General features: G+C 59.3%; 52 protein-coding genes and 1 tRNA gene (1 of these 53 running past the window's edge). 29 read left to right on the forward strand and 24 right to left on the reverse strand.

What is annotated here, in order from left to right; genetic code table 11:
* Positions 1–662: the 3' portion of a LysR family transcriptional regulator gene (locus IM265_RS09500; protein ID WP_045261239.1), read on the forward strand. 226 nt of this gene lie to the left of the window's left edge; 662 of the gene's 888 nt are visible here — the last part of the coding sequence; the start codon falls outside the window, past its left edge; it ends in the stop codon at positions 660–662.
* On the opposite strand, the gene IM265_RS09505 is transcribed toward IM265_RS09500, so the two are convergent.
* On the reverse strand, positions 659–1,066 hold the full coding sequence (locus IM265_RS09505) for a MarR family winged helix-turn-helix transcriptional regulator (protein WP_028014232.1): 408 nt from the start codon (positions 1,064–1,066) through the stop codon (positions 659–661). The genes IM265_RS09500 and IM265_RS09505 overlap by 4 nt on opposite strands.
* Before the next feature lie 173 nt (positions 1,067–1,239).
* Between IM265_RS09505 and IM265_RS09510 the strand changes: the two genes are divergently transcribed.
* The 3 genes from IM265_RS09510 to IM265_RS09520 are packed head-to-tail and all read left to right on the forward strand — an operon-like array spanning position 1,240 to position 3,491.
* Positions 1,240–1,842 carry a non-oxidative hydroxyarylic acid decarboxylases subunit B gene (locus IM265_RS09510; RefSeq protein WP_028014231.1) on the forward strand — a complete coding sequence of 201 codons (603 nt, stop codon included), beginning with the start codon at positions 1,240–1,242 and terminating at the stop codon, positions 1,840–1,842.
* Positions 1,832–3,259 carry a non-oxidative hydroxyarylic acid decarboxylases subunit C gene (locus IM265_RS09515; RefSeq protein ID WP_041908445.1) on the forward strand — a complete coding sequence of 476 codons (1,428 nt, stop codon included), beginning with the start codon at positions 1,832–1,834 and terminating at the stop codon, positions 3,257–3,259. Before IM265_RS09510 ends, IM265_RS09515 begins: the two co-directional genes overlap by 11 nt.
* 10 nt (positions 3,260–3,269) lie before the next feature.
* The gene (locus IM265_RS09520) at positions 3,270–3,491 is read left to right on the forward strand and encodes a non-oxidative hydroxyarylic acid decarboxylases subunit D (RefSeq protein WP_003862116.1); all 222 of its coding nucleotides are present in this window, start codon (positions 3,270–3,272) and stop codon (positions 3,489–3,491) included.
* Positions 3,492–3,584: 93 nt separating this feature from the next.
* Here the strand turns inward: IM265_RS09520 and mutS are convergent, their stop codons facing one another.
* Both mutS and IM265_RS09530 read right to left on the reverse strand, forming a co-directional pair.
* Entirely contained in the window at positions 3,585–6,146 is a 2,562-nt protein-coding gene (gene mutS / locus IM265_RS09525) for a DNA mismatch repair protein MutS (protein ID WP_150144990.1), read from the reverse strand.
* A 113-nt stretch (positions 6,147–6,259) separates the two neighbouring features.
* On the reverse strand, positions 6,260–6,490 hold the full coding sequence (locus IM265_RS09530; protein WP_041908449.1) for a SymE family type I addiction module toxin: 231 nt from the start codon (positions 6,488–6,490) through the stop codon (positions 6,260–6,262).
* A 175-nt stretch (positions 6,491–6,665) separates the two neighbouring features.
* Here IM265_RS09530 and IM265_RS09535 point away from each other — a divergent pair, with 175 nt between their 5' ends.
* A complete protein-coding gene (locus tag IM265_RS09535; RefSeq protein WP_193031092.1) occupies positions 6,666–7,010 on the forward strand; it encodes a nitrous oxide-stimulated promoter family protein in 345 nt (114 codons plus the stop codon).
* 5 nt (positions 7,011–7,015) lie between these two features.
* On the opposite strand, the gene IM265_RS09540 is transcribed toward IM265_RS09535, so the two are convergent.
* The 10 genes from IM265_RS09540 to hypA all read right to left on the reverse strand — a co-directional run bounded on the left by IM265_RS09540 (position 7,016) and on the right by hypA (position 16,949).
* Positions 7,016–8,236 (reverse strand): MFS transporter, encoded by a 1,221-nt coding sequence (locus tag IM265_RS09540; RefSeq protein ID WP_193031094.1) that lies wholly within the window; start codon positions 8,234–8,236, stop codon positions 7,016–7,018.
* 16 nt (positions 8,237–8,252) lie between these two features.
* Entirely contained in the window at positions 8,253–9,014 is a 762-nt protein-coding gene (locus IM265_RS09545; protein WP_048960092.1) for an ABC transporter ATP-binding protein, read from the reverse strand.
* The gene (locus IM265_RS09550; protein ID WP_028014224.1) at positions 9,014–10,051 is read right to left on the reverse strand and encodes an iron ABC transporter permease; all 1,038 of its coding nucleotides are present in this window, start codon (positions 10,049–10,051) and stop codon (positions 9,014–9,016) included. Before IM265_RS09550 ends, IM265_RS09545 begins: the two co-directional genes overlap by 1 nt.
* Positions 10,051–11,049: an ABC transporter substrate-binding protein gene (locus IM265_RS09555; RefSeq protein WP_193031097.1), complete on the reverse strand. Its 999-nt coding sequence runs from the start codon at positions 11,047–11,049 to the stop codon at positions 10,051–10,053. Before IM265_RS09555 ends, IM265_RS09550 begins: the two co-directional genes overlap by 1 nt.
* Positions 11,050–11,200: 151 nt before the next feature.
* The gene (gene flhA / locus IM265_RS09560) at positions 11,201–13,273 is read right to left on the reverse strand and encodes a formate hydrogenlyase transcriptional activator FlhA (protein ID WP_088204199.1); all 2,073 of its coding nucleotides are present in this window, start codon (positions 13,271–13,273) and stop codon (positions 11,201–11,203) included.
* A gap of 63 nt (positions 13,274–13,336) precedes the next feature.
* The gene (hypE, locus tag IM265_RS09565; protein WP_193031099.1) at positions 13,337–14,347 is read right to left on the reverse strand and encodes a hydrogenase expression/formation protein HypE; all 1,011 of its coding nucleotides are present in this window, start codon (positions 14,345–14,347) and stop codon (positions 13,337–13,339) included.
* Positions 14,344–15,465 (reverse strand): hydrogenase formation protein HypD, encoded by a 1,122-nt coding sequence (hypD, locus tag IM265_RS09570; protein ID WP_193031101.1) that lies wholly within the window; start codon positions 15,463–15,465, stop codon positions 14,344–14,346. Before hypD ends, hypE begins: the two co-directional genes overlap by 4 nt.
* Before the next feature lie 3 nt (positions 15,466–15,468).
* A complete protein-coding gene (locus IM265_RS09575; RefSeq protein ID WP_028014219.1) occupies positions 15,469–15,741 on the reverse strand; it encodes a HypC/HybG/HupF family hydrogenase formation chaperone in 273 nt (90 codons plus the stop codon).
* On the reverse strand, positions 15,732–16,595 hold the full coding sequence (gene hypB, locus IM265_RS09580) for a hydrogenase nickel incorporation protein HypB (RefSeq protein ID WP_193031103.1): 864 nt from the start codon (positions 16,593–16,595) through the stop codon (positions 15,732–15,734). Before hypB ends, IM265_RS09575 begins: the two co-directional genes overlap by 10 nt.
* A 3-nt stretch (positions 16,596–16,598) precedes the next feature.
* Positions 16,599–16,949: a hydrogenase maturation nickel metallochaperone HypA gene (hypA, locus tag IM265_RS09585; RefSeq protein WP_063155082.1), complete on the reverse strand. Its 351-nt coding sequence runs from the start codon at positions 16,947–16,949 to the stop codon at positions 16,599–16,601.
* A 211-nt stretch (positions 16,950–17,160) separates the two neighbouring features.
* Between hypA and hycA the strand changes: the two genes are divergently transcribed.
* From hycA to hycI, 9 genes are all read left to right on the forward strand, one after another.
* Positions 17,161–17,625, forward strand: coding sequence for a formate hydrogenlyase regulator HycA (hycA, locus tag IM265_RS09590; protein ID WP_041908468.1), 465 nt, complete (start codon positions 17,161–17,163; stop codon positions 17,623–17,625).
* A 73-nt stretch (positions 17,626–17,698) separates the two neighbouring features.
* Positions 17,699–18,307: a 4Fe-4S dicluster domain-containing protein gene (locus IM265_RS09595; RefSeq protein WP_150144984.1), complete on the forward strand. Its 609-nt coding sequence runs from the start codon at positions 17,699–17,701 to the stop codon at positions 18,305–18,307.
* Complete coding sequence (gene hycC / locus IM265_RS09600; RefSeq protein ID WP_193031105.1) at positions 18,304–20,118, forward strand: formate hydrogenlyase subunit 3; 1,815 nt, start codon at positions 18,304–18,306, stop codon at positions 20,116–20,118. Before IM265_RS09595 ends, hycC begins: the two co-directional genes overlap by 4 nt.
* Position 20,119: 1 nt before the next feature.
* Entirely contained in the window at positions 20,120–21,043 is a 924-nt protein-coding gene (locus IM265_RS09605) for a respiratory chain complex I subunit 1 family protein (protein WP_193031107.1), read from the forward strand.
* A 15-nt stretch (positions 21,044–21,058) separates the two neighbouring features.
* A complete protein-coding gene (gene hycE, locus IM265_RS09610) occupies positions 21,059–22,768 on the forward strand; it encodes a formate hydrogenlyase subunit HycE (RefSeq protein ID WP_041908476.1) in 1,710 nt (569 codons plus the stop codon).
* A 9-nt stretch (positions 22,769–22,777) separates the two neighbouring features.
* The gene (locus tag IM265_RS09615; protein WP_041908477.1) at positions 22,778–23,320 is read left to right on the forward strand and encodes a formate hydrogenlyase complex iron-sulfur subunit; all 543 of its coding nucleotides are present in this window, start codon (positions 22,778–22,780) and stop codon (positions 23,318–23,320) included.
* Positions 23,320–24,087, forward strand: a complete 768-nt coding sequence (locus tag IM265_RS09620; RefSeq protein ID WP_028014210.1) for an NADH-quinone oxidoreductase subunit B family protein — start codon at positions 23,320–23,322, stop codon at positions 24,085–24,087. The genes IM265_RS09615 and IM265_RS09620 overlap by 1 nt, the downstream gene beginning before the upstream one ends.
* Positions 24,084–24,494, forward strand: a complete 411-nt coding sequence (locus IM265_RS09625; RefSeq protein WP_059358065.1) for a formate hydrogenlyase maturation HycH family protein — start codon at positions 24,084–24,086, stop codon at positions 24,492–24,494. The genes IM265_RS09620 and IM265_RS09625 overlap by 4 nt, the downstream gene beginning before the upstream one ends.
* A complete protein-coding gene (gene hycI / locus IM265_RS09630; protein WP_047367502.1) occupies positions 24,487–24,942 on the forward strand; it encodes a hydrogenase maturation peptidase HycI in 456 nt (151 codons plus the stop codon). Before IM265_RS09625 ends, hycI begins: the two co-directional genes overlap by 8 nt.
* Before the next feature lie 79 nt (positions 24,943–25,021).
* Here the strand turns inward: hycI and IM265_RS09635 are convergent, their stop codons facing one another.
* Both IM265_RS09635 and ascF read right to left on the reverse strand, forming a co-directional pair.
* A complete protein-coding gene (locus tag IM265_RS09635; protein ID WP_045261255.1) occupies positions 25,022–26,446 on the reverse strand; it encodes a 6-phospho-beta-glucosidase in 1,425 nt (474 codons plus the stop codon).
* 18 nt (positions 26,447–26,464) lie between these two features.
* The gene (ascF, locus tag IM265_RS09640; protein ID WP_045261256.1) at positions 26,465–27,916 is read right to left on the reverse strand and encodes a PTS cellobiose/arbutin/salicin transporter subunit IIBC; all 1,452 of its coding nucleotides are present in this window, start codon (positions 27,914–27,916) and stop codon (positions 26,465–26,467) included.
* A 213-nt stretch (positions 27,917–28,129) separates the two neighbouring features.
* Between ascF and IM265_RS09645 the strand changes: the two genes are divergently transcribed.
* The 4 genes from IM265_RS09645 (at position 28,130) to IM265_RS09660 (ending at position 33,069) form a co-directional block, all read left to right on the forward strand.
* A complete protein-coding gene (locus IM265_RS09645) occupies positions 28,130–29,143 on the forward strand; it encodes a LacI family DNA-binding transcriptional regulator (RefSeq protein WP_032644912.1) in 1,014 nt (337 codons plus the stop codon).
* 133 nt (positions 29,144–29,276) lie between these two features.
* Positions 29,277–29,822 carry an electron transport protein HydN gene (gene hydN, locus IM265_RS09650; RefSeq protein ID WP_008499565.1) on the forward strand — a complete coding sequence of 182 codons (546 nt, stop codon included), beginning with the start codon at positions 29,277–29,279 and terminating at the stop codon, positions 29,820–29,822.
* A gap of 6 nt (positions 29,823–29,828) precedes the next feature.
* Entirely contained in the window at positions 29,829–32,045 is a 2,217-nt protein-coding gene (hypF, locus tag IM265_RS09655) for a carbamoyltransferase HypF (protein WP_126326384.1), read from the forward strand.
* 1 nt (position 32,046) lies between these two features.
* Positions 32,047–33,069, forward strand: coding sequence for a HoxN/HupN/NixA family nickel/cobalt transporter (locus IM265_RS09660; RefSeq protein ID WP_045261259.1), 1,023 nt, complete (start codon positions 32,047–32,049; stop codon positions 33,067–33,069).
* 90 nt (positions 33,070–33,159) lie between these two features.
* Here the strand turns inward: IM265_RS09660 and norW are convergent, their stop codons facing one another.
* Both norW and norV read right to left on the reverse strand, forming a co-directional pair.
* Positions 33,160–34,293, reverse strand: coding sequence for an NADH:flavorubredoxin reductase NorW (norW, locus tag IM265_RS09665; protein ID WP_126326383.1), 1,134 nt, complete (start codon positions 34,291–34,293; stop codon positions 33,160–33,162).
* The gene (norV, locus tag IM265_RS09670) at positions 34,290–35,732 is read right to left on the reverse strand and encodes an anaerobic nitric oxide reductase flavorubredoxin (RefSeq protein WP_193031109.1); all 1,443 of its coding nucleotides are present in this window, start codon (positions 35,730–35,732) and stop codon (positions 34,290–34,292) included. Before norV ends, norW begins: the two co-directional genes overlap by 4 nt.
* Before the next feature lie 187 nt (positions 35,733–35,919).
* Here norV and norR point away from each other — a divergent pair, with 187 nt between their 5' ends.
* On the forward strand, positions 35,920–37,434 hold the full coding sequence (gene norR, locus IM265_RS09675; RefSeq protein WP_193031111.1) for a nitric oxide reductase transcriptional regulator NorR: 1,515 nt from the start codon (positions 35,920–35,922) through the stop codon (positions 37,432–37,434).
* On the opposite strand, the gene gutQ is transcribed toward norR, so the two are convergent.
* The 7 genes from gutQ to srlA form a co-directional block, all read right to left on the reverse strand.
* The gene (gene gutQ / locus IM265_RS09680) at positions 37,431–38,396 is read right to left on the reverse strand and encodes an arabinose-5-phosphate isomerase GutQ (RefSeq protein WP_041908497.1); all 966 of its coding nucleotides are present in this window, start codon (positions 38,394–38,396) and stop codon (positions 37,431–37,433) included. The genes norR and gutQ overlap by 4 nt on opposite strands.
* Positions 38,389–39,162, reverse strand: coding sequence for a DNA-binding transcriptional repressor (locus IM265_RS09685; RefSeq protein ID WP_010434430.1), 774 nt, complete (start codon positions 39,160–39,162; stop codon positions 38,389–38,391). Before IM265_RS09685 ends, gutQ begins: the two co-directional genes overlap by 8 nt.
* 63 nt (positions 39,163–39,225) lie before the next feature.
* Positions 39,226–39,585, reverse strand: coding sequence for a transcriptional regulator GutM (gutM, locus tag IM265_RS09690; RefSeq protein WP_028014197.1), 360 nt, complete (start codon positions 39,583–39,585; stop codon positions 39,226–39,228).
* 67 nt (positions 39,586–39,652) lie between these two features.
* Complete coding sequence (srlD, locus tag IM265_RS09695; RefSeq protein ID WP_023294411.1) at positions 39,653–40,432, reverse strand: sorbitol-6-phosphate dehydrogenase; 780 nt, start codon at positions 40,430–40,432, stop codon at positions 39,653–39,655.
* A gap of 14 nt (positions 40,433–40,446) precedes the next feature.
* On the reverse strand, positions 40,447–40,809 hold the full coding sequence (srlB, locus tag IM265_RS09700; RefSeq protein ID WP_041908503.1) for a PTS glucitol/sorbitol transporter subunit IIA: 363 nt from the start codon (positions 40,807–40,809) through the stop codon (positions 40,447–40,449).
* 12 nt (positions 40,810–40,821) lie between these two features.
* Entirely contained in the window at positions 40,822–41,781 is a 960-nt protein-coding gene (locus IM265_RS09705; protein ID WP_045261264.1) for a PTS glucitol/sorbitol transporter subunit IIB, read from the reverse strand.
* Positions 41,778–42,341 carry a PTS glucitol/sorbitol transporter subunit IIC gene (gene srlA, locus IM265_RS09710; RefSeq protein ID WP_003862164.1) on the reverse strand — a complete coding sequence of 188 codons (564 nt, stop codon included), beginning with the start codon at positions 42,339–42,341 and terminating at the stop codon, positions 41,778–41,780. The genes IM265_RS09705 and srlA overlap by 4 nt, the downstream gene beginning before the upstream one ends.
* A 253-nt stretch (positions 42,342–42,594) precedes the next feature.
* Here srlA and mltB point away from each other — a divergent pair, with 253 nt between their 5' ends.
* The 10 genes from mltB to IM265_RS09760 all read left to right on the forward strand — a co-directional run bounded on the left by mltB (position 42,595) and on the right by IM265_RS09760 (position 52,321).
* Positions 42,595–43,695, forward strand: coding sequence for a lytic murein transglycosylase B (gene mltB, locus IM265_RS09715; protein WP_168733281.1), 1,101 nt, complete (start codon positions 42,595–42,597; stop codon positions 43,693–43,695).
* 257 nt (positions 43,696–43,952) lie between these two features.
* Positions 43,953–44,606, forward strand: coding sequence for a metal ABC transporter ATP-binding protein (locus IM265_RS09720; RefSeq protein ID WP_028014193.1), 654 nt, complete (start codon positions 43,953–43,955; stop codon positions 44,604–44,606).
* On the forward strand, positions 44,603–45,463 hold the full coding sequence (locus tag IM265_RS09725; RefSeq protein ID WP_041908508.1) for a metal ABC transporter permease: 861 nt from the start codon (positions 44,603–44,605) through the stop codon (positions 45,461–45,463). Before IM265_RS09720 ends, IM265_RS09725 begins: the two co-directional genes overlap by 4 nt.
* A gap of 14 nt (positions 45,464–45,477) precedes the next feature.
* Entirely contained in the window at positions 45,478–46,356 is an 879-nt protein-coding gene (locus IM265_RS09730) for a metal ABC transporter substrate-binding protein (RefSeq protein ID WP_028014191.1), read from the forward strand.
* Positions 46,357–46,485: 129 nt separating this feature from the next.
* Positions 46,486–46,983, forward strand: coding sequence for a nicotinamide-nucleotide amidase (gene pncC, locus IM265_RS09735; RefSeq protein ID WP_028014190.1), 498 nt, complete (start codon positions 46,486–46,488; stop codon positions 46,981–46,983).
* Between the two features lie 89 nt (positions 46,984–47,072).
* The gene (gene recA, locus IM265_RS09740; RefSeq protein WP_028014189.1) at positions 47,073–48,131 is read left to right on the forward strand and encodes a recombinase RecA; all 1,059 of its coding nucleotides are present in this window, start codon (positions 47,073–47,075) and stop codon (positions 48,129–48,131) included.
* A gap of 68 nt (positions 48,132–48,199) precedes the next feature.
* A complete protein-coding gene (gene recX, locus IM265_RS09745) occupies positions 48,200–48,700 on the forward strand; it encodes a recombination regulator RecX (protein ID WP_182035392.1) in 501 nt (166 codons plus the stop codon).
* 131 nt (positions 48,701–48,831) lie between these two features.
* The gene (gene alaS / locus IM265_RS09750) at positions 48,832–51,459 is read left to right on the forward strand and encodes an alanine--tRNA ligase (protein WP_028014187.1); all 2,628 of its coding nucleotides are present in this window, start codon (positions 48,832–48,834) and stop codon (positions 51,457–51,459) included.
* A 241-nt stretch (positions 51,460–51,700) separates the two neighbouring features.
* Positions 51,701–51,886 carry a carbon storage regulator CsrA gene (gene csrA, locus IM265_RS09755; RefSeq protein WP_000906486.1) on the forward strand — a complete coding sequence of 62 codons (186 nt, stop codon included), beginning with the start codon at positions 51,701–51,703 and terminating at the stop codon, positions 51,884–51,886.
* A gap of 342 nt (positions 51,887–52,228) precedes the next feature.
* Positions 52,229–52,321, forward strand: a tRNA-Ser gene (locus tag IM265_RS09760).
* The last annotated feature ends 23 nt before the right edge of the window (positions 52,322–52,344 follow it).

Genomic DNA, 52,344 nt, shown 5'->3' on the forward strand with positions numbered 1-52,344 from the left:
CAGAACGGCTGCAGGATGATGTTCGCGCGAATCATGCAGGACTCACGGGGGAATTGCGGATCACCACCACCCCTGAGTATGGTTCGCGGGTCGTGGTACCGTTGCTGGCAAGGTTTAGCCAGCTGCACCCGGAGCTTCGCGTGCGTCATGTTTCGTCTTCACTCCATGCCGACCTGATCTCAGAGCGCTTTGACGTGGCTATTCGGTTGGGAACGCTTACCGACTCGCGCTACCACGCCGCATTGATTTCACATTTTTCCATCCTGCCCGTCGCGACGCCGGAATGGCGGATGAATCATCCGGTTGAATCGCTTGCGCAGCTGGCGCAAGCCGACTGGATTATTCACGAGCGCTTAGCGTCGCCGCTGCGCTGGCAGGTAAAAGATGCCAGCGGTGCGCCTGAAATGCTTGAGATAAAAAAAGCGCCGCGCCTGTTTGCCGACAGCGCGCAGGCGCTTATGGCTTTTGCGCTTGCGGGAAGTGGCGTGGCGTTACTGCCGGAATGGCTGGTGCGCGATGCGCTTGATGCGGGAAAACTGGTCCCGGTTTTACCGGAATATACCTTCGCGCGGCAGGGCATCCACGCGGTTTATCCGGATGCCCGGCACGTGCCTGCGAAAGTGCGCACCTTTATTGATTTTATGCGCGCCAGGGTGAATTAATCGTGCATCATCTTTTTGATGAGCGCAGAGAACTGCTCCCGTTCGGCCTTATTAAGACGCCCTAAAAACGCCTCATCCACCTCGTTGCCGACCGGCTGGCAGTCTGCAAGCAGGGCTTCGCCTTCTGGCGTCAGGAAGACAAACCGGCGGCGCTTATCTGCGGGATCGTGCTCGCGTTTGACCAGCCCGCGCGCCTCCATTCGGCTGAGCATCTCCGCCAGCGTCGCCTTCGTGCTGACCGCCACTTCGGTCAATGCCACCTGCTCAATGCCCGGGTGCTCGGCAATGGAGCGCATAACCGCATACTGCGGCTTGGTCAGTTCCGGCAGGGAATGTTGCCACTTAGCGGTATGCTGTTGAAAAAGCTGACGTAACAGGTGGAACGCCTCTTGTCTTAGTTCCATGAACACTCCGACAGAAAAAATCACCCCCTATGATAGCCGCTAAAGCCCGGGATGATAACGCGGGATTTTTTAGCAATTAATGTGATCGTGTGCGAACGATCTTGTCAGTAGAGCGATCCGGGGGTAGTTTATCTTTAAATGTTCGTACACGAACAAATTGATTGAGGTGATGAATGAGATTGATCGTGGGAATGACAGGAGCAACGGGGGCTCCGCTGGGCGTGGCGCTGCTGCTGGCGCTGAGGGAAATGCCGGAGGTAGAGACCCATCTGGTCATGTCGAAGTGGGCAAAAACAACCATTGAGCTGGAAACGCCTTACAGCGTGCAGGACGTTGCTGCGCTGGCTGACGTTGTTCACAGCCCGGCTGACCAGGCCGCCACTATCTCCTCCGGCTCGTTTCGCACCGACGGCATGATCGTCATTCCCTGCAGCATGAAAACGCTGGCGGGGATCCGCGCGGGCTACGCCGAAGGGCTGGTGGGCCGTGCGGCAGATGTGGTGCTGAAAGAGGGCCGCAAGCTGGTGCTCGTTCCCCGCGAAACGCCGCTCAGCACCATTCATCTGGAGAACATGCTGGCGCTTTCCCGCATGGGCGTGGCGATGGTGCCGCCCATGCCTGCGTATTACAACCACCCGCAAACCGCCGATGACATCACCCAGCATATCGTCACCCGTGTGCTCGACCAGTTTGGTCTGGAGCACAAAAAGGCGCGCCGATGGAACGGGTTGCGGGAGGCGAAACATTTTTCACAGGAGAACAAAGATGGCATTTGATGATTTGAGAAGCTTCCTGCAGGCGCTCGATGAGCAAGGGCAACTGCTGAAAATTGAGGAAGAGGTGAATGCGGAGCCGGATCTGGCGGCGGCAGCCAACGCCACAGGCCGTATTGGCGACGGCGCGCCCGCGCTGTGGTTCGACAATATTCGTGGCTTTACCGATGCCCGCGTGGTGATGAACACCATCGGCTCGTGGCAAAACCACGCCATATCCATGGGGCTGCCAGCGAATACCCCGGTAAAAAAACAGATCGACGAGTTTATTCGCCGCTGGGATAAATTCCCCGTTACGCCGGAGCGCCGCGCTAACCCGGCCTGGGCGCAAAATACGGTCGACGGTGAAGACATTAACCTGTTCGATATCCTGCCGCTGTTTCGCCTGAACGACGGTGACGGCGGTTTTTATCTCGATAAAGCGTGCGTTGTCTCGCGCGATCCGCTCGACCCGGACCATTTCGGCAAGCAGAACGTCGGGATCTACCGCATGGAGGTCAAGGGCAAGCGCAAGCTCGGTCTGCAGCCGGTACCGATGCACGATATCGCCCTCCATCTGCACAAAGCGGAAGAGCGCGGACAAGATCTGCCGATCGCGATTACTCTCGGCAACGACCCGATCATCACCCTGATGGGCGCCACGCCGCTGAAATACGATCAGTCTGAGTATGAAATGGCCGGCGCGCTGCGCGAAAGCCCGTACCCGATTGCCACCGCGCCGCTGACCGGCTTCGACGTGCCGTGGGGGTCTGAAGTGATCCTGGAAGGGGTGATTGAAGGCCGCAAACGTGAAATCGAAGGGCCGTTCGGCGAGTTTACCGGACACTATTCCGGTGGCCGTAATATGACAGTGGTCCGTATCGACAAAGTTTCTTACCGCACCAAACCGATCTTCGAATCCCTTTACCTCGGCATGCCGTGGACCGAGATTGACTATCTGATGGGACCAGCCACCTGCGTGCCGCTTTACCAGCAGCTGAAGGCGGAATTCCCGGAAGTGCAGGCGGTGAACGCGATGTACACCCACGGTCTGCTGGCAATTATCTCCACCAAAAAACGCTACGGTGGTTTTGCCCGCGCGGTCGGTTTACGCGCCATGACCACGCCGCACGGTCTGGGCTACGTGAAGATGGTGATTATGGTGGATGAGGATGTCGATCCGTTCAACCTCCCGCAGGTGATGTGGGCGCTCTCATCGAAGGTCAATCCGGCAGGGGATCTGGTGCAGCTGCCGAACATGTCAGTGCTTGAACTCGACCCTGGCTCCAGCCCGGCGGGCATTACCGACAAACTGATTATTGATGCCACCACGCCTGTTGCACCGGACACCCGTGGCCACTACAGCCAGCCGGTACAGGATCTGCCTGAAACTAAAGCCTGGGCTGAAAAACTGACCGCGATGCTGGCAGCACGCCAATAAGGAGGAAAAGATGATTTGTCCACGTTGTGCCGATGAGCATATTGAAGTGATGGCGACGTCACCGGTGAAAGGGGTCTGGACCGTTTACCAGTGCCAGCATTGTCTTTATACCTGGCGCGATACCGAACCGCTGCGTCGTACCAGCCGCGAGCATTACCCGGAAGCGTTCCGCATGACGCAGAAGGATATTGATGAAGCACCGCAGGTGCCGACGATCCCGCCGCTGTTGTAAAAATAAGCCCGGTAGCGCTGCGCTTACCGGGCCTACGGGTTTTGTAGGTCGGGTAAGGCGAAGCCGCCACCCGACAAAACAGACCGCAGAAAACTAAACCAGACTCTTCAACCGATAAATCCACTCCAGCGCCTGACGCGGCGTCAGTGAATCCGGGTCGAGGTTCTCCAGCGCTTCCACCGCAGGCGACGTTTCTTCAGCTGGTGCCAACAGCGACATCTGGGTGCCATCAATCTGCGTCGCCGCCGCATTCGGCGAGAGGCTTTCCAGCTCACGCAGCTTCTGGCGAGCGCGCTTGATCACCTCTTTTGGTACACCTGCCAGCGCCGCAACGGCCAGGCCATAGCTCTTGCTCGCCGCGCCATCCTGCACCGTGTGCATAAAGGCAATGGTATCGCCGTGCTCCAGCGCATCAAGATGAACGTTAGCCACGCCTTCCATTTTCTCCGGCAGCTGCGTCAGCTCGAAGTAGTGGGTGGCGAACAGCGTCATAGCCTTGATTTTATTCGCGAGGCTTTCAGCACAGGCCCAGGCCAGTGACAGGCCGTCATAGGTTGAGGTTCCGCGTCCCACTTCGTCCATCAGCACCAGGCTGTGCTCCGTCGCGTTATGCAGAATATTAGCCGTTTCGGTCATCTCGACCATGAAGGTTGAGCGACCGCTCGCCAGATCGTCCGCTGCCCCAACGCGGGTGAAGATACGATCGATGGGGCCAATCTCCACTTTTTGCGCCGGGACGTAGCTGCCGATATACGCGAGCAAAGCAATCAGCGCCGTCTGGCGCATGTAGGTACTCTTACCGCCCATGTTCGGGCCGGTAATGATCAGCATTCTTCTCTGCGGCGAGAGGCTCAGCGGGTTGGCGATGAACGGTTCGTTCAGCACCTGCTCAACGACCGGGTGACGGCCTTCCGTAATGCGAATGCCGGGCTTGTCGGTAAAAGTCGGGCAGGTATAGTTCAGCGTTTCAGCCCGTTCAGCCAGGTTCACCAGCACGTCCAGCTCCGCCAACGCGCTGGCGCTGAGCTGCAGGTCAGCCAGGTGTGGCATCAGCATGTCAAACAGCTCGTCATACAGCTGTTTTTCCAGCGCCAGGGCTTTACCTTTCGAGGTGAGTACTTTGTCCTCGTACTCTTTCAGCTCGGGAATGATGTAACGCTCGGCGTTTTTCAAGGTCTGACGACGTACGTAGTGAATCGGCGCCAGATGGCTTTGCCCGCGGCTGATCTGAATGTAGTAACCGTGTACCGCGTTATACCCCACTTTCAGCGTGTCGAGCCCAAGACGCTCGCGTTCGCGAATTTCCAGCTTATCGAGATAGTCCGTCGCGCCGTCGGCCAGCGCGCGCCATTCGTCCAGCTCCTCGTTGTAGCCTGGAGCAATCACGCCGCCATCGCGCACCAGAACCGGAGGCGCATCAATAATGGCGCGCTCCAGCAGCTCGCGAAGTTCAGTGAATTCGCCCATCGTTTCACGGAGTTTCTGTACCGGCGCGCTGTCAATGTCACTCAGCTGCGCACGCAGTTCCGGCAGCTGCTGGAAAGCATGACGCATCCGCGCGAGGTCACGCGGGCGCGCGGTGCGCAATGCCAGACGGGCCAGGATACGCTCCAGATCGCCCACCTGGCGCAGGACCGGCTGCAGCTCGGTATAGCGATCCTGCAACGCAGCAATCGTCTGCTGACGGCAGACAAGCGTATCCGTATCGCGAATCGGCATATGCAGCCAGCGCTTCAGCATGCGACTGCCCATTGGCGTCACCGTGCTGTCGAGCACCGACGCGAGCGTGTTTTCAACGCCACCTGCCAGGTTCTGGGTGATCTCCAGGTTACGGCGCGTGGCGGCATCCATGATGATGCTGTCCTGCTGGCGCTCCATGGTGATAGAGCGGATATGCGGCAGGGCGGTGCGCTGGGTGTCTTTCACGTACTGCAGCAGGCAACCTGCGGCACACAGCCCGCGTGGAGCATTTTCCACGCCAAAGCCAATCAGATCGCGGGTACCGAACTGCAGGTTCAGCTGCTGGCGCGCGGTATCAATTTCAAATTCCCACAGCGGGCGACGGCGCAATCCGCGACGGCCTTCAATCAGCGCCATTTCGGCGAAGTCTTCGGCGTAGAGCAATTCTGCCGGGTTGGTGCGCTGCAGTTCGGCAGCCATCGTTTCGCGGTCAGCCGGCTCACTCAGGCGAAAACGCCCGGAGCTGATGTCCAGCGTGGCGTAGCCAAACCCTTTGCCGTCCTGCCACAGCGCTGCCAGCAGGTTATCCTGGCGCTCCTGAAGCAGGGCTTCATCACTGATGGTGCCTGGCGTGACGATGCGTACGACTTTACGCTCAACCGGGCCTTTCGAGGTTGCCGGATCGCCGATTTGTTCGCAGATGGCAACGGACTCACCCTGATTCACCAGCTTGGCCAAATAGTTTTCAACCGCGTGGTGCGGGATACCGGCCATCGGGATGGGCTCGCCTGCGGATGCGCCACGTTTGGTTAGCGAGATGTCGAGCAACTGCGAGGCACGTTTAGCATCGTCATAAAACAGCTCGTAAAAATCGCCCATGCGGTAAAACAGCAGGATTTCCGGATGCTGTGCCTTCAGCTTCAGGTACTGCTGCATCATCGGCGTATGTGCGTCGAAATTGTCGATTGTGCTCATGGAGTTATGATGTCCATTTCTTTGAAAATAAACCGTTTTGAGCGGCTCAATGGCCGTTTGTTCGTTCTATTGTCGCATGAAAAAAAGGTACGGCGCAGAAAAATGTGGCGGCTTTACGAGGCACCTTCAGACATTAACTCAATGACGATTTTTCCATGCTCAACGCCCACCCTGACCTGGGAGTTGGTGGTAAAGCCCGCCTTTTCAAGCCAGTCTCCTTTTAAGCTCAGCGCCGCATGCACGCTGTATCGCTTTGGTATCTTCGTTTTTCGATCCTCGTGACGTTTTCTGAAATATCCCACTTTTAAATGGCGGTAGGGTTTGCCGATCGCGATCTCTTTCATAGGGTCTCCAGACTATACGGACAACGGTCATTCCTGATGCCTGTATAAAATACCAGTGATTTTCAGGAGGTGCAGGGTTAATAGTGGAATCAGGCTTCAGAAAACGGAATGCAACACCTGAAATCCACAGTTTTAAAGTGTATTATTGATGCATCTTATTATTTGGTAAGTCGCTATGACCGGTAAACGCATATCACGTGAAAAAGAGACCATCGCGAAAATGATCGCGTTGTACGCAAAGCAGTGTCCACAGGCTTCTCAGGAAGTGGGGCATTATCAGGCGCTCAACGCGTATGCTGATAAGCGCCTGGATAAGTGCGTTTTTGGTGAAGAAAAGCCCGCCTGTAAACAATGCCCGGTGCACTGCTACCAGCCTGCCAGACGTGAAGAGATGAAGCAGATTATGCGCTGGGCAGGCCCGCGTATGTTATGGCGTCACCCCATTCTGACCGTCCTCCATCTGATGGATGACCGTCGTCCGGTGCCGGAACTGCCGGAGAAGTATCGCCCGAAAAAGTGAACCGATCAGCTTCGTAGCGGGCGGCAAATCACGTTCAGGGCCAGCGCGCTGCAGAGTGGAAAGAGCGCCAGCAGCAGCCACGGGTAAATCGCCTGCGTTGAAGGCACCAGCGCGCGATCCAGCAGGCTGCCAAGTAATAAGTTTCCAGCCAGTACCGCAATGCCTCCGGCGGTGGAGAGTGCGCCATAGTGCGCGCCCAGCGTGGATTCATCGGCGAACCGCGGAATGAGATCTTTTGCCGACGGCACCAGCAGCATCTGCCCCAGCGTCAGCAGCGTGACAAACGAGACCGAGGGCAGAAGCCGCAGCCAGCCCTCAGGCGGTTCTGTTGCCGCAAACATTGCCACGCTCACAAAGGCGGCGGAAAGCAGCAAAAAGCCCACCGGAAGAATGTTCACCGCGCCCACGCGTCGGGCGAAACGCGCCAGCGGCAGCTGTAAGGTAATGATCAGAACGGAGGCCAGCATAAAAAGCGGGCCGAGATCTTTCTCGTTACCGCCGGAGCGCTGGATCTCCACCGGCAGCGCCAGATAGAGCTGGTTATAGCTTAACAGCCAGGAGCTGTAGGCAATGATAAAGGCGACAAAGCGCGGCTGGCGGAACGTCGTCCACCAGGGCACTATTTTTATCTTCTGTGAACGTTGCCCGGCAGCAGGCAGACAGAAGTAAAGCACCACTAGCGCAATGATAAAGACGCCTGCCCCCGCCAGCGCCACCTGGCGGAAGCCAAGCCCCGTTAGCAGAGCGCCAGCAACCGGGCCCAGTACCGCGCCGAGCTCCCCGCAGACGGCAAAGAGCGCAAACCACTCCGCCCGGCTTCGTTTCCCTTTCGCCTCGCTGTGGGTACCCGCTTTCGCCAGCAGAGCCTCAATTGAGGGAGAAAATAACGCGCCGCCGACGCCCGTCAGACACGCGCCCAGAATAATCGGCCACAGCGATCCCCCGAAGGCCAGCAGCAGATAGCCTGAAACACGAACTATACAGCCGCTGAGGATGATGACCTTCGCGCCAAACCGGTCCGAGAGCGCACCGCCAACGATAAACATCCCCTGCTGCGAGAACGTGCGCAGGCCCAGGATCAGCCCGATGAGCCCGCCGGAGAGCAGCATGTCGTCGCGCAGAAATATCGCCAGGAAGGGAACGACGGCGTAAAACCCAATGTTAAAAACAAACTGGCTACCCAGTAAAACGGGCGGCCAGAGCGTGGTGGCGGGGCGAAGGGACATTGTCGATCACTCGTCCCTAAACGATAAAGTGAATGTGCTTTTTGCCATGAAACGGCGAGATCTCAATTTTGGTTTTGACCCGAAAGACATCCCAGAGCAACGACTCGGATAAGATGTCCTGCGGCGTTCCGGTCGCCACAATTTGCCCTTTCTGCATCACAATCAGCGAGTCGCAGAACATTGAAGCGTGGTTGAGATCGTGGATGGCGACGATACTGGTAACGGGTAATTGGCTGATCAACTGCATCAACTGCATCTGATGATGGATATCCAGGTGGTTGGTCGGTTCATCCAGCAGGATTTCGGTTGGCGTTTGCGCCAGCGCGCGGGCAATATGCACCCGCTGACGCTCGCCGCCGGACAGGCTCAGCCAGCCCTGCTCGCTGCGGTCCAGCATATCGACACGCTGCAGAGCCGCGGTGACGGTGTCGTCATCCTGCGCGCTCCAGTTAGAAAAAGGGGAGTGGTGCGGAATACGTCCAAGTTTGACCACGTCGCGCACGCGCATGTTGGCGTCGGTCATCCCGTGCTGCTCAACGAACGCCACACGGCGGGCAAGCTGCTTTTTGGCGATGCGGGAAATGTCCTGCCCGTCCAGGGTCACGCTGCCCGCATCCGGGCGACGCAGGCCTGCCAGGATACGCAAAAGGGACGATTTGCCGCAGCCGTTAGGACCAAGCAAACCCACCGTTTCGCCGCGTGAAACCTTCAGCGAGACACCATTGACGATAACTTTTTTGCCCACCTTCCAGGTAATATTTTCAGCGCAGATACTCATCACTTATTCCTTGAACGGTAGATAATCACGGCAAAGAAAGGTACGCCCACCAGCGCGGTGACCACGCCGACGGGCAGGCTCTGCGGCGCAATCAGCATCCGCGAGGCGATATCGGCCAGCACCATCAGGATCGCCCCCGCCAGCGCGCTGGCAATCAGCAGCGTGCGGTGCAGCGGCCCGAACAGGAAGCGCATAACGTGCGGCACCACCAGCCCTACAAAGCCGATTGAGCCCGCCATGCTGACGATGGTCGCGGTGATCAGGGCCGTGGTGGTAAACAGGGCAAGACGCACCCAGGGCACGGCAATGCCTAAGGAGGCAGCCGCGTCATCACCAAAGGTAAAGGCGTCCAGCGCCCGGGAATAGTAGAGGCAGACGGCAAGGCCCGCCAGCACGACAACCAGCGCCAGCTGGAATTCCGGCCAACGCACGCCGCTAAAGCTGCCCAGCAGCCAGAACATCACGTCGCGCGCCTGCTGCGCGCTGGCGGAGGTGCTGATGGTGTAGGCGGTAATGGCGTTGAAAAGCTGAGATGCAGCAACGCCTGCCAGAATGGTGCGTTCATTGCCGCCGCGCGCGCCGTTCGTCAGAAAGGCGACAAACGCAAAGGCGGCGAACGCCCCGGCAAACGCCCCCGCAGAGAGCGACACCGCGCCGGTGCCGATGCCCAGGACGACGACCGACACCGCCCCGGTTGAGGCACCCGCCGACACGCCGAGCACGTAAGGTTCCGCCAGCGCGTTCTTCAGCAGGCTTTGCAGCACGGCACCGCAGATGGCTAAACCGGCCCCGCAGCAGGCCGCCACCAGCGCGCGGCTCAGGCGAAAGTCCCAGATCACGCTCTCATAGATGCGGTTGAGCGGAACGTCGGTCAGCCCCAGCTTATTACCAATAGCGTAAAAGACGTTGGACAGCGGAATCGACAGCTCGCCGACGCTGACACCAAGAGCAATCACTAAAAACAGCAGGACAACGGCAAGCAGAGCGGATGTGGTCAGGATCAGGCCCTGGCGGGCCTGAAGTACGGCTGCCGTCATCAGTTCAGCCCCAGTTTTCTGAGCTGTTCACCCACCTGTTCAGCACCGTAAATCGTACGAATCGTCGGGTTCATCGCCTGACCGTCCATCACCACGATATGGCCTTTTTTGACGGCATCAAGCTGGCTCACGGCAGGATCGCTTTTCAGGAATTTGATTTTCTCATCCGCGTTATCCAGCGCCCAGCGGTTGCGGTCCAGACTGGAGACGACAATCACATCAGGGTTCGCGGCAATAATACTTTCCCAGCCGACGGTCGGCCATTCGGTCTCAGCGGTAATGGCGTTATGGCCACCCAGCACGTTAGCAATAAAACCGGAGGCGCTGTTTTTCCCGCCGACATAGGCATCTGCCGAAGGCGAGGCGCTTGAGAACCAGAAAACAAACGAGAGATCTTTTTTGTTTTTACCAAATTCCTGACGCAGGTCGGCCTCACGTTTTTTGAAATCAGCGATAACGGCCTGGCCGCGCGCTTCAACGTTGAAAATCTTCGCGAAATCTTCAATCTCTTTATAAAGGTACGTCATATCCCACAGCGTCTGGCGGCTGCCGTACATATCGCCTGCCGCTTTTTTGGTGGCGCACATGCCTGGAGATAAATAGCTGTTCACGCCGACGGTAGCCAGATCTTCACGTTTTGCGACCTTACTTTCCGGCCCAAGCAGCAGCGGCAGCTGTGCAGGAACAAAATCGGGGTTTTGCGCAAGGATGGATTCAAGAGTCGGAATTTCGACGGTCAGGGTTTTGATTTTTGTATTCTGCTCAGCCAGCTGCGGCAGCACTTTGGTCGGCCAGAAGGCGCTGGCTTTGACCTTATCTTCCAGTCCCAGCAGGAGCAAAATTTCCACGGTGTTCTGACCGAGGGCCACGACGCGTTCCGGCGCTTTAGTGAATGTCTCTTTATAGCCACAGTTTTCAATCGTCAGAGGATATGTGGTTGCCAGAGCAGAACTGACCGACGCAATCGCCAGGCCTAACGCGCAGATGACCTTCTTCATGAAACGCTACCCTTCATTAATATTATTTTTGATGCAAATGAAACGCATTATTAAGGCGGAATTTTATACAGAGGAAAATATATTGTGTCAATGAGGGACAATTGCGCAGGGTGACGAAAAGCGGCGCCATAAGCGGCGCCGGAATGACGGGTTAAAGCAGGCTCTCTTTATCGATTCCCAGACGCTTCATGCGAGAGAGCAGGGTAGTGCGTTTCAGCCCCAGCCGCTGAGCTGCGCCCTTCGGTCCGGCTACCACGCCGTTGGTCTCTTTCAGTACGCGCAATATCAGCTGATATTCATCTTCGCCTTCCTGCGCGACTTCTGCCGAAAGCGTGGGGGCTTCCTGAAGGGAGACTTCAGGCAAAGAGAGCTGAAGGACGTTCCCGCGCGTCAGCAGTACCGCGCGTTCAATGACGTTTTCCAGCTCGCGCACGTTGCCGGGCCACTCCATCGACGAGAGGGTGCGCAGCGTCTCGGCGGGAATGCTGTCGATGTTTCGCCCCATCCGGCGCGCGATCTTGGCGGTAAAGGCTTTAACCAGCAGCGGAATATCTTCCGGGCGCTCGCGCAGCGGCGGCAGGCAGATCGGAAAGACGTTCAGGCGATAGTAGAGATCGCTGCGAAACTCGCGGTCGGCGACCATCTTTTTCAGGTCGCGGTTGGTGGCGGCAATCAGCCTCACGTCGGTCTGGATCAGCTTGTTGCTGCCGAGGCGCTCAAACTCCTGCTCCTGCAAAACGCGCAGCAGCTTGGGCTGCAGCTCCAGCGGCATATCGCCCACTTCGTCGAGGAACAGCGAGCTTTTATCCGCCAGTTCGAAACGGCCCAGCCGCTGGCTGCTGGCCCCGGTAAACGCGCCGCGCTCGTGGCCGAAGAGGTCACTTTCCAGCAGACCCGCGGGCATCGCCGCACAGTTCATCTTCACCATCCGGCGGCTGTTGCGGTTGCTCAGGTTATGAATGGCGCGGGCTATCAGCTCTTTACCGGTGCCGGTTTCACCGAGGATCAGCACCGTGCTGTCGCTCTGGGCCACCATCTCCACCTGCTTAAGCACGCTGTACATGGCATCGCTGCGCCCAATGATTTCGCCAAACTCGCTGTCCACGTTGTTGAGCTGTTCGGTCAGCGCCAGGTTTTCGTCCACCAGCCGCTCTTTCAGGCGGTGGATCTCCTGATAGGCGAGGGCGTTATCCAGCGCGATGGAAATACGCTCGGCGATCTGGCGCAGCAGCTTCAGGTTGGCGGTGGTAAACACGGCTTCATCGCACTGCGCCAGTTTGAGCACCCCAAGCATGGTGCTGCCGGACATCAGCGGCAGCAGGCACAGGGTCTGAATTTTATTGCCCCAGGTGTTAAACAGCATCCGCTCGTACGGCGCCACCGGGTCCTGCTCGCTGAGATTCAGCAGCAGGATCTCTTTGCTTTTAAATACCCGCTCAGAAAGGGTGCCCGCTTCGTCCACCTCGCTCTGCTCGTGCGCCGGGTTGGCCTCATCAAGATAGTGGGTGGAGTAGATGTTCAGCTTGCCTTTGCGGTTCCCGCGTAGCGCGATGCTAATGGCGTCGATCCTGAAATAGTGGTGGATCTCCTTGGCGACTTCGCTGACCAGCTCGTCCATGTCGAGTCTTGAGAGTACGGCGTTGGTGATGGCGACCAGAATGCGGAAGTTATCGCGCTCGCGGCTCAGCAGGTCGTAATCCACGTTATTGGTGACGCGGCTTTGGATCTGCTCCGCGACGACGGCCACAATCTGGGTGAAGGTATGCAACCGCTCGTACTCCGACTCGCTCCAGGGCTGGTCGGTATTGCGGATAAACTCGCAGCCGCCAAAGATATGGCCCTCCGCCGCCAGCGGCAGCATGCCGTAATGACCGAAAGGCTGATAGAGATTGCTCTCTGCCAGCCGCGGCCATGCCATCCGAAACTCTTCAAAATTGCAGTGCAGCACTTCAGGCCGGGAGAGAATGCGGCGCACCGGGCCGTGCGCGAGGTACGTTTCGTCTTCGTATTCAAACGTTTTGCCATTCTCGCGCGTGGAATAGTAGCTCGCGCGGTGCGTTCCGCTATGCCAGAGCACAATCGCCGCGCTGTCCGCCAGCGCTGATTGCCTGACCAGCCGCGTCAGGGCATCGCTCAGCGCGCCGAGATCGGGCTGTTGTAAAAGTGTGCGCGTGATGTCAAACAGGCCCTGCTGTCCAAGATCGCTCATCGGTGTATACGGCATTATTGCTTTCCAATAGAAACTGGCAAAAAAGAGACTTCACTGCTGACCGCTTATGGCGCGGTTCTAGCAAATTCGGGGTAACGGCTCAGCGTGCGGTAGATCCAGCGTGCGCTTCACGCCATAAAGTCCGGTCAGGCGCACCCCTTTGCGCTCAACCACGTCGCCAATGATGGCCGCGTCTTTCCCTAAGGGATGCGCTCTAAGCTGTTCAAGTACGGCTTCCGCCGCCGAACGTTCCACGCCGATCGCCAGCTTGCCCTCGTTGGCAAAGTTTAGCGGGTCAAGCCCTAAAAGCTCACACAGCCCCCGGACGGCAGGCTTAACGGGCAGGGCGCGCTCGCTCAGTTCAATCCCGCACCCGCTGCTTGCGGCGAACTCGTGGACAACGGCATTCACTCCGCCCCGGGTGGCGTCGCGCAGGGCTTTGACGCCCGGTATGTCGCGCAGCGTCTGGATAAGCGGGGTGAGCACCGTGCAGTCGCTGCGAAGCTCGCCGTCCAGCCCCAGGCCTTCGCGCAGGTTCAGGATGGTTGCCCCGTGGCAGCCCAGCGTTCCGCTGACAATCAGCACGTCGCCCACCGAAAGCTGCTGCGCGCCCCAGTGAACGTCGGCGGGGATCGCCCCCATTCCGGCGGTGTTGATGAAGAGCTTATCCGCCGCGCCGCGCTGGACCACTTTGGTATCCCCGGTGACGATAGCGATCCCCGCCTCGCGGGCGGTGTGCGCCATGCTGTTGACCACTGCCGCAAGCGTCTCCATCGGTAATCCTTCTTCGAGGATAAATCCGCAGGAGAGGTAGCGCGGAATGGCGCCGCTGACGGCCACGTCGTTGGCCGTACCGCAGACGGCGAGCTTGCCAATATCGCCGCCCGGGAAGAATAGCGGGTCAATCACGTAGCTGTCGGTGGAGAACGCCAGCCGGTCGCCGTGTGCGGTGAGGGTTGAGAGCGCGATGCGCGCCTGATCCTCCTGCTCGGCGAGCCAGGGGTTATTAAAGGCCTCCATGAACAGCCGGTTAATCAGCTGCTGCATCGCCTGTCCACCGCTTCCGTGCGCCATTTCCACCGTGTTCATGCTTCACACTCCTGGTTGCGATACTGATACCACGCGGCGCATGCCCCTTCAGAGGAGACCATCAGTGCGCCAAACGCGGTTTGCGGGTTACAGGTGTTGCCAAATAGCGGGCAGTGATGAGGTTTGCATTTGCCGGTAAGCACCTCGCCGCAGCGGGCCCGGGGATCGTCGCACACCTGCTGCGGCTGCGGGCGGAAGTGCGCTTCGGCATCAAATTCGCGATAGGCAGGCGTCAGGTGCACGCCGGATTCGGCAATCAGCCCCAGCCCGCGCCACTCGCTGTCGCCCTCAACGCTAAACACGTCGGCTATCGCCTGCTGTGCCCGTTCATTTCCCGCATCGGGCACCACGCGGCGGTACTGGTTTTCGACCGCGCTCAGGGACGCTATTTTCTGCTCAACCAGCATGGCTACGCCTTGCAGTAGATCAAGCGGTTCGAAACCAGCTACCACTAACGGACGATTGTACTGCTCAGCGATAAAACCGTAGGCGTCTGTGCCAATTACCATGCTGACGTGGCCCGGCGCCAGAAACGCATCGATGCCGTTGTCTGGCTCTTCGAGCAGGCTGCGCAGCGTGGGAATGAGCGTAATATGCTGGCAGAAAAAGAAAAAGTTAGTGACGTTGCGCGCTTTCGCCTGCTGCAGCGTGATGGCCGTAGCGGGCATGGTGGTTTCAAAACCCAGCCCGAAAAAGACGACCTTGCGCTCAGGGTTAGCCTCTGCCAGCGTCAGGGCATCCATCGGCGAGTAAACGATCCGCACGTCCGCGCCGCGTGCCTTCGCCTGCAGCAGCGAGCCGTTTTTCCCCGGCACGCGCATCGCGTCGCCAAAGGTGCAGAAAATGACGTTGGGCTGGCCGGCAATTTCAATACAGCTGTCGATACGCCCCATCGGCAAAACGCACACCGGGCAGCCGGGGCCGTGAATAAACTCGATGTTCTCCGGCAGCAGCTGGTCGAGGCCAAACTTGAAGATGGCGTGCGTGTGCCCGCCGCACACCTCCATGATCCGCAGCGGCCTTTCGTTCGTGTAGTCCAGCAGCGCCGCGCGCGTTTTCAGATGTCCGATAAGCTGCATCACCTGTTCTGGCGCGCGGTATTCATCAACGTAACGCATAGGCTAGCGCTCCTCGCCGTACAGGAGCGCGCCCACGTCCGGCTCCACGTCAAACATGTTTTGCAGCGCGTCCAGCGTGTCGCGGGCTTCCGCTTCGTTAATCACGCTCATCGCAAACCCCACGTGGACCAGCACCCACTGGCCGAGGCGCGACGCGCCCGTCTCATCGGTGCTGCCCACCAGCGTCAGGTCGACGTCGCGCAGGATGCCGCAAACCTCCACTTTGGCCTGATTGCCGTCGAGGGAATGGATTTGTCCCGGTACGCCTATGCACATCGTTCGCTCTCCAGCCAGTCCAGCCAGGCGTCCATGCCGTCGCCGCGCGTGGCGGAAACCAGCAGGATGTGAATGTCCGGGTTCACCTCGCGGGCATGGGTAAGGCACTTATCCACGTCGAAGTTCAGGTACGGCAGCAGATCGACTTTGTTCAGCAGCATGAGGGAGGCGGCGGCGAACATGTGCGGGTACTTCAGCGGCTTGTCCTCCCCTTCGGTCACGGAAAGCACCGCCACTTTATGCCGTTCGCCGAGGTCGAAGCTTGCCGGGCATACCAGGTTGCCGACGTTTTCGATAAACAGGATGCCGTTATCCGCCAGCGGCAGGCGAGGGGCGGCGTCGGCAATCATCTGCGCATCCAGGTGGCAGCCCTTGCCGGTGTTAACCTGAATGGCGGGCGTACCGGTTTCGCGGATGCGCGCCGCGTCGTTAACGGTTTGCTGATCGCCTTCGATAACCGCGCAGGAGACGCGTTCGTTCAGGCGCTTGAGCGTTTCGGTCAGCAGCGTGGTTTTGCCGGAGCCGGGGCTGGAGACCAGGTTCAGCACCAGCAGTTGACGCGCGGCAAAGCGGGCGCGGTTGCGGGCGGCGATCTGGTTATTTTTGTCCAGCACGTCGATCTCCACCTCCAGCATCTGGCGCTGGCTTATGCCCGGCGCGTGGGTGCCCGCTTCGCCGTGGCCGTAATGCAGATCGCCCGCGTCGGAACGCTGCGGCGCAAAGGTGATGCCGGTCAGGGCCGCCGCAGGACGCGGGGCAGGGGAAAAGGGCGCGGAGCGAAACGCGGAGTGGGGACGGTGTTCATCCCCTTCTATAAACAGGTTGCCTTCGGCGCAACCGCAGGTGCTACACATACATTACTCCTTCTCGATTTCGAGGCGTTGGATCTGCATACCGTCATCCGCCACGATGCGAAGATCCGTGCTCTGACACTGCGGGCAGCGCTGAACCTTTGATGAGAGCAGGGTGACGTACTGCTGGCACTGCTCGCACCAGCACTCCGCCTGCTGCTCGTCGATATGCAGCGCGCAGCCTTCCGCCAGCGTGCCGCGGCACACCAGCTCAAAACAAAAGTTCAGGGCGCTGGTCTCGACGCAGGAAAACGCCCCGACCTTCAGCCAGACGCCGGTGACGCGCTTCGCGTGGTTTTGCACTGCCTGCTGTTCGATAAGTTCCAGAGCCCGCTGGCAGAGGGTGATTTCGTGCATGACGCCTCCTCAATGATTTGCGCCAGTAAATGCAATAACGGTGCCAGCTTGATTTGCGTTACGGCGTGACGATGTCAGCGCTGTCGAAATGACACGTCGACACGGCGGCGTTGACAGTGTCTTTTTTGATAAAAATCATTCAAATCAACAAATTAAAAACTGGCACGGAATCTGCTTAACAGCCGCTATCTCCATTAATCGGATACCTTCTATGACTATTTGGGAAATTAGCGAAAAAGCGGATTACATCGCGCAGCGCCACCAGCAGCTTCAGGATCAGTGGCACCTCTACTGTAACTCTCTGGTTCAGGGGATCACCCTGTCAAAAGCCCGACTGCATCATGCAATGAGCTGTGCGGCGCAGGGGGATATGCGCTTTGTCCTGTTCGGTCATTTCACGGTCTTTGTGACCCTGGCAGACAGCTTTAACAGCCACACCATCGAGTACTACGTTGAGAATAAAGAGGGTGAAAAACAACGTATTGCGCAGGCGCAGCTGATGGCCGACGGCATGGTCGACGGCTACGTCAGCAACCGCGATCGCCAGCAGGTGCTTGAGCACTATCTGGAGAAAATCGCGCCGGTTTACAACGGTCTCTACGCCGCGGTTGAGCACGACTTGCCGGTCGACCTCAAACAGCTCGTCGTGGGAAAGGCCCCCGCAAATCTTGCCTGATAACCGAATGTCGAAAAGTGTCGATGAGACAGTTTTTCGTCGTCAAAAATGACCATCACCAGAGGATTGCCCGGTGAACCGTTTTGTAATTGCTGACTCGACGGTCTGTATTGGCTGTCGGACCTGTGAGGCGGCGTGTTCGGAAACGCACCGCCTGCACGGGCTGCAGTCCATGCCGCGCCTGCGCGTCATGCGTAATGAGAAAGAGTCTGCCCCGCAGCTCTGCCACCACTGTGAAGATGCCCCTTGCGCGGGCGTCTGTCCCGTCAATGCCATCACCCGCGTCGATGGCGCGGTCCAGCTGAACGAAAGCCTGTGCGTGAGCTGCAAGCTGTGCGGCATCGCCTGCCCGTTCGGTGCCATTGAATTCTCCGGCAGCCGCCCGCTGCATATCCCGGCGAACGCCAATACCCCGAAAGCGCCGCCTGCGCCACCGGCTCCGGCACGCGTGAGCACGCTGCTGGACTGGGTGCCCGGCATCCGCGCTATTGCGGTGAAGTGCGACCTGTGCAGCTTTGACGAACAGGGCCCGGCCTGCGTGCGGACCTGCCCGACCAAAGCGCTGATCCTGGTTAACATCCGCGATATCGCCCGCACCAGCAGGCGCAAACGCGAGCTGACCATTAATACCGACGTCGGCGATCTTTCGCTTCTGCAGGTGCTAAACGAGGGGGCGAAATGAACGTGATATTTATGATTAACAGCGCCGTGGCGTACTTTGCCGCTGCCGCCGCGCTGGCGCTGGTGTTCTCTTTCCATAAAACCCTGAGCGGCTGGATAGCCGGTATCGGCGGGGCAGTCGGCAGCCTGATGACGCTGGCGGCGGGCGGTGTCGTCCTGCTCGGCGGACAATCTGTGGAAACACTCATGCCGCTGATTCGCCATACCGTGGCGATTACGCCGCTGAACGCCATCTGGCTGGTGACCTTTGGCCTGTGCGGGCTGTTTATCAGCCTGTTCAATATTGACTGGCACCGCCATCAGCAGACCAAAGCCAACGGCCTGCTGGTCAATCTGCTGATGGCCGCCGCGGTCTGCACGGTTATCGCCAGCAACCTCGGCGCGCTGGTGGTGATGGCGGAGATCATGGCGCTGTGTGGCGTGTTCCTGACCGGCTGCAGCGCCTCCGGCAAGCTATGGTTTGCGCTCGGACGCCTCGGCACGCTGCTGCTGGCGCTGGCCTGCTGGCTGGTGTGGCAGCGTTTCGGCACCCTGGATTTTGCCGCGCTTAACGGCCAGCCGCTGGGGAACGACGTCTGGCTGCTGGGCACAGTCGGCTTTGGCCTGCTGGCCGGGATTATCCCGCTGCACGGTTGGGTCCCGCAGGCGCACGCGAATGCCTCTGCGCCCGCCGCCGCGCTGTTTTCGACGGTGGTAATGAAGGTCGGTTTGTTCGGTATCCTGACGATTACCCTGACGGGCGGTCAGCCGCCGCTGTGGTGGGGGGTAGCGCTGCTGATTGCGGGGATGATCACCGCCTTTGTCGGCGGCCTGTACGCCCTGATGGAGCACAACATCCAGCGTCTGCTGGCCTATCACACCCTGGAAAACATCGGCATCATCCTGCTCGGCATGGGCGCGGGCGTCACCGGGCTGGCGCTCAACCAGCCGGCGCTAATTGCCGCCGGGTTTGTCGGCGGTCTGTATCACCTCGTCAACCATAGCCTGTTTAAAACCACTCTGTTCCTCGGTGCGGGCAGCGTCTGGTTCCGCACCGGCCATCGCGATATCGAAAAGCTCGGTGGGATTGGCAAAAAGATGCCGATGATTTCACTCGCCATGCTGGTGGGGCTGATGGCGATGGCCGCGCTGCCGCCGCTGAACGGCTTTGCCGGGGAGTGGGTGATCTATCAGTCCTTCTTCGCGCTCGGCCAGAGCGACGCGTTTATCGCGCGGCTGCTCGGCCCGCTGCTGGCGGTGGGCCTGGCGATTACCGGGGCGCTGGCGGTGATGTGCATGGCGAAAGTCTATGGCGTCACCTTCCTGGGCGCGCCGCGTACCCGTGAAGCGGAAAACGCCTGCTGCGCCCCGGTACTGATGGCCACCAGCGTGGTCGCGCTGGCGCTGTGCTGCATTGCGGGCGGGGTTGCCGCGCCGTGGCTGCTGCCGCTGCTGGGCCACGCCGTTCCGCTGCCGCTGGCGACGGCGCATACCGTTGTCTCCCAACCGATGATGGCGCTGCTGCTGATCGCCGGGCCGCTCCTGCCGTTCGTGCTAATGCTGTTCTTCAGACGCGACCGTCTCGCCTCCCGCTCTCGCGGCGCGGCGTGGGCCTGCGGTTATGAACACGAGCCGTCAATGGTTATCACCGCCCACGGTTTTGCCATGCCGGTGAAGGAGAACTTCGCCGCCGTGTTAAAGCTGCGCCAGTGGCTTAACCCGCAGGGCTGGGTGCCGGGCTGGCAGAGTGCTGCCGTGCCCGTGCTGTTCCGCCGACTGGCGCTGATCGAGCTGGCGGTGCTGGTGGTGATTGTGATTTCACGAGGAGCCTGACATGAGTCTTTTACTGGCAATTCTTCAGGCGCTGGTGCTGTTCGCCGTCGCGCCGCTGCTGTCGGGCATCACGCGCGTGGCGCGCGCCCGAATGCACAACCGTCGCGGGCCTGGCGTGCTCCAGGAGTACCGCGATCTCTTCAAACTGCTCTCTCGCCAGAGCGTCGCGCCGGATGCCGCGGGCTGGGTGTTCCGCCTGACGCCGTTCGTGATGGTCGGCGTGATGCTCACCATCGCCACCGCGCTGCCGGTGGTCACGGTAAGCTCGCCGCTGCCGGTGCTCGGCGATCTGATTACGCTCATCTACCTCTTCGCCATCGCGCGCTTCTTCTTTGCGATTGCGGGCCTGGACACCGGCAGCCCGTTTACCGGCATCGGCGCCAGCCGCGAGGCGATGCTCGGCGTGCTGGTGGAGCCGATCCTGCTGCTGGGGCTGTGGGTAGCCGCGCAGGTTGCAGGTTCGACCCATATCAGTTTTATCACCGACACCGTTTACCACTGGCCGGTGGCCCGCTCCATCCCGCTCGTGCTGGCACTCTGCGCCTGCGCGTTCGCCACGTTTATTGAGATGGGCAAGCTGCCGTTCGATCTCGCGGAAGCGGAGCAGGAGCTGCAGGAGGGGCCGCTCACCGAGTACAGCGGCTACGGCTTCGCGGTGCTGAAGTGGGGCATCAGCCTTAAGCAATTGGTGGTGTTGCAGATGTTTGTGGGCGTTTTCTTCCCGTGGGGGCAGATGACGCACTTCTCTGTGGGCGGCCTGCTGCTGGCCGTGGTGGTGGCCGCCCTCAAGCTGCTGGTCGGCGTGCTGGTCATCGCCCTGTTTGAGAACAGCATGGCGCGTCTGCGTTTTGCGGCAACCTCGCGCATCACCTGGGTCGGTTTTGGTTTTGCATTTTTAGCGTTCGTCTCCTTGCTGGTGGCGTGATTAAAGAGAGTGTTTATGTCTGAAGAAAAGAAAGGTCAGCAGTATCTCGCCGCGTTGCATCAGGCTTTCCCCGGCGTGGTGCTGGAGGAGTCCTGGCAAACCAAAGATCAGATCACCATTACCGTGAAGGTGAACTACCTGCCGGAAGTGGTGGAGTTTCTCTATTACCAGCAGGGCGGCTGGCTGTCGGTGCTGTTCGGTAACGACGAGCGTCAGCTGTGCGGTAACTACGCGGTGTACTACGTGATGTCGATGGAGCAGGGCGAGAAGTGCTGGCTCACCGTGCGCGTCGAAGTCGACCCGAATAAGCCGGAATACCCGTCCGTGACGCCGCGCGTTCCTGCCGCCGTCTGGGGTGAGCGCGAGGTGCGCGACATGTACGGCCTGGTGCCGGTCGGCCTGCCGGACGAGCGTCGTCTGGTGCTGCCGGATGACTGGCCGGATGAACTCTATCCGCTGCGCAAGGACAGCATGGATTACCGCCAGCGTCCGGCCCCGACCACCGACAGCGAAACCTACGAGTTCATCAACGAGCTGGGCAGCAAGAAGAACAACGTGGTGCCGATCGGCCCGCTGCACGTCACCTCCGACGAACCGGGCCACTTCCGCCTGTTCGTCGACGGCGAAAACATCATCGACGCCGACTACCGCCTGTTCTACGTCCACCGCGGCATGGAGAAGCTGGCGGAAACCCGCATGGGCTACAACGAGGTCACGTTCCTCTCTGACCGCGTGTGCGGCATCTGCGGCTTCGCCCACAGCACCGCCTACACCACCTCGGTGGAAAACGGCATGGGGATCGTGGTGCCGGAGCGCGCGCAGATGATCCGCGCCATTCTGCTGGAGGTGGAGCGCCTGCACTCGCACCTGCTGAACCTCGGCCTGGCGTGTCACTTCGTCGGCTTTGACTCCGGGTTTATGCAGTTCTTCCGCGTGCGCGAAGCGTCGATGAAGATGGCGGAAATTCTCACCGGGGCGCGTAAAACTTACGGCCTGAACCTGATCGGCGGGATCCGCCGCGACCTGCTGAAAGACGACATGATCAAGACCCGCCAGCTGGCGCAGCAGATGCGCCGGGACGTGCAGGAGCTGGTGGACATGCTGCTCAGCACGCCAAACATCGAGCAGCGCACCGTCGGGATTGGTCGCCTCGATCCGGAAATTGCCCGCGACTTCAGCAATGTCGGCCCGATGGTGCGCGCCAGCGGCCACGCCCGTGACACCCGCGCCGATCACCCGTTCGTCGGCTACGGCCTGCTGCCGATGACCGTGCACAGCGAACAGGGCTGCGATGTTATTTCTCGCCTCAAGGTGCGTATCAACGAGGTCTACACCGCCCTGAATATGATTGACTTTGGCCTCGATAACCTGCCGGGCGGTCCGCTGATGGTGGAGGGCTTCACCTACATTCCAAACCGCTTTGCTCTCGGCTTTGCCGAAGCGCCGCGAGGGGATGATATCCACTGGAGCATGACCGGCGACAATCAGAAGCTCTACCGCTGGCGCTGTCGCGCGGCGACCTACGCCAACTGGCCTACCCTGCGCTATATGCTGCGCGGTAACACGGTCTCTGACGCGCCGCTGATCATCGGCAGCCTCGATCCGTGCTACTCCTGCACCGACCGCATGACGGTGGTGGACGTGCGCAAGAAGAAAAGCCAGGTAGTGCCGTACAAAGAGCTTGAGCGCTACAGCATTGAGCGCAAGAACTCGCCGCTGAAATAAGGACACGCCATGTTTACCTTTATCAAAAAAGTGATCAAAACCGGCGCGCAGACCAGCAGCTATCCGCTGGAGCCGATCCCGGTGGATAAAAACTTTCGCGGCAAGCCGGAGCACAACCCGCAGCAGTGCATCGGCTGCGCGGCCTGCGTCAACGCCTGCCCGTCGAACGCCTTAACGGTGGAAACGGATCTTAAAACCGGCGAGCTGGCCTGGCAGTTTAACCTCGGGCGCTGCATCTTCTGCGGCCGCTGCGAGGAGGTCTGCCCGACGGTCGCCATTCGACTTTCCCAGGAGTACGAGCTGGCGGTGTGGAAAAAAGAGGATTTTCTCCAGCAGTCGCGCTTCGCGCTGTGCAATTGCCGCGTCTGCAAGCGTCCGTTCGCCGTGCAAAAAGAGATCGACTACGCCATCGCGCTGCTGCAGCACAACGGCGACGCCCGCGCGGAGCATCACCGCGAAAGCTTCGAAACCTGCCCGGAGTGCAAACGTCAGAAGTGCCTGTTGCCGTCCGACCGCATTGATATTACCCGCCATATGAGAGAGGCCAGCTGATGGAAAACTTACTCGGCCCGCGCGACGATAACGGCATTCCGGTGCCGCTGACGGTGGAGGAGTCCATCGCCAGCATGAAGGCGTCGCTACTGAAAAAAATCAAACGCTCGGCCTACGTCTACCGCGTGGACTGCGGCGGCTGCAACGGCTGTGAGATCGAGATCTTCGCCACCCTGTCGCCGCTGTTTGACGCCGAGCGCTTCGGCATCAAAGTGGTACCGTCCCCGCGTCATGCGGACATTCTGCTGTTTACCGGGGCGGTGACCCGCGCTATGCGATCGCCCGCGCTGCGCGCCTGGCAGTCCGCGCCGGATCCGAAAATCTGCATCTCCTACGGCGCCTGCGGCAACAGCGGCGGCATCTTCCACGATCTTTACTGCGTCTGGGGCGGCACCGACAAAATCGTGCCGGTGGATGTCTATATTCCGGGCTGCCCGCCGACGCCCGCCGCCACGCTGTACGGCTTTGCGATGGCGCTCGGCCTGCTGGAGCAGAAGATCCACGCCCGCGCACCTGGCGAGATCGACAACCAGCCCGCGGCCATTCTGCATCCGGACATGGTGCAGCCGCTGCGCGTGAAGGTGGACCGCACGGCGCGCAGGCTGGCGGGCTATCGCTACGGTCGCCAGATTGCCGACGATTACCTGCGCCTGCTGAGCCAGGGCGACCATCAGGTGGCGCGCTGGCTGGAGGCGGAAAACGATCCGCGTCTCAATGAGATCGTGGCAAACCTGAACAGCATTGTGGATGAGGCGCGTATCCGATGAGTGAAACGGTGGTGTTCAGCCAGCTGAGCCGTAAGTTTATTGATGAGAACGATGCCACGCCGGATGCGGCGCAGCAGGTGGTCTATTACAGCCTGGCGATTGGGCACCACCTCGGGGTGATCGACTGTCTGGAGGCGGCGCTCAGCTGCCCGTGGACGGAATACCTGGCGTGGATCGCCACGCTGGAGGAGGGCAGCACCGCGCGGCGCAAGATGGAGGGCGTACCGAAGTACGGCGAGATCGTTATCGACGCCAACCATATCACGATGCTCGCCAACGCCTTTGACGCGGCGCTCGGCAGGCAAACCCCGGCGCAGCAGGCGTGGAGCAAAACGCTGCTCGGCATGCTGCACGATATTCATCAGGAGAGCGCCATCTACCTGATGGTGAGGAGATTACGTGACTGACGTTTTACTGTGTGTCGGCAACAGCATGATGGGCGACGACGGCGCGGGCCCGCTTCTGGCAGAAATGTGCGCCGCGAACCCGCAGGGCGATTGGGTGGTAATCGACGGCGGTAGCGCGCCGGAAAACGATGTGGTCGCCATTCGCGAGCTGCACCCGGAAAGGCTGCTAATCGTCGATGCCACCGATATGGGGCTCAACCCGGGCGAAATCCGCCTGATTGATCCGGACGACATCGCCGAGATGTTTATGATGACCACCCACAATATGCCGCTGAACTACCTGGTCGATCAGATTAAAGACGACGTGGGCGAGGTGTTGTTTTTAGGAATTCAGCCGGACATTGTCGGGTTTTATTACCCGATGACGCCGCCGGTGAAGGCGGCGGTGGAGGAGGTGTATTCGCGGCTGGCGGGGTGGGTTGGGGACGGAGGGTTTTCTCCGCTCTGAGCAGTGCCGGGTGGCGGCTACGCCTTACCGGGCCTACAAAACCGTAGGCCCGGTAAGCGCAGCGCCACCGGGCAACTGGCTACGCCAGATCCGCCCCGTTACTCGCAATCACCTTCTTATACCACCAGAACGACTTCTTGCGCTTGCGGTCCAGCGTGCCGTTGCCGGCGTCGTCGCGGTCAACGTACACAAACCCGTAGCGCTTGCTCATCTCCCCCGTTGAGGCCGACACCAGGTCGATGCAGCCCCAGGTGGTGTAGCCCATCAGCGGCACGCCGTCCTCAATCGCATCGCCCATCGCGCGGATATGCTCGCGCAGGTAGCTGATGCGGTAGTCGTCGTTGATCTCGCCATTTTCATCTATGACGTCCTTCGCGCCGAGGCCGTTTTCCACCAGGAACAGCGGCTTCTGGTAGCGGTCGTACATCATGTTCATGGTGATACGCAGGCCGAGCGGATCGATGCCCCAGCCCCACTCGCTTACCTGAATATGCGGGTTACGCAGGGACTTCACGATGTTTGCCGCGCTGGTGTTGCCCGCGTTCATGTCCGCCGACGCGCAGCGCGAGGCGTAATAGCTGAACGAGACAAAATCGACGGTGTTTTTCAGCAGTTCGTCATCGCCTGGGTCTTTCACAATCACAACGCCTTTTTCGCGGAACACGCGGGCGGAGTAGGCCGGATAGCTGCCGCGCGCCTGCACGTCGATAAAGAACAGGTTCTCGCGGTCTTTCTCCAGCGCCATCCACACGTCTTCCGGTTTGCAGGAGTACGGGTAGAAATTTCCGCCCGCCAGCATGCAGCCGACCTGGTTTTCCGGGTTCACCTCGTGAGCGATTTTGGTCGCCAGCGCGCTCGCCACCAGCTCGTGGTGCGCGGCCTGGTATTTCACCTGATCCTCGTTTTCACCTTCCTCAAACACCAGCCCCGCGCCGGAGAACGGGCTGTGCAGCATGATGTTGATTTCGTTGAAGGTCAGCCAGTATTTCACCAGCCCGTTAAATTCCTCGAAGCAGGTGCGGGCGTAGCGGGCGAAGAAATCGACCATCTTACGGTTGCGCCAGGAGCCGTACTCCGTCACCAGGTGCATCGGCACGTCGAAGTGGCAAAGTGTTACCAGCGGCTCAATGTTGTACTTTTTACACTCTTCAAACACCGCCCGGTAGAAGGCGATGCCCTCTTTATTCGGCAGCGGCTCGTCGCCGTTCGGGTAGAGGCGGCTCCAGGCAATCGAGGTGCGGAACACCGTAAAGCCCATCTCCGCCATCAGGGCGATGTCTTCTTTATAGCGATGGTAAAAATCAATCGCCTCGTGGCTCGGGTAAAACTCATCGTCACGCAGCGAAAAACGCTTTTCCTTACCCAGCTTCACCGCCAGGCGGTTCGCGCCGTGGGGGATCATATCGACCGTCGTCAGTCCTTTGCCGCCTTCACGGTAAGCACCTTCACTCTGGTTGGCGGCAAGCGCGCCGCCCCATAAAAATCCTTGTGGAAAAACAGACATTCTTACCTCGCTTTCAATTTATGCTTTTGCTGCGTTGTTCTGTACCGGTGCGGTCTGCAGGGCGCGCGCTTTTTCAGCCTCGTCTTCGACCGGGATATCCTCAAACCCTAACAGCAGGGTCAGAACAAATGACAGCACCACCGCCAGCCCCATTACGCCAAACACCCAGACGATGGTCATCGGGTTGGCCGGGTCGAAGAACTGCACGCTGGTAAACAGCCCCGGCGCCGCCATCGAGTGGCTGGCAAGGCCTGCCATACCCGCCACCGCGCCGCAGATAAAGCCGCTGATCAGGCTCGCAATCAGCGGACGCTTCAGGCGTACCGCTACGCCGTACAGGGCCGGTTCAGAGATCCCCGCCATGATGGCGGAGGCCGCCGCGGCCAGCGCCGTCTGGCGCAGTTCCGGGTTTTTCGTTTTCCATGCCACCGCCAGCGACGAGCCGCCGAGCGACAGGTTGGCGCCGATTTCTGACGGCATCACCATTCCTTCTTTGCCCGTTTCGGCAATGGTCTGAATGATGGTCGGCGTAAACACGCGGTGCATCCCGGTCATCACCAGTAGCGGCCACAGCGCGCCCATGATGGCGACGGAGAGCCAGCCCAGGTAGCCGTGAATGGTGTAAACCAGCGCGGAGATGGCGCTACCGATCCAGATCCCCAGCGGGCCAATCAGCACGATGGCGAGCGGGGCGGCAATCAGCACGATCAGCATCGGCTTGAGGAAGTTTTTGGTCACCGCCGGGGTGATGCGATCCACCCAGCGTTCGATATACGACAGGCACCAGGTCATGACCAGCGCCGGGATGACGGTATAGGTGTATTTCACCGCCGTCACCGGAATAAAGGCGAACTCAACGTGCTCGCCCTGCGCGGCTTTCGCCATCAGCTCGATAAAGCTCGGGTGCACCAGCACGCCCGCGATGGCAATCGCCAGCGACATGTTGGTTTTAAACTTCACCGCCGCCGAGGCCGCCACCATCAGCGGCAGGAAGAAGAACGCCCCGTCGCCAATGACCGTCAAAATGGTGAGCGTCGGCGCGCCTTTTTCCAGTACGCCAGTCATTTCGAGGATCATCGCCAGCAGCTTGACCATCGAACCGCCGATGATCGCCGGGATCAGCGGCGACATGGTGCCGATCAGCGCGTCGAGGATCCCGGCGCCAATGCGGCGTAACGTCAGCTTCTGCGGGCCTTCCGGTACCACGGGCTGCAGGTCAACGGGCAGCAGGCTCACTACTTCGCGGTACGCCTGTGAAACCGTGTTGCCAATAATCACCTGGCACTGGTTGTCATTACGCACTACGCCAAGCACGCCGCTGATGCTTTTCAGGCGCGCAACGTCGGTAAGATTTTCGTCTTTCAGAACGAAACGCAGGCGCGTCATGCAGTGGGTGACGGCGACGATATTCTCTTTGCCGCCCAGCGCGCTGATAACGTCGTTTGCCAGCGCAGCGTAGTTTTTGGCCATCGGATCTGTTCCTGTTATCGTTGTGTGAAATGTAGGAAACCGGTTCCACATAATCATCATGAGTTTCTTTTGTTGAAACAAGACCGCTTTTTGGACATTTTTTCTTTTCGTGATGAAGATCGCAGTGGGGTGTAGAAAGCGTGACGTCGTCGCTGCGACAATTTTTTCGCGGTGCAGTACACTGCCCGCATGAGTTTCGGATGGAAGAACAATATGACCACGATGCTGGAAGTGGCGAAGCGGGCAGGCGTGTCGAAAGCGACGGTTTCCCGGGTGTTATCGGGCAACGGCTACGTTAGCCAGGAGACCAAAGACCGGGTTTTTCAGGCCATCGAAGAGAGCGGCTATCGCCCAAACTTGCTGGCGCGAAACCTGGCGACCAAACGCACCCAGACGCTTGGGCTGGTAGTGACCAACACCCTGTATCACGGCGTCTACTTTAGCGAGCTGCTGTTTAACGCCGCGCGGATGACGGAAGAAAAAGGGCGGCAGCTGATCCTCGCCGACGGCAAGCACAGCGCCGAAGAAGAGCGCGAGGCGATCCAGTATCTTCTGGATATGCGCTGCGATGCGGTAATTATCTACCCGCGTTTCCTGAGCGTGGAAGAGCTGGACGAGCTCGTCGAGAAATGCGAGCAGCCGATTATGGTGCTTAACCGCCGCCTGCGGAAAAACAGCAGCCACAGCGTCTGGTCCGATCATAAAGCCTCGTGTCAGGACGCGGTGTCGCAGCTGATTGCGAAAGGGCACCGGGAGATTGCCTTTATCACCGGTTCGCTGGATTCCCCCACCGGGGTTGAGCGTCTTTCCGGTTACAGGGATGCGCTGGCGCAGCACGGTATTGCAGCGCGTGACGCGCTTATCGCCGAAGGGAAGTGGAACCCGGCCAGCGGCGCGGCGGCGGTCACTCAACTCCTCTCCCGCGGCGAACCGTTTACCGCGCTGGTGGCGAGCAACGACGATATGGCGATCGGCGCCATCAAGCAGCTGCACGACAGCGGCGTCGCCACGCCGGACGCGGTGTCCGTTATCGGCTTTGACGACGTGGCGATTGCGCCCTACATCGTGCCGTCGCTCTCCAGCGTGCGTATTCCGGTGACGGCGATGATCCAGGAGATCGTCAGTCGCCTGATTTTCATGCTCGACGGCGGAGAGTTCAAATATCAGCAAACCTTTTCTGGCGAGCTTGTCCTGCGCGACTCCGTTACCGATGGCCCGCACCGCTGACGTCGACATCTGTCATCGTCACTAATGACGATGACAGAAACGCTGCGTTTTTATTATGATTAAAAATCAGTAACTTAAATATTGGCACGGTTTATGAATAGCTTCGCGCATAACAGTTATGCCGGAGAAGCAGATGAACCGTTTTATTATGGCCGATGCCAGCAAGTGCATTGGTTGCCGTACCTGTGAAGTGGCGTGCGTGGTTTCCCACCAGGCGGAGCAGGATTGCGCCTCTCTCACTCCCGATACCTTCCTGCCGCGCATTCACGTCATTAAAGGTGTGAATATTTCCACCGCCGCCATCTGTCGCCAGTGCGAAGATGCGCCGTGCGCGAACGTCTGCCCGAACGGGGCGATTAAGCGCGAGAAGGGCTTTGTGCACGTGATGCAGGAGCGCTGCATCGGCTGCAAAACCTGCGTGGTGGCGTGTCCGTATGGCGCGATGGAGGTGGTTGTCCGCCCGGTGGTGCGCAACAGCGGCATGGGGCTGAGCGTGCGGGCAGAGAAAGCCGAAGCCAATAAATGCGATCTTTGCTATCACCGCGAAGCCGGCCCGGCCTGTATGGAGGCCTGCCCGACGCACGCGCTGGTCTGCGTGGATCGTGACAAGCTTGAGCAGATGAGCGCAGAAAAACGCCGTCGCGCGGCGTTCGACACCTCGTCATCGCTGCTGTTTTAAGCTGCGATGAGCGTTAACGGCGTACTGCTTCGGGTGCGCGGCAAAGTGCAGGGCGTGGGGTTTCGGCCCTTCGTCTGGCAGCTGGCGCACCGGCTGAAGCTTGTGGGCGATGTCTGCAACGACGGAGAGGGTGTCCTGGTGCGTCTCGCGGGTAATGGGGGGGACTTTACCGCGAGGCTGCATCAGGACTGCCCACCGCTGGCGCGCATCGATCGCGTTGAAACGCAGCCGTTCACCTGGGCGGACATGCCTGAGGACTTTACCATCCGCCACAGCGATCGCGGGGCGATGGATACGCAAATCGTGCCGGATGCCGCCACCTGCCCGGCGTGTCTGGCTGAAATGCGCGATCCCCGCGAGCGCCGCTATCGTTACCCGTTTATCAACTGCACCCACTGCGGGCCGCGGTTTACCATTATCCGCGCCATGCCGTACGACCGTCCGGCCACGTCGATGGCCACATTCCCGCTCTGCGCGCCGTGCGAAACCGAGTACCGCAACCCGGCCGACCGCCGCTTCCACGCCCAGCCGGTGGCCTGCCCGGACTGCGGGCCGCAGCTGGAATGGCGAGCCGGAGACACTATTGCCACTCGCGAATCGGCCTTAAATGCGGCGGTGAAGAGGCTGAAAAACGGCGGGATCGTGGCGGTTAAAGGGCTGGGGGGATTTCATCTGGTCTGCGACGCGCTTAACCCGCAGGCAGTGGCGACGCTGCGGGCACGCAAGCAGCGCCCGACGAAGCCGCTGGCGGTGATGCTACCGGATGCGGACGATCTGCCGGAGACGATACAGACGCTGTTACGCTCGCCCGCGGCACCGATCGTGCTGACGCCGAAAGCTTCGCTTCCCGCGTTTCCCGAGGAAATTGCCCCAGGGCTCGACTGCGTAGGCGTGATGCTGCCCGCGAACCCGCTCCAGCATCTTTTGCTGATGGACTGCCGGCGCCCGCTGGTGATGACCTCCGGCAACCTCAGTGGCAGGCCGCCTGCCGTCACCAACGCGCAGGCGCTGGAGGAGCTCGGCGGCATCGCGGACGGCTTCCTGCTGCACAACCGCGACATCCTGCAGCGCATGGATGATTCGGTGATGGATCGGGATGGCGCTATCCTGCGTCGTGCCCGGGGTTTTGTGCCCGATGCCGTCACGTTGCCCGCGGGTTTTGAGAATATCCCCGCCATGCTGTGTACCGGTGCAGAGATGAAAAACACCTTCTGCCTGGTGCGCGGCAACCAGGCGGTGCTGAGCCAGCACTTTGGCGATCTGAGCGACGAGGGCGTAGAGGCGCAGTGGCGCAGCGCGCTCTCGACGATGCAGGACATCTACGCTTTCCAGCCTGATAAGCTGGTGTGCGATGCCCATCCGGGGTATCGCGCGCGCCGGTGGGCGCAGGAGCAGGCGCTGCCCGTCGAAACCGTGCTGCATCATCACGCTCACGCGGCGGCGTGCCTGGCGGAGAACGGCTGGCCGCTCGGCGGCGGAGACGCTATCGCTCTGACGCTGGACGGGATCGGCATGGGCGAGAACGGCGCGCTGTGGGGAGGAGAGTGCCTGCGGGTGAACTATCTCGACTGCGAACGGCTCGGCGGCCTGCCTGCCGTGGCGCTGCCGGGCGGCGATCTGGCGGCAAAGCAGCCGTGGCGTAATCTGCTCGCCCACTGCCTGGCGTTTGTCCCGGACTGGCAACGCTACCCGGAAACGCGAGCGGTTCAGCGCCACAGCTGGCCGCTGCTGGCAACGGCGATCCAGCGTGGCATCAACGCGCCGCAGGCGTCGTCCTGCGGTCGTTTGTTTGACGCGGTCGCCTGCGCGCTGGGCATTGACGCGCAGCGCTACGAAGGCGAGGCAGCGTGCAGGCTGGAGGCGCTGGCATCGCAGTGCGCGGGCGTTGACCATCCGGTGATTCTGAAAGCGAATAACCTTGCGCTGTTCTGGCAGCAGTGGCTGAACTGGCAGGCGGAGCCCTGCGAGCGCGCGTGGGCGTTTCACGACGCGCTGGCAAAAGGGCTGGCTCAGCTCGCCGCGCGCCATGCCCGACGCTTATCGATTTCGACAATCTGCTTCAGCGGCGGCGTGTTGCACAACCGCCTGCTGCGCGCTCGCCTGCGTCATCATCTCTCTGACTTTACGCTTCTTTTTCCTTCGCGCCTGCCCGCAGGTGACGGAGCGATCTCCTTCGGGCAGGCGGTGGTTGCCGCTGCCCGGTCATGTTCAAAAAGGATTTAAAATGTTACGACTGTTACGCAACGAACCTCGCGCCGCGCTTCTGCTGCTGGCTCTGGTAATGGCAAACCTGCTGGCCTGGGGATGGGCATGGCACTCTTTTAGCGGCAGCACGGCGCTGATGGCCGCCAGCCTGCTGGCGTGGTGCTACGGGCTGCGCCATGCGGTGGATGCCGACCACATCGCGGCCATTGATACCGTGACGCGTAAGATGATGCAGCAGGGCAAACGCCCGTGCGGGGTGGGGGCGTGGTTCTCGCTGGGGCACTCCACCATTGTGGTGCTGGCCTCCATTGCCATCGCCGCCACCGCCACGGCGTTTCAGAAAAACATGGAATGGTTCCACGAAACCGGCAGCCTGATTGGCACTGCGGTATCCGCCACCTTCCTGCTGGCGATGGCGCTGGTGAATATGGTGATCCTGCGCGGCGTCTGGCGCAGTTTCCAGGCGCTGAAAAAGGGCCAGACGGTGCAGGGTGACGTCACGCTGCCTGCCCAGGGGGGCGTTATGAACTGGCTGTTCGGTAAAACCTTCCGCCTCGTCAATAAAAGCTGGCAGATGTATCTGGTGGGTTTCCTGTTTGGCCTCGGGTTTGACACTGCCACCGAAATTGGCGTGCTGGGGATCTCCGCCGCCAGCGCCTCCAGCGGGATGTCCGTGTGGTCAATCATGATCTTCCCGGCGCTCTTCGCCAGCGGCATGGCGCTGGTGGATACGCTCGATAACCTGCTGATGGTCGGTGCCTACGGCTGGGCGTTTGATAAACCGCAGCGCAAGCTCTACTACAACATGACCATCACCGGCACCTCCGTGGTGGTGGCGCTGTTTATCGGCGGGCTGGAAGCGCTGGGCCTGCTGATGGATAAATTTGCCCTCAGCGGCGGCATCTGGGATCTGATCGGCGCGGTAAATGACAACCTGGGCAACGCCGGGTTTGTGGTTGTCGGGCTGTTCGTTGCCTGCTGGCTCATCTCCATGGCCAACTATCGCTGGCGCGGCTACGACGCGCTGGTGGTGCGTTCCTGAACTCCCCACCCTGTTTTACCCGGCGGCGCTACGCTTGCGCGGGTCTGCATGTAGGCCGGGTAAGCGGAGCGCCACCCGGCAATACGAGGGTTAAGCAGGCAGCGATTTCAGCAGCGCGAAAGCCTCCTTCATCCTGTCTTCGCTGACGACAAAGGCGCGTATCTGACCGTCTGCATCGGTGCCGCGCGCCACCATGCCCTGCGGCGAAAGGGCAATCTGCCAGTCCAGATCCCGACGCTGCGTTTCACCTGCAAGATGCAGCGGCAATTCCGGCGTTTTGACCTTTACCAGCATGGCGGGTAATTTCAGCGGCGCGCTGCCGCCGAGCAGGTTTTTTGCCAGATACATGGCGCTTAATTGTATCGGCTGCAGGAAGGGCAGCACCTGGCCGTTAATTTCCGCGCAGTCGCCCAGGGCATAAATATCCGGCCGCGTGGTTTGCAGGTAGCTATTTACCTTCACGCCGCGGTTTATTTCAGCCCCTGCGCGATGCGCCAGCGCGGTTTCCGGGCGCAGGCCCGTCGCGGCAACCACCGCATCCACTTCTACGCTGCGGCTTCGGCCGAGCGTGGCACGGATACCGCCTTCGGTTTTGCTCAGGCTTTGTAGCTGCGATTTCAACATCAGATGCACGCCCATATCGGTCAGACGATGCTGTAAGCGACTGCTTACTTCTGCGGGCATCAGCGCCGACAGAATGCTCGCTGCGTGGTCAACCAGGGTCACGGATTTTCCCGCCCGACATAAGTCCATCGCCAGCTCGGTGCCGATCAGCCCGCCGCCCACAATCATCACTCTGGCGGCATCGCGTAGCCGGGTTTCGCTGGCCTGATACTCCTGCTGGCTGTTGAGGGTAATCATCAGCTCGCGGCCCTCAACCGGCGGCACAAACGCAGATGCCCCGGTCGCCAGCACCAGCCTGTCGTACTGCCAGGTTTTCTCTTTCGCTTTTACCACGTGGGCGTCGGCATCGATATCGGTGACCCAGGTGTACGGAAACAGACGCAGGTTGAACTGCTCTGCGAACTCCCCCGCCGTCTGGCGGGTGAGGTCATCGGCGCGCTGATTCTGGCTAATGACGTGGCTTAAATCAGGCTTGTTGTACTCGTCCATGCTGTCGGCGGCGATCAGCGTCAACGGCACGTTTGCATCCTGTTTGCGGATATTTTTCACCAGCTGGCGGGCAGCAAAGCCCGAGCCGATGATAACGATGCCGTTGCTCATTTTGCCTCCGTTGCCAGTTCATCAAAGACGTCTTTGCCGAGGGAGCATTCCGGGCAGAGGAAGTTGTCTGGCACCTCGCTCCACGGCGTGCCCGGGGCAACATCCTGCAGCGGTTCGCCAAGCTCAGGATCGTAGATCCACTGGCAGACGCTGCACTGCATGCGCGGACCGAGATCGGCGCTGGCTGCCGCTGAACAGGTTTGTGGCTGTTCCGCAGGTTTTGCGGTGACTTCAGGAAGCGGGGCGAGCGCCCACTGACGGGCGATGTCGCGGCCATGCTGGCGGCAGATTTCCAGCGCGTCGATATCCGGACGCCATTTCGCCTTCAGGCTCATGGACATCTCAAAACCCGCATCCTGTAAACGGGTGGAAAGACGGTCTACCGCGCCGCCGCTCCAGCCGTGTGAACCAAAGGCGCTGGCGCGTTTGTTACGAAAGCGCAGGCCGGTCATCTCTTCCACCAGGCCGGCAATCTTCGGCATCATCACGTTATTCATGGTGGAGGTACCCACCAGCACGCCTTTGGAGCGGAAGACGTTGGTCAATACCTCGTTCTTATCGCTGCGCGCCACGTTGAAGATTTTCACCGCCACGTTCGGGTCAACTTCATTGATACCCTGGGCAATCGCGTCCGCCATCATGCGGGTGTTGTTGGACATGGTGTCGTAGAAGATAGTGATGCGGTCTTCCTGGTAATCCGCGGCCCATTTCAGGTACAGCTCGACGATCTGGGTGGGGTTTTCACGCCACACCACGCCGTGGGAGGTGGCAATCATATCTACCGGCAGGTTGAAGCCGAGGATCTCGGTAATTTTAGGCGTCACCAGGCGGCTGAACGGAGTCAGGATATTGGCGTAGTAGCGCTGACACTGTTCGAACAGCTCGGTCTGATCCACTTCATCATTAAACAGGCGTTCGTCGCAGTAGTGCTGGCCGAAGGCGTCGTTGCTGAACAGCACCGCGTCGCCGGTCATGTAGGTCATCATGCTGTCCGGCCAGTGCAGCATCGGGGTTTCGACGAAGATCAGCTGCTTGCCGTTGCCGATATCCAGCGTGTCGCCGGTTTTTACGGTGTGGAAGTTCCACTCCGGATGATGGTGGTGGCCGTTAATTGAATCAATGGCGTTGGTGGTGCAGTAGATTGGGGTATCCGGAATGTGGGACATCAGCTCGGTCAGCGCCCCGGCGTGGTCCTCTTCCGCATGGTTGATGATGATGTAGTCGATGTCATTCAGGTCGATTTCACCGCGCAGGTTCTGCACGAACTCACGGCTGAATTTGTGATCGACGGTATCGATCAGGATGTTTTTACCTTCGCGGATGAGATAGCTGTTGTAGCTGCTGCCGCGCAGCGTTTTGTATTCCGTCCCGTGGAAATCGCGCACTTCCCAGTCACGTTGACCCACCCAATGAATGTTATTTTTAACCAGAATAGACATAGCAACCTCAACTTAATACAGCGTTTTCAAATAAGATGGTTTGCTTATATCAAGTTGCGTGCCAACTTTTTAAATTATTAATATTCAATAACTTGTGATTTAATGCCCCATAATGAGTAGTCATTATGACTATCCTAAAAAGAGTCAATATGACATTATGCATTGTCAAAATGACAGTGAGGCAGACATGAGCTTTTCCGTAGACGTGCTGGCGAAGATCGCCATTGAGCTGCAAACCGGTATCGGCCATCAGGACCGCTTTCAGCGCCTGATCTCCACGCTGCGCCACGTGCTGGCTTGCGATGCATCGGCGCTGCTGCGTTACGAAGGGCGGCAGTTTATTCCGCTGGCTATCGACGGCCTGGCGAAGGACGTACTCGGGCGGCGCTTTACGCTGGAGGGCCACCCGCGTCTGGAAACCATCGCCCGCGCGGGCGACGTGGTGCGTTTCCCGGCAGATAGCGATCTGCCCGATCCGTACGACGGCCTGATTCCGGGGCAGGAGAGCCTGAAGGTGCACGCCTGTATTGGCCTGCCGCTGTTCGCCGGGCAGAATCTGATTGGCGCATTAACCCTCGACGGCATGTCGCCGGATCAGTTCGACACCTTCAGCGACGAAGAACTGCGCCTGATTGCGGCGCTGGCCGCCGGGGCGCTGAACAATGCACTGCTGATAGAGCAGCTGGAGAGCCAGAATATTCTTCCCGGCAGCCCGGCGGCGTTTGAGCAGGTGGCACATACGGAGATGATCGGCCTTTCGTCCGGCATGGCGCAGCTCAAAAAAGAGATTGAGATTGTTGCCGCGTCCGATCTGAACGTGCTGATCTTCGGAGAGACCGGTACCGGTAAGGAGCTGGTGGCGAAGTCCATCCACGAAGCTTCGCCGCGCGCGGTCAACCCGCTGGTGTACCTCAACTGCGCCGCGCTGCCGGAAAGCGTGGCGGAGAGCGAGCTGTTCGGTCACGTCAAAGGGGCGTTTACCGGGGCCATCAGCAACCGCAGCGGCAAGTTTGAAATGGCCGATAACGGCACGCTGTTTCTTGATGAGATTGGCGAGCTTTCCCTTTCACTTCAGGCCAAGCTGCTGCGCGTATTGCAGTACGGCGACATCCAGCGCGTGGGGGATGACCGCAGCCTGCGGGTGGACGTGCGGGTCCTTGCTGCGACCAACCGGGATCTGCGCGAAGCGGTGCTGGCCGGGCAGTTCCGCGCCGACCTGTTCCATCGCCTGAGCGTGTTCCCGCTGTCCGTGCCGCCGCTGCGCGAGCGCGGAGACGACGTGGTGCTGCTGGCGGGTTATTTCTGCGAACAGTGCCGTCTCAAAATGGGGCTGTCCCGCGTGGTGCTTAGCCCGGGGGCGAGAGCGCATCTGCTCAGCTACGGCTGGCCGGGCAACGTGCGCGAGCTGGAGCATGCGATTCACCGCGCGGTGGTGCTGGCGAGGGCGACGCGCTCGGGGGATGAAGTGGTGATTCATGCGCGCCATTTTGCGCTGCATGAGGAAAATGCCCCGACCGTGAAGCCTGCTGTGCCTGAGAGCGCAATCGAAAACCTGCGCGAAGCGACGGAAGAGTTTCAGCGTCAGATGATTACCCGCGCGCTGGAGCTGAATAACCGCAGCTGGGCGGCGTGCGCGCGGGCGCTGGAGATGGACGTCGCCAACCTGCACCGGCTGGCGAAGCGTCTTGGGCTGAAGAGTTAAATAATCCCGGCCTGGTAGAAGTCCTGCAGGTTGATAGCGCCGCACAGCCTGCCGTGCTCGTCCACCACCGGTGCGGCGGTGATTTTGCGCTTCATCAGCACCTCTTTGGCTTCAATGGCGCGGCTGTCGGCATTGAGCGTCAGCCCACCTTTGGTCATGGCGTCAGACACGTTTGTTTCCAGCCTGCCGCCGCCCACCAGCCAGCGGCGCAGGTCGCCGTCGGTGAAGACGCCCTTCACGTTTCCGCCGTCATCGCATACCGCCACCAGCCCCAGACCGGTGCGGCTCAGCTCCAGCATCGCGTCCATCACGCTGGTATCGAGTTTGACCTGCGGAATGGCATCGTCGGTGCGCATCAGATGGTGAACCTTGTTGAGCAGTCGCGCGCCGAGCGCACCTGCCGGATGCGAACGGGCAAAATCTTCCTCATTGAATCCGCGCGCCTGCATTACCGCCATCGCCAGCGCGTCGCCCATCATCAGGGTGTTAACGGTGCTGGAGGTCGGGGCGAGGTGCATCGGGCAGGCTTCACGCTCAACGGAAATATCCAGCGTCGCTTTGGCGGCCAGCGCCAGCGGCGAGCGGGGTTTCCCGGTCATCGCCAGCAGGGCGACCGATTTTTCCTGCAGGCGCGGAATAATCAGATCCAGTTCTTTGGCCGAACCGGAGTAGGAGATAAACAGCATCACGTCGCGGCTTTCGATCATCCCGAGATCGCCATGCAGCGCCTCTGCCGGATGCACGAAGAACGCCGGGGTACCGGTGCTGGCGAGCGTCGCGGCAATCTTCTTGCCGATATGGCCGGATTTACCGATGCCCGCCACAATCACTTTGCCTTCGCAGTGGATAATGGTGTTGGCGGCGCGGACAAAATCCTCGCCCAGACGTTCCGGCAGGCGGCTGGCTTCCTGCAGCTCCAGCATCAGCGTCTGGCGGCCCGTTTCTAACAGAAAATCACTCATCTCTTTCTCCGGTTACGATCACGTCGATCCCTTTCTCTTCCAGCGCTTTTTTGAACGCCGGATCGATACCCGCGTCGGTAATCAGCTTATCAACGCTTTCGAGGCTACAGACAATATTGGGGCTTTTGCGGCCAAACTTCGACGAGTCGGCCATTAAAATCACTTCCCGCGCGGCGTTGCACATGGCTTTACTGACGCTGAACACCTCGTTAAACGTCGTGACGCCTGCGTTCAGGTCGATGCCGTCGGTGCCCATAAACAGTTTATCGAAGCTGAAGTGGTCGAAAGCGTTCTCCGCCAGCTGGCCGTGAAAGGACGCCGATTTTTTGCGGAATGTGCCGCCGGGCATCAGGATGGTCTGCTCGCTGTCGAACTCCGACAGCGCGTTGACGATGTGCAGGCTGTTGGTCATCACCGTAATGTTGTTAAAGCGGCTGAGCAGGGGGATCATCTGCAGGACGGTACTGCCTGCGTCGAGGATGATGGAATCGCCGTCCTGGATAAATTTGACGGCGGCTTCGGCAATCAGCGCTTTCTGGTGGGTATTGATCAGCGTTTTGTGATCGATTGGCGGGTCCGCTTCGTCCTTGTTGAGCACCACGCCACCGTAGGTGCGAATAACGGCGCCAGAGTTTTCGAGCAATACCAGGTCCTTGCGTATTGTCGTGCCGGTGGTGTCAAAGTAGTGGGCCAGATCCTCTACCGAGCATTTTCCCTGCTTTTGCAGATGCTCGAGAATGGCCGCCTGCCGCTGACGTGGTTTCATAGGCGCTTCGTTCCTTAGGTTGCGAAATGATAATTTCGCAAGTCTATAACTTTCACAACGAAATTATCCATGTTTCAGATTGAGCGCTAATGATAGTGCATTCTGACAGAGTGGATCATGGGGAAAGATCACATCAGGCTGCAATTCCTGTAACAAGAGGCCGTTGATTGCCTGGATTTTGGCCGGACGGGCAAATACCGTCATGCCACGCATGAGGAGGGAATCGCACACCCGGTCGTGCTCGTCCAGCGCTACGGCGACGACCACGCGCGGTTTAAAGCGTCCGCCGGAACGCCCGACGCCGACGCGGCCCTTCTGACACAGCGCATCAAACGCGCGGTTAAACTGGTGGATCTGCCAGCCGCCAAACGCCATCTGGCACAGCCAGGCGAGGGCGGCGACGGTGATGAGTGCGGTTACCATATCGACTCCTTGTTTTGTTCCCTCTCCCGGTGGGAGAGGGTTAGGGTGAGGGCATCAGGCCGCTCGATCAGAACATCACCTGCCCACCGGTCACGTTAATCGACTGCCCGGTGCAGTACGACGCTTTCGGACTGGCGTAAAACAGCAGCATGTTCAGCACGTCCTGATAGTCACACCCGCGCTTCAGCGGCACTTTATCGATGTAGTACTGCTCCACTTCCTCAGCCTTGATGCCGAGCTTGGTGGCGTACTGCGGCAGCAGGGACTGGAACATCGGCGATTTCAGCAGGTTGCCCAGCATCAGCGAGTGCACGGTAATCCCGTATTCGGCCAGATCCAACGCCAGGGACTGCGTCAGCCCCACGCCGCCAAACTTCGCCGCGCTGTACCCGGAGTTGTGCTTGCTGCCCACTTTCCCGGATTTTGAGTTGATCTGAATGATGCGCCCCTGAATCCCGTCGCGGATCATCAGGCGGGAAAACTCGCGGGCGCAAAGGAAATAGCCCACCAGATTCACCTGCAGCGAACGGTCAAAATCCCCCAGTTCGAAATCGCTGATAAACGCCGCTTTCGCAATCCCCGCGCTGTAGACCAGCAGGTCGGTGCGCCCAAAAATCTCGTCCACGCCGCGGGCCAGCGCCATCACGCTCTGCTCGCTGGTGGCGTCAGCACCAAACCCGTACGCCATCCCTTCGCCAAACTCGGTGTTAATGGTGTCCGCCACGCGGGCGGCTTTTTCACTCTGAATGTCCACTACCGCCACGCGGTAGCCCTCTGCGGCAAGCCCACGGCAGAGGAACTCGCCTAAGGTTTGTCCCCCACCAATGACAACGGCAACCTGACTCATGTGACTCTCCTTAATTACGCAACAAATTTTAACGTGCAGCCTGGGGTGACAGACTGCGGAACCGGGCCATCCACGTGAACCGTACCGGGGTATTCCGCCTGCGGCTGGCCGTCGAAGCGCAGGGTGATGTGGCCGAGCTCGCGCAGGTTTTGCTCCGCCACGTCGCCGACGGCGGTGACGGCATAGCGCGCCTCGCCCAGCTCCAGCTGGCTTCCGGCCTTCAGCTCGCCGTTCAGTTCGCCGTGGCAGTGGATAAAGCAAAACTCTTCGATATCCGCCGGAGCGCCTTCGCGGAAGGTGATCAGCATCTGGTCGCTCAGCGCGTCCGCAGCGCTCTGGCCGATGCGGGTAATGGTGGTCTGGTAAATGACGTTCATTGCAGGAACCTCTTATTGATAGATAAAGCCGGAGACAAACCAGGCAATCAGCACCGTCGGCGCGCCCGTCAGGAAGCGGCTCACCAGCACGGACGGCACGCCCACGCGCACGGTGTCCTGGCGCGCTTCGGCCAGCGACAGCCCCACGGGGATGAAGTCGCACGCCGCTTGGGCGTTAATGGCAAACAGGGCGGGCAGGGCGAGGTGCGGGGGAATGTTGCCCAGACCAATCTGCACCCCTATCAGCACGCCGATGACCTGGGCAATCACCGCGCCCGGACCGAGGAACGGCGACAGCAGCGGGAAGGAGCAGATCAGCGCCAGCGTCACCAGCCCGAGCGGGTGGCTGGCGAGCGGGGCGAGGCCGTGGGCAATCCAGTCGCCCAGACCGGACGCCATGATGATGCCGATCAGCGCCGAGACGAACGCCATAAACGGCAGAATCGTTTTCAGCACCGTATCGATAGTGTCGCGCCCGGACTGGAACAGCACCGCCACGGCGGAGCCCATCCCCATCCCGACCTTTGCCAGCAGGCCGTCGCTCTGCTCGGTGATTTTCTTGCTGGTGTCGTACTCGCGCGGGGCTGCTTTTTGCGGCGCGGCAGTGCCATTCACCAGAGTGATGTTGTCCTCCTTCACGCCCGAGACATAAATGTCCTCAAGGATGTACTGCGCCAGCGGGCCGGATTTCCCGGTGGAGTGAATATTCACCGTCGGAATGCGGCGCTTCGGATAGATGCCGCAGCGCAGCGTGCCGCCGCAGTCAATCACCGCCACGCCGATGTCCGCTTCCGGCGGCTCGCCCTCTTTAAAGCCGTCAACCGCTTCCCAGCCGGTCAGCTCGCGCAGCTTGTCGACAATCGCCGGGCGCGTGCCCGCGGTGATGTAGACGATCTTTTTGCCTTCGGTGGCGTCGAACTCCAGCGGGCCGCCCCAGCCGCCCGTGCCTTTCTCAATGCGGATCCGGTTCATGCTGTCGCTCCTGAAAGATGGACCTTCTGTTCAAGCTGGATGCCCATTTTTTTCTCGAAAATAGCGGTGGTGAGGTCAGTCACCCAGCCGCGGAAGAAGTTGGTCACCAGGCCAACCAGCAGGTAGCTCACCGCCAGCGGGCCGAGCGGCAGGCCAAGCGTGGTAAGGCCGCTGGCGATCCCGAGGTAGACAAACAGCTCTCCGGGGTTGATGTGCGGGAACAGGCCGTTCATCGAGTGGCAGCTGTAGGAGGCGGCGGCGTAGTAGCTCGGCTTGTACTTTTCCGGCATAAAGCGGCCGAGGCTTAAGGTCATCGGGTTACAGAAAACAAAGGTGCCGATGAATGGCAATATCAGGTAGCGGGACAGCGGGTTACCGGCGCAGCGCTGGGCAAAGCGTTCGATGCGCTGCTGGCCGATAAAGTTGATCAGCGCGTTCATGATCACCAGCAGGCTGATCAGCAGGGGCAGGATCCCGGTCACCATGCCGGTGAACACTTCTCCGCCTTTCTGAAACAGCCCGATGAACCACTCGGCGCCGTGGGTGATGGTCTCTATCATTCTTCTCTCCTGTGGGGCTTTTTTGTTTTTGTATAACTGCGGCTAATAATAATCACTTTGAAAGGTTTTAAAGTGTTAGTTAGATCTCACAATGAAAGAAAAATGTATTATTTTGAAAGTTAATTGATGAGGTGAATGATTTTCGGTGGAAAAAAGCGCGGATTTGCGTTGTGGAGGCGCGTACCGCTTCCTTGAGGTGTTGCGGATGCTTTACCATACTGGGTTCTTATCGAACCCGTTAAATGGATGTCTCATGTTCAAGCGTCGTTATGCAGCGCTGTTGCCTGCGCTTATCCTGCTGTCTGCCTGTAGCAGCAAACCTAAGACCGAAGCCGTTCAGCAAACGGCGGGCGCGCCTTCCGGGGGATTCCTGCTGGAGCCGCAGCACAATATGATGCAGATGGGAGGCGACTTCGCGAATAACCCGGCGGCCGAGCAGTTCATCGATAAAATGGTGAGCAAACACGGTTTCGACCGCCAGCAGCTGCATGAAATTTTGTCTCAGGCGAAGCGTCTGGACTATGTTCTGCGCCTGATGGACAGGCAGGCACCGTCCGCCCAGGTGCCGAGCGGGCCGAACGGCGCATGGCTGCGCTACCGCAAACAGTTTATTACCCCGGACAACGTGCAAAACGGCGTGGCGTTCTGGAACCAGTATGAAGATGCGCTCAACCGCGCGTGGCAGGTTTACGGCGTGCCGCCGGAAATCATCGTCGGGATTATCGGCGTAGAGACCCGCTGGGGGCGCGTGATGGGCAAAACCCGCATCCTCGACGCACTGGCGACACTCTCCTTTAACTACCCGCGCCGCGCGGAGTATTTCTCTTCCGAGCTGGAAACCTTCCTGCTGATGGCGCGCAACGAGCAGGACGATCCGCTCGATCTGAAAGGGTCATTTGCCGGCGCGATGGGCTACGGCCAGTTTATGCCGTCCTCCTATAAGCAGTATGCCGTCGACTTTAACGGGGATGGTCACATTAACCTGTGGGATCCGGTGGATGCCATCGGCAGCGTGGCGAACTACTTCAAAGCGCACGGCTGGACGCCGGGCGGCCAGGTTGCCGTGCAGGCGAACGGCGAAGCGTTTGGTCTGGAAAACGGCTTTAAAACCAAATACAGCGTTGCACAGCTGACGGCGGCAGGCTTAACGCCAACCCAGCCGCTGGGCAACGTTGACCAGGTGAGCCTGCTGCGTCTGGACGTGGGAACCGGCTACCAGTACTGGTACGGCATGCCGAACTTCTACACCATCACCCGCTACAACCATAGCACCCACTATGCGATGGCGGTGTGGCAACTGGGGCTGGCGGTATCGCAGGCTCGCGTCCCGGCGGCGTCGCCGTTTAGTCAGTAACTCGCCTTTTTCCGCCCTCTCCCTGTGGGAGAGGGCACCCGCGCGCACCTCTTTCCCGCAGAAACATTTCGCCACACTCCCATTTCACTCCCGCCGTTTACATCTTCATCGCCTTTCATTATTGTTATGTTATAACATTATTATTGAGTTGAAATGTCCATGTCCCTGTTTTCTCTCTCATCCCCGGTTCGGCTGCTGCTGGCGATGGTGCTCATTCTTTTTCTCGGGCTGGCCGTGCGCTGGGCGGTGGCGCTGCCATGATCGTGATGAACGCACTGGTTGCGGGCTACGACCGCCAGCCCGTCACGCGTCCGCTTTCGGGCGTGATTGAACGCGGCAGCATGACCGCCATTATCGGCGCCAACGGCTGCGGCAAATCCACGCTGCTGAAAACCCTCGCCGGATTTATTCCGCCCGTCAGCGGCAGATTTCACTGGCAGGGTAGACGACCGGTAATCGGCTGGCTGGCGCAGCGTCACGCGCTGGAAGCGCAATTTCCGCTGACCGTCCAGGACGTGGTGAGCATGGGCTGCTGGCCCGGAATTTCGCTTTTCGCGGGTTTTCGTCGCGAAGCGCGTCTGCGCATTAGTGGTGCACTTGAGCGCGTGGGGCTGGAGTCGATGGCGCTCTCCACCATTGATGAACTCTCCGGCGGCCAGTTTCAGCGCATGCTTTTTGCCCGCGTGTTAGTACAGCAGGCGCCGCTGGTGATGCTCGACGAGCCCTTCACCGGCGTTGATGAAGCGACCTGCAACGTGCTGATGGACCTGATGCTGGAGATGTATATGCAGGGGCAAACGCTGCTCGCGGTACTGCACGACAGCGAGCGCGTAGCGCGCCACTTCCCGCAGACGCTGCGGCTGGATGCTGACGCCCCCCAGTGGAAAACCGAACGGGTGAGGGTGGCATGATCTGGCACACATTCTTCCAGCCGTTTATCGAATTCGGTTTTATGCGCCGCGCGCTGGTGGTTTGCCTGGCGCTCTCCGTCAGCACCACCGCGCTCGGCGTGTTTCTTCAGCTGCGCCGGATGAGCCTGATGGGCGATGCGCTTTCTCACGCCATTTTGCCCGGCGTCGCCGTGGGGTATTTGCTCAGCGGGATGTCGCTGTTGGCTATGACCGTTGGCGGGTTTATCGCCGGGATTGCCGTTGCGCTGGTGGCCGGGCTGGTCAGCCGCCGCACGCCGCTGAAAGAGGATGCCAGCTTTGCCGGTTTTTACCTGGGGTCACTGGCGCTGGGCGTCACGCTGGTATCTCTGCGCGGCTCGAATGTCGATCTGCTGCATCTGCTGTTTGGTTCAATCCTCGCGGTGGACAACGACGCCGCGCTGTTTGTGACCGGCGTGTGCATCTTCACCCTTATCATGCTGGCCCTTTTTTACCGCGGGCTGGTGACGGAGGCGTTTGACACCGCCTGGCTGCAGGTGAATGCCCGCTGGCTACCCGGGCTGTTGCACGGCCTGTTTCTGGCGCTGCTAGTGCTTAACCTGGTGGCCGGTTTTCAGGTGCTCGGCACGCTGATGGCCGTCGGGCTGATGATGCTCCCGGCGGTGGCGGCGCGCTGTTGGGTCCGCACCTTACCCGGATTACTCCTGATGGCTGGTATCAGCGGTATTTTCTGCGCGTGGCTGGGGCTAAGCCTCTCCTGGGCGGCAAGTTTACCCGCGGGGCCATCTATTGTGCTGACCGCCAGCGCGCTGTTCTTTATTTCCGTTTTATTTGGCACGCGCAGCAGGCTGGCTGGCAGCCTGCGGGCGCTTTATTAACGCAAGGGGAAACAATGAAAAGTACAGGATTAATCATGGCGCTAGCGCTGGGGATGATGTCGCATAGCGTGATGGCGAAAACGCTGAATGTGGTCACCAGCTTTTCGATACTGGGGGATATCGCGCAGGAGGTGGGGGGCGATCGTGTAAACGTGACGACGCTGGTGGGGCCGGACGGCGATCCCCATACCTTCGAACCGTCGCCTAAGGACAGCGCGGCGCTGAGCAAGGCTGACGTGGTCGTGGTCAACGGTTTGGGGCTGGAAGGCTGGCTCGACCGCCTGGTGAAAGCCTCCGGATTCAAAGGCCAGCTGGTCGTTGCCTCAAACGGGGTGAAAACCCACACGCTTGAGGAAGATGGAAAGACCGTGACCGATCCGCACGCCTGGAACAGCGCGGCGAACGGTGCGCTGTATGCGCAAAATATTCTGAACGGGCTGGTGAAAGCCGATCCGGAAGACAAAGCGGCGCTGGAGGCTTCAGGAAAACCATACATTGCGCAACTGACCCAACTGGACAGCTGGGCCAAAACGCGCTTTAGCCAGATCCCGCAGGAAAAGCGCAAAGTGCTGACCAGCCATGACGCGTTTGGTTATTTTGGCCGCGCTTACGGCGTAACCTTCATGGCACCTCAAGGGCTCTCTTCAGAGAGCGAGGCCAGCGCGTCGCAGGTGGCGGAGATTATCAAGCAGATTAAAGCCGACGGCGTGAAAACGTGGTTTATGGAAAACCAGCTCGACCCGCGTCTGGTGAAGCAGATTGCGTCGGCGACGGGCGCACAGCCGGGCGGCGAACTTTACCCGGAAGCCCTGTCGGCAAAAGGTGGAGCAGCAGACACCTACGTTAAGGCGTTTCGCCATAATGTCGATACGCTTGCGAACAGCATGAAATAATATTTTTACAGCCGGTGCGCCCGCACCGGCTTTTTTCTGAAGCCCCCTCGTAAAACCTGAAGCGCATCCCCATATCTGACGAGAAAGTGCTATCTTGTGCTGCACGTTTTTCTCAAGCCTGGAGCAAGAATGACTGACCATGAATTGATGCAGCTTAGCGAGATCGTTGGCCTTGCCCTGAAGCAGCGTGGCGCGACTATTACCACTGCGGAATCCTGCACCGGCGGCTGGGTGGCGAAAGCGATTACCGATATCGCCGGCAGTTCCGCCTGGTTTGAACGTGGCTTTGTGACCTACAGTAACGAAGCTAAGGCCCAGATGATTGGCGTGCGCGAAGCCACGCTGGAACAGCATGGCGCGGTCAGCGAACCGGTTGTCATTGAAATGGCCATTGGCGCGCTGAAAGAGGCGCGGGCAGATTACGCCATTTCCATCAGCGGCATCGCGGGGCCGGACGGCGGCAGCGACGTGAAGCCTGTCGGCACCGTCTGGTTCGGGTTTGCCACGTCCAAAGGGGAAGGGATCACCCGCCGGGAGTGCTTCAGCGGCGATCGCGAAAGCGTGCGTCGTCAGGCTACCGTTTATGCGTTAAAAACGCTCTGGCAACAATTTCTACAAAATACTTGATACTGTATGACTATACAGTATAATTGCACCAACAGAACAGAAGTCCATGGTGAAGCGCAGTTGCTTCTCCCGGCATGACAGGAGTAATAATGGCTATCGACGAAAACAAACAGAAAGCGTTGGCGGCAGCACTGGGCCAGATCGAAAAGCAATTCGGTAAAGGCTCCATCATGCGCCTGGGTGAAGACCGTTCCATGGATGTGGAAACTATCTCCACCGGTTCGCTTTCTCTGGATATCGCACTGGGCGCGGGCGGTTTGCCGATGGGGCGTATCGTAGAAATCTACGGTCCGGAATCCTCAGGTAAAACGACGCTGACCCTGCAGGTTGTTGCAGCGGCGCAGCGCGAAGGTAAAACCTGTGCGTTTATCGATGCCGAGCACGCGCTGGACCCGGTCTATGCCCGTAAGCTGGGCGTTGATATCGACAACCTGCTGTGTTCCCAGCCGGACACCGGCGAGCAGGCGCTGGAAATTTGTGACGCGCTGGCACGCTCCGGTGCGGTTGACGTGATCATCGTCGACTCCGTTGCGGCGCTGACGCCAAAAGCGGAAATCGAAGGTGAAATCGGTGACTCTCACATGGGCCTCGCGGCACGTATGATGAGCCAGGCGATGCGTAAGCTGGCCGGTAACCTGAAGCAGTCCAATACGCTGCTGATCTTCATCAACCAGATCCGTATGAAAATTGGTGTGATGTTCGGTAACCCGGAAACCACCACCGGTGGTAACGCCCTGAAATTCTACGCCTCTGTCCGTCTGGATATCCGCCGTATCGGCGCGGTGAAAGAAGGCGAGAACGTGGTGGGTAGCGAAACCCGCGTGAAGGTTGTGAAGAACAAAATCGCAGCACCGTTCAAACAGGCTGAATTCCAGATCCTCTACGGCGAAGGTATCAACTTCCTCGGCGAGCTGGTTGACCTGGGCGTGAAAGAGAAGCTGATTGAAAAAGCGGGCGCCTGGTACAGCTACAACGGTGACAAGATTGGTCAGGGTAAAGCGAATGCTATCTCCTGGCTGAAAGAGAACCCGGCTGCGGCGAAAGAGATTGAGAAGAAGGTGCGTGAGCTTCTGCTGAACAACCAGGACTCCAAACCTGATTTCGTGGTGGATGCCGCGGATGCTGAAGAAACCAACGAAGACTTTTAAGTCTCTCGTGTAAAGATGAAGGGCTGCTGACGCGGCCCTTTTTGCATTTCTGATTCTGCAGGTTTTTTATGAGTGAACCGACATCACGCCGACCCGCCTACGCGCGCTTGCTGGATCGTGCGGTACGCATTCTCGCCGTGCGCGACCACAGTGAACAGGAGCTGCGGCGGAAGCTGTCAGCGCCCGTCATGAGCAAAAACGGGCCGGAGGAGATTGATGCCACTGCGGAAGACTACGACCGCGTGGTGGCCTGGTGCTATGAGCATCATTACCTGGACGATGACCGGTTTGCCTCGCGTTTTCTCGCCAGCCGTGGTCGCAAAGGGTATGGGCCCGCGCGCATCCGCCAGGAGCTAAGCCAGAAAGGGGTGGCCAGGGAGTCCATCGAAAAAGCGATGCGCGAAAGCGACATCGACTGGTGCGAACTGGCAAAAGAGCAGGCGATTCGTAAGTACGGCGAACCGCTGCCGCGTGAATTTTCAGAAAAAGTCAAAATCCAGCGCTTTTTGCTCTACCGCGGCTTTCTGATGGAAGATATTCAGGATATCTGGCGTAATTTTGCCGATTGAACGCATGCGGGATTTTACTTCCCACTAAAGAAAACTTATCTTATTCCCACTTTTTCCAGTAGCTGGTCCGTCCAACGGTTTACCGATACAGGCTGGCTACGACATTTCGTTAGCTTGATTTCAGGATAATTATGAGCAAGAGCACCGCTGAGATCCGTCAGGCGTTTCTCGATTTTTTCCATAGTAAGGGACACCAGGTTGTTGCCAGCAGCTCCCTGGTACCGAACAACGATCCGACTCTGCTGTTTACCAACGCCGGGATGAACCAGTTCAAGGATGTGTTCCTTGGTCTCGACAAGCGTAATTATTCCCGCGCCACAACCTCACAGCGTTGCGTGCGTGCGGGCGGTAAACACAACGACCTGGAAAACGTCGGTTACACCGCGCGCCATCACACCTTCTTCGAAATGCTGGGTAACTTCAGCTTCGGCGACTACTTCAAACATGATGCCATTCAATACGCATGGGAGCTGCTGACCGGTGAAAACTGGTTCAACCTGCCGAAAGAGCGTCTGTGGGTGACCGTCTACGAAACCGATGACGAAGCGTTCGAAATCTGGGAAAAAGAAGTGGGTATCCCGCGCGAGCGTATTATTCGCATCGGTGATAACAAAGGCGCGCCATATGCGTCTGATAACTTCTGGCAGATGGGCGACACCGGTCCTTGCGGTCCGTGCACCGAGATCTTCTACGATCACGGCGACCATATCTGGGGCGGCCCTCCAGGCAGCCCGGAAGAAGACGGCGATCGCTATATTGAGATCTGGAACATCGTCTTCATGCAGTTCAACCGCCAGGCTGACGGCACTATGGAGCCGCTGCCGAAGCCATCCGTTGATACCGGTATGGGCCTGGAGCGTATCGCCGCGGTTCTGCAGCACGTTAACTCCAACTACGAGATTGACCTGTTCAGCACTCTGATCAAAGCCGTTGCGAACGTTACCGGCGCGACCGATCTGAACAACAAATCGCTGCGCGTTATCGCAGACCATATTCGTTCCTGTGCGTTCCTGATTGCCGACGGCGTTATTCCGTCGAATGAAAACCGTGGCTACGTGCTGCGTCGTATCATTCGCCGTGCGATCCGTCACGGCAACATGCTGGGCGCGAAGGACACCTTCTTCTATAAACTCGTTGGGCCACTGATTGGCGTGATGGGGTCAGCCGGCGACGAGCTGAAACGCCAGCAGGCGCAGGTTGAGCAGGTTCTGAAAACCGAAGAAGAGCAGTTCGCTCGTACGCTGGAGCGCGGTCTGGCGCTGCTGGACGAAGAACTGGCGAAGCTTAAGGGCGACACGCTGGATGGCGAAACCGCTTTCCGCCTGTACGACACCTACGGCTTCCCGGTTGACCTGACGGCGGACGTTTGCCGCGAGCGCAACATCAAAGTTGATGAAGCAGGCTTTGAAGCCGCGATGGAAGAGCAGCGTCGTCGTGCGCGTGAGTCCAGCGGTTTCGGTGCAGACTACAACGCGATGATCCGCGTTGATAGCGCGTCTGAATTCAAAGGTTATGAAGCGCTGGAACTGACCGGCAAAGTGACCGCCCTGTTTGTTGACGGTAAAGCCGTAGACAGCATCAGCGCGGGTCAGGAAGCCGTCGTCATTCTGGACAAAACGCCGTTCTATGCGGAATCCGGCGGTCAGGTTGGCGATAAAGGCGAACTGAAAGGCAACGGTTTTAGCTTCAGCGTCAGCGACACCCAGAAATACGGTCAGGCGATCGGTCACCAGGGCAAACTGGTATCCGGTTCTCTGAAAGTGGGCGAGGGCGTACAGGCTAACGTTGATGAAGCACGCCGTGCGCGCATTCGTCTGAACCACTCTGCAACCCACCTGATGCACGCAGCCCTGCGCGACGTGCTGGGTACCCACGTTGCACAGAAAGGTTCTCTGGTAAACGATAAAGTGCTGCGCTTCGACTTCTCGCATTTTGAAGCGATGAAGCCGTCTGAAATTCGCGCGGTGGAAGACCTGGTGAACGCGCAGATCCGTCGTAACCTGCCAATTGAGACCCACATCATGGATCTTGAGGACGCGAAGAAAAAAGGTGCGATGGCGCTGTTTGGCGAGAAATATGACGAGCGCGTTCGCGTGCTGAGCATGGGCGACTTCTCTACCGAACTGTGCGGCGGTACTCACGCCTCGCGCACCGGTGACATCGGCCTGTTCCGCATTGTTTCCGAATCCGGTACGGCTGCAGGTGTGCGTCGTATTGAAGCGGTGACCGGTGAAGGCGCAATCGCCAGCCTGCATGCGCAGAGCGATCAGCTGCACGACATCGCGCAGCTGCTGAAAGGCGATAGCCAGAATCTGGGCGAGAAAGTGCGCGTTGCGCTGGATCGCACGCGTCAGCTGGAAAAAGAGCTGCAGCAGCTGAAAGAGCAGGCTGCGGCGCAGGAGAGTGCAAACCTCTCCAGCAAGGCTGTAGACATTAAGGGCGTCAAACTGCTGGTCAGCGATCTGGCGGGCGTTGAGCCTAAGATGCTGCGTACTATGGTCGACGATCTCAAGAACCAGCTTGGTTCTACCGTTATCGTGCTGGCGACAGTGGCAGAAGGTAAGGTTTCTCTGATTGCGGGCGTCTCTAAGGATGTGACCGACCGCGTTAAAGCAGGGGAACTGATTGGTATGGTCGCTCAGCAGGTGGGCGGCAAGGGTGGCGGTCGTCCGGACATGGCGCAAGCCGGTGGTACGGATGCGGCGGCACTTCCTGCGGCATTAGCCAGCGTTGAAAGCTGGGTAAGCGCGAAACTGTAATAACTACAAAGCACAAGCAGACGCCATAGCGGCAACGTTATGGCGTCTTGTTCACTGTGCTATCGATAACGATAAAGTCAGGTTGAGTTTGTGTATATCGGCTAAACTTACGTTTAACAGAATGTGATGCCGTGACTGCTTACACTTTACGTGTTTGTCATCGCTTACTTTTTGGCGTTATATGATGGATAATGCCGGGATACAAGAGACCCGACTCTTTTAATCTTTCAAGGAGCAAAGAATGCTGATTCTGACTCGTCGAGTTGGTGAGACCCTCATGATTGGGGATGAGGTCACCGTGACAGTTTTAGGGGTAAAGGGTAACCAGGTACGTATTGGTGTTAACGCTCCTAAAGAAGTATCTGTCCACCGTGAAGAGATCTACCAGCGTATCCAGGCTGAAAAATCCCAGCAGTCCAGTTACTGATATTGTCGCGTCTCGCTGTCGGGCGAGACGCAACCCTCCCGCTATTTTTCCTGCTCAAAGTTACCGTTTAATTTTAATCGCTCTCTTTTTAACCACTCTGTAACCCTTAACTCGTCTCAATACCGCCATTTCGGCAGATGTTTTCTGTGGCATTGCCTGCAAAATCCGCTTATAAAACACCCTCTTTGCGGCTTTTACATGCGAATTGCGTGTGATTTGTGCAAACGATAAAAGCTTTTGGAAAATTGTTTGACTTATAAGTCCCAGAAAGTAATATATGCGCCACGCAGCGACGAGAAGCTCTTAACGAGTTGCTCGAAGCACTCGAAAGAGGCGTTGTGTGGTGAGGTGGCCGAGAGGCTGAAGGCGCTCCCCTGCTAAGGGAGTATGCGGTCAAAAGCTGCATCCGGGGTTCGAATCCCCGCCTCACCGCCATTTTGCATCCGTAGCTCAGCTGG

Source organism: Enterobacter cloacae complex sp. P17RS (assembly GCF_014895885.1).
Lineage (GTDB): Bacteria > Pseudomonadota > Gammaproteobacteria > Enterobacterales > Enterobacteriaceae > Enterobacter > Enterobacter bugandensis.

Coding starts and splice junctions, on each gene's coding strand:
- IM265_RS09685 (WP_010434430.1), bottom strand. CDS start 39,162: ATGAAACCACGTCAGCGGCAGGCGGCCATTCTCGAGCATCTGCAAAAG.
- ascF (WP_045261256.1), bottom strand. CDS start 27,916: ATGGCCAAAAACTACGCTGCGCTGGCAAACGACGTTATCAGCGCGCTG.
- csrA (WP_000906486.1), top strand. CDS start 51,701: ATGCTGATTCTGACTCGTCGAGTTGGTGAGACCCTCATGATTGGGGAT.
- IM265_RS09535 (WP_193031092.1), top strand. CDS start 6,666: ATGACCGGTAAACGCATATCACGTGAAAAAGAGACCATCGCGAAAATG.
- recA (WP_028014189.1), top strand. CDS start 47,073: ATGGCTATCGACGAAAACAAACAGAAAGCGTTGGCGGCAGCACTGGGC.
- IM265_RS09550 (WP_028014224.1), bottom strand. CDS start 10,051: ATGACGGCAGCCGTACTTCAGGCCCGCCAGGGCCTGATCCTGACCACA.
- IM265_RS09635 (WP_045261255.1), bottom strand. CDS start 26,446: ATGTCTGTTTTTCCACAAGGATTTTTATGGGGCGGCGCGCTTGCCGCC.
- IM265_RS09515 (WP_041908445.1), top strand. CDS start 1,832: ATGGCATTTGATGATTTGAGAAGCTTCCTGCAGGCGCTCGATGAGCAA.
- IM265_RS09545 (WP_048960092.1), bottom strand. CDS start 9,014: ATGAGTATCTGCGCTGAAAATATTACCTGGAAGGTGGGCAAAAAAGTT.
- hycE (WP_041908476.1), top strand. CDS start 21,059: ATGTCTGAAGAAAAGAAAGGTCAGCAGTATCTCGCCGCGTTGCATCAG.
- IM265_RS09540 (WP_193031094.1), bottom strand. CDS start 8,236: ATGTCCCTTCGCCCCGCCACCACGCTCTGGCCGCCCGTTTTACTGGGT.
- norV (WP_193031109.1), bottom strand. CDS start 35,732: ATGTCTATTCTGGTTAAAAATAACATTCATTGGGTGGGTCAACGTGAC.
- hypF (WP_126326384.1), top strand. CDS start 29,829: ATGAGCGTTAACGGCGTACTGCTTCGGGTGCGCGGCAAAGTGCAGGGC.
- hycA (WP_041908468.1), top strand. CDS start 17,161: ATGACTATTTGGGAAATTAGCGAAAAAGCGGATTACATCGCGCAGCGC.
- srlB (WP_041908503.1), bottom strand. CDS start 40,809: ATGAACGTCATTTACCAGACCACCATTACCCGCATCGGCCAGAGCGCT.
- hycC (WP_193031105.1), top strand. CDS start 18,304: ATGAACGTGATATTTATGATTAACAGCGCCGTGGCGTACTTTGCCGCT.
- alaS (WP_028014187.1), top strand. CDS start 48,832: ATGAGCAAGAGCACCGCTGAGATCCGTCAGGCGTTTCTCGATTTTTTC.
- norW (WP_126326383.1), bottom strand. CDS start 34,293: ATGAGCAACGGCATCGTTATCATCGGCTCGGGCTTTGCTGCCCGCCAG.
- IM265_RS09530 (WP_041908449.1), bottom strand. CDS start 6,490: ATGAAAGAGATCGCGATCGGCAAACCCTACCGCCATTTAAAAGTGGGA.
- IM265_RS09510 (WP_028014231.1), top strand. CDS start 1,240: ATGAGATTGATCGTGGGAATGACAGGAGCAACGGGGGCTCCGCTGGGC.
- srlD (WP_023294411.1), bottom strand. CDS start 40,432: ATGAGTCAGGTTGCCGTTGTCATTGGTGGGGGACAAACCTTAGGCGAG.
- pncC (WP_028014190.1), top strand. CDS start 46,486: ATGACTGACCATGAATTGATGCAGCTTAGCGAGATCGTTGGCCTTGCC.
- IM265_RS09505 (WP_028014232.1), bottom strand. CDS start 1,066: ATGGAACTAAGACAAGAGGCGTTCCACCTGTTACGTCAGCTTTTTCAA.
- mutS (WP_150144990.1), bottom strand. CDS start 6,146: ATGAGCACAATCGACAATTTCGACGCACATACGCCGATGATGCAGCAG.
- hypE (WP_193031099.1), bottom strand. CDS start 14,347: ATGAACACGGTGGAAATGGCGCACGGAAGCGGTGGACAGGCGATGCAG.
- IM265_RS09645 (WP_032644912.1), top strand. CDS start 28,130: ATGACCACGATGCTGGAAGTGGCGAAGCGGGCAGGCGTGTCGAAAGCG.
- IM265_RS09720 (WP_028014193.1), top strand. CDS start 43,953: ATGATCGTGATGAACGCACTGGTTGCGGGCTACGACCGCCAGCCCGTC.
- IM265_RS09620 (WP_028014210.1), top strand. CDS start 23,320: ATGGAAAACTTACTCGGCCCGCGCGACGATAACGGCATTCCGGTGCCG.
- IM265_RS09625 (WP_059358065.1), top strand. CDS start 24,084: ATGAGTGAAACGGTGGTGTTCAGCCAGCTGAGCCGTAAGTTTATTGAT.
- IM265_RS09705 (WP_045261264.1), bottom strand. CDS start 41,781: ATGAACCGGATCCGCATTGAGAAAGGCACGGGCGGCTGGGGCGGCCCG.
- IM265_RS09605 (WP_193031107.1), top strand. CDS start 20,120: ATGAGTCTTTTACTGGCAATTCTTCAGGCGCTGGTGCTGTTCGCCGTC.
- IM265_RS09725 (WP_041908508.1), top strand. CDS start 44,603: ATGATCTGGCACACATTCTTCCAGCCGTTTATCGAATTCGGTTTTATG.
- mltB (WP_168733281.1), top strand. CDS start 42,595: ATGTTCAAGCGTCGTTATGCAGCGCTGTTGCCTGCGCTTATCCTGCTG.
- IM265_RS09615 (WP_041908477.1), top strand. CDS start 22,778: ATGTTTACCTTTATCAAAAAAGTGATCAAAACCGGCGCGCAGACCAGC.
- hypD (WP_193031101.1), bottom strand. CDS start 15,465: ATGCGTTACGTTGATGAATACCGCGCGCCAGAACAGGTGATGCAGCTT.
- IM265_RS09575 (WP_028014219.1), bottom strand. CDS start 15,741: ATGTGCATAGGCGTACCGGGACAAATCCATTCCCTCGACGGCAATCAG.
- gutQ (WP_041908497.1), bottom strand. CDS start 38,396: ATGAGTGATTTTCTGTTAGAAACGGGCCGCCAGACGCTGATGCTGGAG.
- hydN (WP_008499565.1), top strand. CDS start 29,277: ATGAACCGTTTTATTATGGCCGATGCCAGCAAGTGCATTGGTTGCCGT.
- recX (WP_182035392.1), top strand. CDS start 48,200: ATGAGTGAACCGACATCACGCCGACCCGCCTACGCGCGCTTGCTGGAT.
- IM265_RS09660 (WP_045261259.1), top strand. CDS start 32,047: ATGTTACGACTGTTACGCAACGAACCTCGCGCCGCGCTTCTGCTGCTG.
- norR (WP_193031111.1), top strand. CDS start 35,920: ATGAGCTTTTCCGTAGACGTGCTGGCGAAGATCGCCATTGAGCTGCAA.
- IM265_RS09730 (WP_028014191.1), top strand. CDS start 45,478: ATGAAAAGTACAGGATTAATCATGGCGCTAGCGCTGGGGATGATGTCG.
- IM265_RS09555 (WP_193031097.1), bottom strand. CDS start 11,049: ATGAAGAAGGTCATCTGCGCGTTAGGCCTGGCGATTGCGTCGGTCAGT.
- hypB (WP_193031103.1), bottom strand. CDS start 16,595: ATGTGTAGCACCTGCGGTTGCGCCGAAGGCAACCTGTTTATAGAAGGG.
- gutM (WP_028014197.1), bottom strand. CDS start 39,585: ATGGTAACCGCACTCATCACCGTCGCCGCCCTCGCCTGGCTGTGCCAG.
- srlA (WP_003862164.1), bottom strand. CDS start 42,341: ATGATAGAGACCATCACCCACGGCGCCGAGTGGTTCATCGGGCTGTTT.
- hypA (WP_063155082.1), bottom strand. CDS start 16,949: ATGCACGAAATCACCCTCTGCCAGCGGGCTCTGGAACTTATCGAACAG.
- IM265_RS09520 (WP_003862116.1), top strand. CDS start 3,270: ATGATTTGTCCACGTTGTGCCGATGAGCATATTGAAGTGATGGCGACG.
- flhA (WP_088204199.1), bottom strand. CDS start 13,273: ATGCCGTATACACCGATGAGCGATCTTGGACAGCAGGGCCTGTTTGAC.